The organism is Streptomyces cyaneofuscatus (assembly GCF_042718795.1).
Taxonomy (GTDB): domain Bacteria; phylum Actinomycetota; class Actinomycetes; order Streptomycetales; family Streptomycetaceae; genus Streptomyces; species Streptomyces cyaneofuscatus_A.
Genome location: NZ_JBHXOX010000025.1, coordinates 57,672 through 113,437, shown reverse-complemented (window position 1 = coordinate 113,437; position 55,766 = coordinate 57,672). Strand labels below are relative to the sequence as shown.

The 55,766-nt window shown below is 72.2% G+C and carries 51 protein-coding genes and 1 pseudogene (1 of these 52 only partly in view); 25 read left to right on the top strand and 27 right to left on the bottom strand.

Translation table 11 applies throughout. The features are described 5' to 3' along the window. Positions 1 to 753: the 5' portion of a Rossmann-like and DUF2520 domain-containing protein gene (locus ACFWRT_RS26970; protein ID WP_380952132.1), read on the bottom strand. The gene continues 189 nt to the left of window position 1, outside the view; only the first 753 of its 942 coding nucleotides appear in the window; it begins with the start codon at positions 751 to 753; its stop codon lies off the left edge, out of view. A 170-nt stretch (positions 754 to 923) separates the two neighbouring features. Between ACFWRT_RS26970 and ACFWRT_RS26965 the strand changes: the two genes are divergently transcribed. Continuing rightward, a complete protein-coding gene (locus ACFWRT_RS26965; protein ID WP_380952133.1) occupies positions 924 to 2,207 on the top strand; it encodes a threonine aldolase family protein in 1,284 nt (427 codons plus the stop codon). Positions 2,208 to 2,251: 44 nt separating this feature from the next. Here the strand turns inward: ACFWRT_RS26965 and ACFWRT_RS26960 are convergent, their stop codons facing one another. Then, on the bottom strand, positions 2,252 to 2,452 hold the full coding sequence (locus tag ACFWRT_RS26960; RefSeq protein ID WP_380952134.1) for a hypothetical protein: 201 nt from the start codon (positions 2,450 to 2,452) through the stop codon (positions 2,252 to 2,254). Positions 2,453 to 2,557: 105 nt separating this feature from the next. Here ACFWRT_RS26960 and ACFWRT_RS26955 point away from each other — a divergent pair, with 105 nt between their 5' ends. Next, the gene (locus tag ACFWRT_RS26955) at positions 2,558 to 3,670 is read left to right on the top strand and encodes a DUF5937 family protein (RefSeq protein ID WP_380952216.1); all 1,113 of its coding nucleotides are present in this window, start codon (positions 2,558 to 2,560) and stop codon (positions 3,668 to 3,670) included. 17 nt (positions 3,671 to 3,687) lie between these two features. Here ACFWRT_RS26955 and ACFWRT_RS26950 read toward each other — a convergent pair whose 3' ends face one another. Together ACFWRT_RS26950 and ACFWRT_RS26945 are read right to left on the bottom strand one after the other, a co-directional pair. Further along, complete coding sequence (locus tag ACFWRT_RS26950) at positions 3,688 to 4,362, bottom strand: response regulator transcription factor (RefSeq protein WP_161267245.1); 675 nt, start codon at positions 4,360 to 4,362, stop codon at positions 3,688 to 3,690. A 59-nt stretch (positions 4,363 to 4,421) separates the two neighbouring features. Further along, on the bottom strand, positions 4,422 to 5,624 hold the full coding sequence (locus ACFWRT_RS26945) for a sensor histidine kinase (RefSeq protein ID WP_380952135.1): 1,203 nt from the start codon (positions 5,622 to 5,624) through the stop codon (positions 4,422 to 4,424). Positions 5,625 to 5,720: 96 nt separating this feature from the next. Between ACFWRT_RS26945 and ACFWRT_RS26940 the strand changes: the two genes are divergently transcribed. Both ACFWRT_RS26940 and ACFWRT_RS26935 read left to right on the top strand, forming a co-directional pair. Further along, positions 5,721 to 6,770 carry an SAM-dependent methyltransferase gene (locus tag ACFWRT_RS26940; protein ID WP_380952136.1) on the top strand — a complete coding sequence of 350 codons (1,050 nt, stop codon included), beginning with the start codon at positions 5,721 to 5,723 and terminating at the stop codon, positions 6,768 to 6,770. Between the two features lie 55 nt (positions 6,771 to 6,825). Beyond that, positions 6,826 to 7,968: an NADH-quinone oxidoreductase subunit D gene (locus ACFWRT_RS26935; RefSeq protein ID WP_380952137.1), complete on the top strand. Its 1,143-nt coding sequence runs from the start codon at positions 6,826 to 6,828 to the stop codon at positions 7,966 to 7,968. Between the two features lie 21 nt (positions 7,969 to 7,989). On the opposite strand, the gene ACFWRT_RS26930 is transcribed toward ACFWRT_RS26935, so the two are convergent. The 4 genes from ACFWRT_RS26930 to ACFWRT_RS26915 form a co-directional block, all read right to left on the bottom strand. Further along, positions 7,990 to 9,207, bottom strand: coding sequence for a hypothetical protein (locus ACFWRT_RS26930; RefSeq protein ID WP_380952138.1), 1,218 nt, complete (start codon positions 9,205 to 9,207; stop codon positions 7,990 to 7,992). 198 nt (positions 9,208 to 9,405) lie between these two features. Continuing rightward, positions 9,406 to 10,380, bottom strand: coding sequence for an ABC transporter substrate-binding protein (locus ACFWRT_RS26925; RefSeq protein ID WP_380952139.1), 975 nt, complete (start codon positions 10,378 to 10,380; stop codon positions 9,406 to 9,408). A 67-nt stretch (positions 10,381 to 10,447) separates the two neighbouring features. Next, positions 10,448 to 11,122 (bottom strand): ABC transporter permease, encoded by a 675-nt coding sequence (locus tag ACFWRT_RS26920; protein ID WP_380952140.1) that lies wholly within the window; start codon positions 11,120 to 11,122, stop codon positions 10,448 to 10,450. 3 nt (positions 11,123 to 11,125) lie between these two features. After that, on the bottom strand, positions 11,126 to 11,950 hold the full coding sequence (locus tag ACFWRT_RS26915; protein ID WP_380952142.1) for an ABC transporter permease: 825 nt from the start codon (positions 11,948 to 11,950) through the stop codon (positions 11,126 to 11,128). Positions 11,951 to 12,145: 195 nt separating this feature from the next. Between ACFWRT_RS26915 and ACFWRT_RS26910 the strand changes: the two genes are divergently transcribed. Next, positions 12,146 to 13,342: an ABC transporter ATP-binding protein gene (locus ACFWRT_RS26910; protein ID WP_380952143.1), complete on the top strand. Its 1,197-nt coding sequence runs from the start codon at positions 12,146 to 12,148 to the stop codon at positions 13,340 to 13,342. A 53-nt stretch (positions 13,343 to 13,395) separates the two neighbouring features. On the opposite strand, the gene ACFWRT_RS26905 is transcribed toward ACFWRT_RS26910, so the two are convergent. Next, positions 13,396 to 14,517 carry an alpha/beta hydrolase gene (locus ACFWRT_RS26905; protein ID WP_380952144.1) on the bottom strand — a complete coding sequence of 374 codons (1,122 nt, stop codon included), beginning with the start codon at positions 14,515 to 14,517 and terminating at the stop codon, positions 13,396 to 13,398. A gap of 218 nt (positions 14,518 to 14,735) precedes the next feature. Between ACFWRT_RS26905 and ACFWRT_RS26900 the strand changes: the two genes are divergently transcribed. The 6 genes from ACFWRT_RS26900 (at position 14,736) to ACFWRT_RS26875 (ending at position 19,733) form a co-directional block, all read left to right on the top strand. Further along, positions 14,736 to 16,601, top strand: coding sequence for a phosphatidylglycerol lysyltransferase domain-containing protein (locus ACFWRT_RS26900; RefSeq protein ID WP_380952145.1), 1,866 nt, complete (start codon positions 14,736 to 14,738; stop codon positions 16,599 to 16,601). A 31-nt stretch (positions 16,602 to 16,632) separates the two neighbouring features. Beyond that, complete coding sequence (gene folP / locus ACFWRT_RS26895) at positions 16,633 to 17,493, top strand: dihydropteroate synthase (protein ID WP_463288380.1); 861 nt, start codon at positions 16,633 to 16,635, stop codon at positions 17,491 to 17,493. Further along, positions 17,490 to 17,960: a nuclear transport factor 2 family protein gene (locus ACFWRT_RS26890; RefSeq protein WP_380952146.1), complete on the top strand. Its 471-nt coding sequence runs from the start codon at positions 17,490 to 17,492 to the stop codon at positions 17,958 to 17,960. The genes folP and ACFWRT_RS26890 overlap by 4 nt, the downstream gene beginning before the upstream one ends. A 246-nt stretch (positions 17,961 to 18,206) precedes the next feature. After that, positions 18,207 to 18,566, top strand: coding sequence for a dihydroneopterin aldolase (gene folB, locus ACFWRT_RS26885; protein ID WP_018514312.1), 360 nt, complete (start codon positions 18,207 to 18,209; stop codon positions 18,564 to 18,566). Beyond that, a complete protein-coding gene (gene folK / locus ACFWRT_RS26880) occupies positions 18,563 to 19,174 on the top strand; it encodes a 2-amino-4-hydroxy-6-hydroxymethyldihydropteridine diphosphokinase (protein WP_076967067.1) in 612 nt (203 codons plus the stop codon). The genes folB and folK overlap by 4 nt, the downstream gene beginning before the upstream one ends. Before the next feature lie 67 nt (positions 19,175 to 19,241). Next, a complete protein-coding gene (locus tag ACFWRT_RS26875) occupies positions 19,242 to 19,733 on the top strand; it encodes a DUF3180 domain-containing protein (protein ID WP_380952147.1) in 492 nt (163 codons plus the stop codon). A 52-nt stretch (positions 19,734 to 19,785) separates the two neighbouring features. Here ACFWRT_RS26875 and folE read toward each other — a convergent pair whose 3' ends face one another. The 6 genes from folE to dacB form a co-directional block, all read right to left on the bottom strand. After that, on the bottom strand, positions 19,786 to 20,391 hold the full coding sequence (folE, locus tag ACFWRT_RS26870) for a GTP cyclohydrolase I FolE (RefSeq protein WP_030564871.1): 606 nt from the start codon (positions 20,389 to 20,391) through the stop codon (positions 19,786 to 19,788). A gap of 158 nt (positions 20,392 to 20,549) precedes the next feature. Continuing rightward, on the bottom strand, positions 20,550 to 22,610 hold the full coding sequence (gene ftsH, locus ACFWRT_RS26865; protein WP_380952148.1) for an ATP-dependent zinc metalloprotease FtsH: 2,061 nt from the start codon (positions 22,608 to 22,610) through the stop codon (positions 20,550 to 20,552). Positions 22,611 to 22,795: 185 nt separating this feature from the next. Continuing rightward, positions 22,796 to 23,335 (bottom strand): hypoxanthine phosphoribosyltransferase, encoded by a 540-nt coding sequence (hpt, locus tag ACFWRT_RS26860; RefSeq protein ID WP_380952218.1) that lies wholly within the window; start codon positions 23,333 to 23,335, stop codon positions 22,796 to 22,798. A 98-nt stretch (positions 23,336 to 23,433) separates the two neighbouring features. Further along, positions 23,434 to 24,603, bottom strand: a complete 1,170-nt coding sequence (gene tilS, locus ACFWRT_RS26855) for a tRNA lysidine(34) synthetase TilS (RefSeq protein WP_380952150.1) — start codon at positions 24,601 to 24,603, stop codon at positions 23,434 to 23,436. Between the two features lie 187 nt (positions 24,604 to 24,790). Continuing rightward, positions 24,791 to 25,927, bottom strand: a complete 1,137-nt coding sequence (locus ACFWRT_RS26850; RefSeq protein ID WP_380952151.1) for a zinc-dependent metalloprotease — start codon at positions 25,925 to 25,927, stop codon at positions 24,791 to 24,793. 92 nt (positions 25,928 to 26,019) lie between these two features. Next, complete coding sequence (gene dacB, locus ACFWRT_RS26845; RefSeq protein ID WP_380952152.1) at positions 26,020 to 27,504, bottom strand: D-alanyl-D-alanine carboxypeptidase/D-alanyl-D-alanine endopeptidase; 1,485 nt, start codon at positions 27,502 to 27,504, stop codon at positions 26,020 to 26,022. Positions 27,505 to 27,590: 86 nt separating this feature from the next. On the opposite strand from dacB, the gene ACFWRT_RS26840 reads away from it, so the two are divergent. Then, complete coding sequence (locus ACFWRT_RS26840) at positions 27,591 to 28,085, top strand: inorganic diphosphatase (protein WP_018514302.1); 495 nt, start codon at positions 27,591 to 27,593, stop codon at positions 28,083 to 28,085. Positions 28,086 to 28,261: 176 nt separating this feature from the next. Then, on the top strand, positions 28,262 to 29,965 hold the full coding sequence (locus ACFWRT_RS26835; protein ID WP_380952153.1) for a threonine/serine exporter family protein: 1,704 nt from the start codon (positions 28,262 to 28,264) through the stop codon (positions 29,963 to 29,965). Positions 29,966 to 30,094: 129 nt separating this feature from the next. On the opposite strand, the gene ACFWRT_RS26830 is transcribed toward ACFWRT_RS26835, so the two are convergent. After that, positions 30,095 to 30,802, bottom strand: a complete 708-nt coding sequence (locus ACFWRT_RS26830; protein ID WP_380952155.1) for a DedA family protein — start codon at positions 30,800 to 30,802, stop codon at positions 30,095 to 30,097. 152 nt (positions 30,803 to 30,954) lie between these two features. On the opposite strand from ACFWRT_RS26830, the gene ACFWRT_RS26825 reads away from it, so the two are divergent. From ACFWRT_RS26825 to ACFWRT_RS26810, 4 genes are all read left to right on the top strand, one after another. After that, positions 30,955 to 31,320 carry a YbjQ family protein gene (locus ACFWRT_RS26825; RefSeq protein WP_018514299.1) on the top strand — a complete coding sequence of 122 codons (366 nt, stop codon included), beginning with the start codon at positions 30,955 to 30,957 and terminating at the stop codon, positions 31,318 to 31,320. Between the two features lie 148 nt (positions 31,321 to 31,468). Then, positions 31,469 to 32,755 carry an ion channel protein gene (locus ACFWRT_RS26820; protein WP_380952156.1) on the top strand — a complete coding sequence of 429 codons (1,287 nt, stop codon included), beginning with the start codon at positions 31,469 to 31,471 and terminating at the stop codon, positions 32,753 to 32,755. Positions 32,756 to 32,925: 170 nt separating this feature from the next. Beyond that, entirely contained in the window at positions 32,926 to 33,549 is a 624-nt protein-coding gene (gene wrbA, locus ACFWRT_RS26815) for an NAD(P)H:quinone oxidoreductase (RefSeq protein ID WP_380952157.1), read from the top strand. Positions 33,550 to 33,660: 111 nt separating this feature from the next. Further along, entirely contained in the window at positions 33,661 to 35,088 is a 1,428-nt protein-coding gene (locus ACFWRT_RS26810) for a glutamate decarboxylase (protein ID WP_380952158.1), read from the top strand. Between the two features lie 6 nt (positions 35,089 to 35,094). Here ACFWRT_RS26810 and ACFWRT_RS26805 read toward each other — a convergent pair. From ACFWRT_RS26805 to ACFWRT_RS26790, 4 genes and pseudogenes are all read right to left on the bottom strand, one after another. Continuing rightward, a pseudogene (locus ACFWRT_RS26805) lies at positions 35,095 to 35,935 on the bottom strand (ABC transporter permease). Beyond that, positions 35,932 to 36,900, bottom strand: coding sequence for an ATP-binding cassette domain-containing protein (locus tag ACFWRT_RS26800; RefSeq protein ID WP_380952159.1), 969 nt, complete (start codon positions 36,898 to 36,900; stop codon positions 35,932 to 35,934). Before ACFWRT_RS26800 ends, ACFWRT_RS26805 begins: the two are co-directional and overlap by 4 nt. Positions 36,901 to 36,989: 89 nt before the next feature. Continuing rightward, positions 36,990 to 37,631 (bottom strand): PadR family transcriptional regulator, encoded by a 642-nt coding sequence (locus tag ACFWRT_RS26795; protein ID WP_380952160.1) that lies wholly within the window; start codon positions 37,629 to 37,631, stop codon positions 36,990 to 36,992. A 45-nt stretch (positions 37,632 to 37,676) separates the two neighbouring features. Further along, positions 37,677 to 38,981, bottom strand: coding sequence for an MFS transporter (locus tag ACFWRT_RS26790; RefSeq protein WP_380952161.1), 1,305 nt, complete (start codon positions 38,979 to 38,981; stop codon positions 37,677 to 37,679). A gap of 65 nt (positions 38,982 to 39,046) precedes the next feature. Between ACFWRT_RS26790 and ACFWRT_RS26785 the strand changes: the two genes are divergently transcribed. Beyond that, complete coding sequence (locus ACFWRT_RS26785) at positions 39,047 to 40,051, top strand: GlxA family transcriptional regulator (protein ID WP_380952162.1); 1,005 nt, start codon at positions 39,047 to 39,049, stop codon at positions 40,049 to 40,051. Between the two features lie 21 nt (positions 40,052 to 40,072). Here the strand turns inward: ACFWRT_RS26785 and ACFWRT_RS26780 are convergent, their stop codons facing one another. Then, entirely contained in the window at positions 40,073 to 41,530 is a 1,458-nt protein-coding gene (locus ACFWRT_RS26780) for an aldehyde dehydrogenase family protein (RefSeq protein ID WP_380952164.1), read from the bottom strand. 58 nt (positions 41,531 to 41,588) lie between these two features. Then, on the bottom strand, positions 41,589 to 42,470 hold the full coding sequence (locus tag ACFWRT_RS26775) for a helix-turn-helix domain-containing protein (protein ID WP_380952165.1): 882 nt from the start codon (positions 42,468 to 42,470) through the stop codon (positions 41,589 to 41,591). A 350-nt stretch (positions 42,471 to 42,820) separates the two neighbouring features. Here ACFWRT_RS26775 and ACFWRT_RS26770 point away from each other — a divergent pair, with 350 nt between their 5' ends. Further along, the gene (locus ACFWRT_RS26770; RefSeq protein ID WP_380952166.1) at positions 42,821 to 43,342 is read left to right on the top strand and encodes an ATP-binding protein; all 522 of its coding nucleotides are present in this window, start codon (positions 42,821 to 42,823) and stop codon (positions 43,340 to 43,342) included. 139 nt (positions 43,343 to 43,481) lie between these two features. Here ACFWRT_RS26770 and ACFWRT_RS26765 read toward each other — a convergent pair whose 3' ends face one another. Beyond that, the gene (locus tag ACFWRT_RS26765) at positions 43,482 to 43,718 is read right to left on the bottom strand and encodes a DUF397 domain-containing protein (protein ID WP_018514287.1); all 237 of its coding nucleotides are present in this window, start codon (positions 43,716 to 43,718) and stop codon (positions 43,482 to 43,484) included. 251 nt (positions 43,719 to 43,969) lie between these two features. Between ACFWRT_RS26765 and ACFWRT_RS26760 the strand changes: the two genes are divergently transcribed. Then, positions 43,970 to 44,521 (top strand): hypothetical protein, encoded by a 552-nt coding sequence (locus ACFWRT_RS26760; RefSeq protein WP_380952167.1) that lies wholly within the window; start codon positions 43,970 to 43,972, stop codon positions 44,519 to 44,521. A gap of 25 nt (positions 44,522 to 44,546) precedes the next feature. Here ACFWRT_RS26760 and ACFWRT_RS26755 read toward each other — a convergent pair whose 3' ends face one another. Continuing rightward, positions 44,547 to 46,673, bottom strand: coding sequence for an FUSC family protein (locus ACFWRT_RS26755; RefSeq protein ID WP_380952168.1), 2,127 nt, complete (start codon positions 46,671 to 46,673; stop codon positions 44,547 to 44,549). A 36-nt stretch (positions 46,674 to 46,709) separates the two neighbouring features. After that, a complete protein-coding gene (locus tag ACFWRT_RS26750; protein WP_380952169.1) occupies positions 46,710 to 47,924 on the bottom strand; it encodes a DUF2786 domain-containing protein in 1,215 nt (404 codons plus the stop codon). 219 nt (positions 47,925 to 48,143) lie between these two features. Here ACFWRT_RS26750 and ACFWRT_RS26745 point away from each other — a divergent pair, with 219 nt between their 5' ends. Continuing rightward, positions 48,144 to 49,811, top strand: coding sequence for a bifunctional 3'-5' exonuclease/DNA polymerase (locus tag ACFWRT_RS26745; protein WP_380952170.1), 1,668 nt, complete (start codon positions 48,144 to 48,146; stop codon positions 49,809 to 49,811). 124 nt (positions 49,812 to 49,935) lie between these two features. On the opposite strand, the gene ACFWRT_RS26740 is transcribed toward ACFWRT_RS26745, so the two are convergent. Further along, entirely contained in the window at positions 49,936 to 50,802 is an 867-nt protein-coding gene (locus ACFWRT_RS26740; protein ID WP_380952171.1) for a dioxygenase family protein, read from the bottom strand. Between the two features lie 107 nt (positions 50,803 to 50,909). Further along, positions 50,910 to 52,289, bottom strand: a complete 1,380-nt coding sequence (locus ACFWRT_RS26735; protein WP_380952173.1) for a carbohydrate-binding protein — start codon at positions 52,287 to 52,289, stop codon at positions 50,910 to 50,912. 202 nt (positions 52,290 to 52,491) lie between these two features. Between ACFWRT_RS26735 and ACFWRT_RS26730 the strand changes: the two genes are divergently transcribed. The 4 genes from ACFWRT_RS26730 (at position 52,492) to ACFWRT_RS26715 (ending at position 55,755) form a co-directional block, all read left to right on the top strand. Then, positions 52,492 to 53,205 carry a phosphotransferase gene (locus ACFWRT_RS26730; RefSeq protein ID WP_380952176.1) on the top strand — a complete coding sequence of 238 codons (714 nt, stop codon included), beginning with the start codon at positions 52,492 to 52,494 and terminating at the stop codon, positions 53,203 to 53,205. Between the two features lie 183 nt (positions 53,206 to 53,388). Then, entirely contained in the window at positions 53,389 to 54,333 is a 945-nt protein-coding gene (locus tag ACFWRT_RS26725) for an ABC transporter ATP-binding protein (protein ID WP_380952177.1), read from the top strand. Next, the gene (locus ACFWRT_RS26720; protein ID WP_380952178.1) at positions 54,330 to 55,304 is read left to right on the top strand and encodes an ABC transporter permease; all 975 of its coding nucleotides are present in this window, start codon (positions 54,330 to 54,332) and stop codon (positions 55,302 to 55,304) included. Before ACFWRT_RS26725 ends, ACFWRT_RS26720 begins: the two co-directional genes overlap by 4 nt. 46 nt (positions 55,305 to 55,350) lie before the next feature. Next, positions 55,351 to 55,755, top strand: coding sequence for a GntR family transcriptional regulator (locus ACFWRT_RS26715; RefSeq protein WP_380952219.1), 405 nt, complete (start codon positions 55,351 to 55,353; stop codon positions 55,753 to 55,755). Positions 55,756 to 55,766: the final 11 nt, after the last annotated feature.

The window sequence follows — 55,766 nt, the reverse complement described above, 5'->3', positions numbered from 1 at the left end:
GCCCGCGTCGCCCCGGGCCACCGGGCCGGTCAGGGCGGCGTCGCCGGAGCGCAGGGCGTTGTCCAGGGCGGCGCCGAGCAGCGGGCCGAGCATCCGGTCCGGGGCGGTGACCCCGGCCTTGGCCAGCAGCTCCATCGACTCGGCGACCAGGGTGACCAGGTGGTTCGCGCCGAGGGCGAGGGCCGCGTGGTAGAGCGGGCGGGACTCCTCGGCGACCCACTCCGGCTCGCCGCCCATCTCGATGACCAGCGCCTCGGCGGCCAGCCGCAGCTCCTCGGGGGCGGTGACCCCGAACGAGCAGCCCGCGAGCCGCTGGACGTCGACGGAGGACCCGGTGAACGTCATCGCCGGGTGCAGCGCGAGCGGCAGGGCCCCGGCCCGCAGCGCGGGGTCCAGGACCCGGGCCCCGTACCGCCCGGAGGTGTGGACGAGGAGCTGTCCCGGCCGGACGGCGCCGGTCTCGGCGAGCCCCTCGACCAGGCGCGGGAGGGCGTCATCGGGGACGGTCAGCAGGACCAGCTCGGCGCGGGCGAGCACCTCGGCGGGCGTCACCACGGGCACATCGGGGAGCAGGGCGGCCGCGCGGCGCCGGGACGCGTCGGAGACGCCCGAGACGGCCACCGGGCGGTGGCCGGCGAGCTGGAGCGCGGCGGCGAGTGCGGGGCCGACGCGGCCCGCTCCCACGACGCCGACGGTGAGGCGGGCGGGGCGGTCCCTCGCGTCGAGGGGTTCCTTCGGAACTGTCGTATTCACGCGGCGATGGCCTTCCGTTCCAGTCCGCGGGGGGGTACCGGACGATTTCTCTGCATGCTACGCCAGCGTTTCGGCGAAGCCCGCCCGCCGCCCACAGCCTGTGGATAACTCTGCGGAACGGGTGGGAATCGTGGGGGCGTGCCGTCCGTCGTCCGGGGGATGATCGTCCCATGACAGCCATGGATGAGCAGGAGCAGCGGCGGCGCCGACTGGCCGCCTGGCGCGGGTCCCACCGGGTGCTGGCCCGCCGGTCCACGGACGGCACGGTGGCGGAGGGGCTCGCGGCGCTGGCGGCGGGGATCGGGGCCGGTACGGCTCCTGAGACCGGTTCAGAGGCCGGTGCGGGTTCCGGGTCTGGGGTCGGGGCAGGGTCTGGGGCCGGTTCCGGTTCGGGGTCTGGGGCCGGTTCCGGGTCTGGGGCCGGTTCCGGTTTCGTACACGATCCGGATGACGCGGTGGATGTGTACGGGGGCGGGGTCGTCGCCGACCTGGAGCGGCGGGTGGCCGGGCTGCTGGGGACGGAGGCGGCGGCGTTCTTCCCGACCGGGACCATGGCCCAGCAGGTCGCGCTGCGGTGCTGGGCGGGGCGTACGGGCAACGCGACGGTGGCGCTGCATCCGCTGGCCCACCCGGAGCTGCACGAGGAGGGGTCGCTGGGGGCGGTGAGCGGGCTGCGGACGGTGCACCTGACGTCGGCGGCCCGGATGCCGAGCGCGGAGGAGGTGGCGGACCACCCGGAGCCGTTCGGGACGCTGATGCTGGAGCTGCCGCTGCGGGACGCCGGGTTCGTGCTGCCCACGTGGGACGAGCTGGAGGCCGTCGTGGCGGCGGCCCGGGAGCGGGACGCGGTGGTCCACCTGGACGGGGCGCGGCTCTGGGAGTGCGGGCCGCACTTCGGGCGGGGCCTTCAGGAGATCGCGGCGCTCGCGGACAGTGTGTACGTGTCCTTCTACAAGTCGCTGGACGGGCTGTCGGGGGCGGTGCTGGCGGGGCCTGCGGTGCTGGTGGAGGAGGCGCGGGTGTGGCGCCACCGGTACGGGGGGCAGCTCTTCCAGCAGTACCCGGCGGCGCTCTCCGCGCTGATCGGGCTGGACCGGGAGCTGCCCCGGCTGCCGTCGTACGTGGCCCACGCGAAGGTGGTCGCCGGGGCGATGGCGGAGGGGTTCGCGGCGGCGGGGGTGCCGTGGTTCCGGGTGCGTCCGGAGCCGCCGCACACGCACCAGTTCCAGGTGTGGCTGCCGTACGACGCCGAGGTGCTGGACGAGGCGTCGTTGCGGCAGGCGGAGGAGACGGGGGTGACGCTGTTCCGGCGGTGGGGGTCCGGGGCGGCGGGGGCGGCCGGGCTGCCGCCGGGGGTATCGGTGACCGAGGTGACGGTTTCCGGGGCCGGGCTGGAGTGGTCGGCGGGGGATGTGCGGGAGGCGGTGGGGGTGTTCGTGGGGCTGCTGGAGTAGGGGCGTTGTGGAGGTGCCGGGCTCCCGGGGGCGGGGGTCCGTCCTCAAACGCCGGACGGGCTGGAGTGGCCGGACCGGCCGGAGTGGAGCCGGACGGGCTGGTTCGGCGTCGGTGGGTGGGTCAGCCAGTGGTCGTACAGGTCGCGCAGCGTCCTGCGGTCGTGGCGGCCCGGCGGGGGCGGTGCCGCCTCGCCGAGGCGGGCCGCGCGGTAGGTGTCGAGCATGTGCTGCTGGATGGCGTCCATGTATCCACCGTCCGCCCGTCACCGCAGGTCCGCGCGTTGATTGACGTCCGCCGTCAAATGGGGCGACGCCCTGTCCCCGTACCCCGCACCATGGGACACGTGAGCGTGAACATAGACATCGCCGGCCTGCCTTCCGACCGCATCGTTTTCGCGGTCTCCCCGCTCACCGAGCTGGGGGACGCGCTGCACGCGCTCTCCGAGCCCGGCCACCACCCCGGCGTGCACGGCTGGGCCACCGCGACCTCGGCGGCGCTGGAACCCGACCTCGCCGACCGGCTGCTGGAGGCGGAGTTCCTCTGGCGGCACACCTTCTCCGACATCTTCCTGCCGTACGCCGGGGTGCGCGGCGGCGACGGCAGGCCGGGGGCGAACCTCGCCGAGGACCTGGACCTCCTGGACCGGATCGACGACGAACGGTTCGTCACCTCGGCGCTGGAGTTCACCTGCGCCGGCCTGGTCGAGCCGGGCAACCCCTCACCGCTGACGAACGCCGCGATGCGGGCCCGCGCCCTGGACATGGCGGCGGCGCGCGGCCCGCGGCAGGTGAAGTTCACCCAGCGGCTGCTGGCCGACCCCGTCCGCGTACGCGGCTGGATCCGGCGGCTCTTCGAGGACTGCGACCAGGCGTTCTTCGCGGACACCTGGCGCCGGGTCTCCGTCCAACTGGTCGCCGACGCCCGGCACAAGACGGAGGTGCTGCGGCGCAAGGGCGTCCAGGAGGCGATGGGCGCGGTCTCCGCCGCCCTGACCCTGGACGAGGAGGCGGGCAGGCTCTCCGTCGACAAGCTGGCCGAGGGCCGGACCACCGCCGTCGACCCGGACGTCGGAACCGGCCTCACCCTCCTGCCCAGCAGCTTCGGCTGGCCGCACCTGATGGTGCTGCACGCACCGGGCTGGCGGCCGGTGATCCAGTACCCGGTCCGCCTCCCCGACCTGCCGGCCCCCGCCTCCGTCGAGCTGCTCCAGCTCCGGATGGAGGCCCTGGCCCACCCGATGCGGATGCGCCTGTGCCGCAACCTCGCCCGCTCCGCGTACACCACCGGCGAACTGGCCGACTCCCACCGGATCACCGCACCCGAGGTCTCCCGGCATCTGTCGGTGCTCAAGAAGGCGGGCCTGATCACGACCCGGCGCCGCGGCCGCTACGTACTGCACCAACTGGACCTGACGGTCGTCGCCCGCATCGGCAGCGACTTCCTGGAGGGCGTGCTGCGGTAGCCGGTGGCCGGGGCTTCTCAGCCCGCGCCGCCGCCCGCGCGCACCAGGCCCGTCTCGTAGGCGAGGACGACGACCTGGACCCGGTCGCGCAGGCTCAGCTTGGTGAGGATGCGGCCGACGTGGGTCTTGACCGTGGCCTCGGAGAGGACGAGACGGGCGGCGATCTCGCCGTTGGAGAGGCCCTGGGCGACCAGGAGCATCACCTCGCGTTCGCGTTCGGTGAGCTTCTGGATGTGCTTGTTCTTCGGCTCCTTCTCGCTGCTGGGCAGCATCGGCGAGAAGCGGTCGAGCAGGCGGCGGGTGGTGGACGGGGCGACGACCGCGTCGCCGCTGTGCACCGAGCGGATCGCCGAGAGCAGTTCGGCCGGCGGCACGTCCTTGAGCATGAAGCCGCTGGCCCCCGCCTTCAGCCCGGAGAACGCGTACTCGTCCAGGTCGAACGTCGTCAGGATCAGCACCTTCGGCGGATTCGGCTGCGCGCAGATCCGGCGGGTCGCCTCCACCCCGTCCAGGCGGGGCATACGGACGTCCATCAGGACCACGTCCACGGCGGTCGCGCGCAGGATCTCGATCGCCTCCGCGCCGTCCCCGGCCTCCGCCACCACCTCCATGTCGGGCTGGGCGGCCAGGACCATCCGGAAGCCCGTGCGCAGCAGCACCTGATCGTCGACGAGCATCACGCGGATGGCCATGGGGGTCTGTCCTGTCCTGTGGGTGGTGGGTCGCACCTGTGGGGTGGTGGGTCGGAACGTCACTCGGCGGGCTTCAGCGGCAGCAGCGCGCTGATCCGGAAGCCGCCGCCCGGGCGCGGCCCCGCATCCAGCGTGCCGCCGACCATGCCGACCCGCTCCCGCATCCCGATCATCCCGTGCCCGGCGCCGTCCGCGCCGCCGTCCTCGTACAGCTCGTGCGCCGCGCCCCGGCCGTCGTCCTCGACCAGCAGCCCGAGGCCGTCGTCGAAGTAGACCAGCCGGACGCTGGCCCCGGCGTCGGGGCCGCCGTGCTTGCGGGTGTTGGTGAGTGCCTCCTGCACGATGCGGTACGCGGTCAGCTCCACGCCGCTCGGCAGCGGGCGGGCGGTGCCCTCCACCTTGAAGTCCACCGCCAGACCGGTCCGGCGCACCTGGTCGACCAGGTCCTCGATCTGCTCCACGTCGGGCTGCGGGACGTACTCACCGCTCTCCGGCGCGTCACCGGTCCGCAGCACCCCGAGCAGCCGCCGCATCTCCGCCAGCGCCTGCCGGCCGGTGGAGGAGATCGTCTCCAGCGCCTGCCGGGCCTGGTCGGGCGCCGCGTCCATCACGTACGCGGCGCCGTCGGCCTGAACCACCATCACGGACACGTTGTGCGCGACGACATCGTGCAGCTCCCGGGCGATCCGGGCCCGCTCGGCGGCCACCGCGACCTTGGACTGGGCCTCGCGCTCCCGCTCCAGCCGGGCGGCGCGCTCCTCCAACTGGCTGAAGTAGGCCCGCCGGGTCCGCAGCGAGTCGCCCATCACCCAGGCCAGCACGAACGGCACCGTCATGATCACCGTCACGAAGATCTGCTGGGGCCAGGAGCCGCCCGGCTCGGCCTCCCAGCGCACCTGCGAGAGGGTGGCCGCGCTCAGGCTGCAGATCAGGGCGAGGCGGGAGGCCCAGCGCTCCCCGATCGTCGCCACCGTGAAGGTGATCACCAGCATCGCGAAGTTGCCGATGCCCGGCCGGACGTCGCCGACCAACTGGAGCACGCCGACCGCGATGGCGAGCAGCAGCATTTTCTCGGGGAGCCGTCGGCGCAGCGCCACGACCGTGGAGAGGCCGAGCGCAACCGGAATCGCGAGGAGCTCCTCCCGCCCGGCGTCGTATATCCCCGACACCAGCGACATGCCGGAGAGCCCGAGGAGGACGACCGCCCAGAAGACGTCGACGCCCAGCGGGTGCCTGCGGAGAAAATCGTAGAGGCGCTGCACGTAGCCCAGCGTAAGGACAGCGAATAGGTGCCCGGGTCAACCGGAGGGTCGATCCAGATCCTGGGACCGTACTCCCCAAGGTGGAGACTGGCCCACATGACGGAGGAGTGGCAGGGGTGGCGGGAGGCGGCCGGGACCGCTTTGTACGGGGAGGAGGGCTTCTACCGGAGTCCGGTCCGGAGCCCGGAGGGGCCGGCGGGCCATTTCCGTACGTCGGTCCACGCGTCGCCCCTGTTCGCACGGGCCGTGGCCGGGCTGCTGGCCCGGACCGCGGCGAAGCTGGGCCTCGGCACGGTGGCCCTGGTCGATGTGGGGGCCGGGCGCGGTGAGCTGCTGACCGGGGTGCTCGCCGCGCTCCCCGAGGGGCTGGAGGTGGTCCCGTACGGGGTGGAGGTCGCGGCCCGCCCGCCGGGGCTGGATCCCCGGATCGTCTGGTGCGCCGAGCCGCCCCGGGGGGTCAGCGGGCTGCTGTTCGCCAACGAGTGGCTGGACAACGTGCCGGTGGACGTGGCGGAGGTGGACGGGGACGGGGTCGCGCGGTACGTGCAGGTGCGGATGCCGGAGGGGGCCGAGCGGCTGGGTCCGCCGGACGCACAGGCGCCGACCCCGGCCGGCCAGGCGCGGACCGCGGACGGCGGCGAGCGCCTCGGGCCGCCGGTGACCGGGGCGGATGCGGAGTGGCTGGAGCGGTGGTGGCCGCTGTCGGTGCCGGGTGAGCGGGCCGAGATCGGGCTGCCCCGGGATGAGGCGTGGGCGGGTGCGGTCGGCTCACTGGACGCCGGGCTCGCGGTGGCGGTGGACTACGCGCATGTACGGGGCGCCCGGCCGCCCTTCGGGACGCTGACCGGGTTCCGGGGCGGGCGGGAGGTGCACCCGGTGCCGGACGGGTCCTGCGACCTGACCGCGCATGTGGCGCTGGACGCGTGTGCGGCGGCGGTCGCTCACGGAGTCGCCGAACTCACCGACCAGCGGACGGCGCTCGGGCGGCTGGGGGTCTCCGGGGAGCGGCCGCCGCTGAGCCTGGCCGCCACCGATCCGGCGGCGTACGTACGGGCGCTGGCGGCGGCGGGCGAGGCGGCGGAGCTGACCGCGCGCGGCGGGCTCGGCGACTTCGGGTGGCTGCTGCACCGGGTGGGGGCGGCCTGAGGCGACCGCCCGCAAGGACGCGGCGGGCAAGGAACAGGCAAGCGATACTGGCCCCATGACGGAGACGACCATCGGCATCGGCGGCGCGGCCGAGAGCACCGACATGGTGCTGAACATCGGCCCGCAACACCCCTCCACCCACGGGGTGCTCCGGCTGCGGATCGTCCTGGACGGCGAACGCGTCCAGCACGCCGAACCGGTCATCGGCTACATGCACCGGGGCGCGGAGAAGCTCTTCGAGGCGCGCGACTACCGGCAGATCATCATGCTCGCCAACCGCCACGACTGGCTCTCCGCGTTCTCCAACGAGCTGGGCGTCGTGATGGCCGTCGAGCGCATGCTCGGCATGGAGGTCCCCGAGCGCGCGGTATGGACGCGGACGCTGCTCGCCGAGCTGAACCGGGTCCTCAACCACCTGATGTTCCTCGGCTCCTACCCGCTCGAACTGGGCGGCATCACCCCGGTCTTCCACGCCTTCCGGGAGCGCGAGGAGCTCCAGGCGGTGATGGAGGAGGTCTCCGGCGGCCGCATGCACTACATGTTCAACCGGGTCGGCGGCCTCAAGGAGGACGTCCCGGCGGGCTGGTCGGGCCGGGTGCGGGACGCCGTCGCCTCGGTCCGCTCCCGCATGGACATCTACGAGGACCTGGTCCTCGGCAACGAGATCTTCCGGGCCCGTACGCGCGATGTCGGCGTGCTCTCGGCCGAGGCCGTGCACGCGTACGGGGTGTCGGGGCCGATCGCGCGCGCCTCGGGCGTCGACTTCGACCTGCGGCGCGACGAGCCGTATCTCGCCTACGGGGAGCTCCAGGACACCCTGAAGGTGGTCACCCGGACCGAGGGCGACTGTCTGGCCCGCTTCGAGTGCCTGCTGGAGCAGACTCTCAACTCCCTGGACCTGGCGGACGCGTGCCTGGACCGGATGGCCGGCCTGGAGCCCGGGCCGGTCAACCAGCGGCTGCCCAAGGTGCTCAAGGCGCCCGAGGGGCACACGTACGCCTGGACGGAGAACCCGCTCGGCCTCAACGGCTACTACCTGGTCTCCAAGGGCGAGAAGACCCCGTACCGGCTGAAGCTGCGCTCCGCCTCCTTCAACAACATCCAGGCGCTGACCGAGCTGCTGCCGGGGACGCTGGTCTCCGACATGGTGGCGATCCTGGGGTCGCTCTTCTTCGTCGTCGGGGACATCGACAAATAACGGACCTGCTTCCGCGGGCGCCTAGGACACCGCGCCGCGCAGCTCCGCCACGTCGATCTGCTCGGTCTCGTCGTGCGCGGTGAGGTCGATGACCTTGCCCACGGCCCGGTTCTGCACGGCGCCCGTGCGGTGGACGGCGAGCGCCTCCTCGCCGACGACGTCCGCGAGGTCCTCGTTCTGCACCGACTCGATCGCTGCGTTCGCCTTCTGGGCGTTCTGGGTGCCGAAGAAGTCGAAGCTGCCCTGGGGGACCAGATGACGGCGGGCCGCAGCGTACGGCACGACGGCCGAGGCGGCGGGGACCGTACGCGGTACGTGCACGGGCGCGGCGGAGGCCGGGAGGCCGGCGGCGAGAGCCGGGGGCCGAGGGCGGGCACCGAGGGCCTGCGGCTTGGCGGCCGGGGAGGCCGGCGTGAGGTGGGCCGGGGCGGCGGGAGCCGGGGCCTTCATGGCCGGTACGGCGGTGGCCTCGGGACCGGCCGCCTGGGCGTCCGGAGCCGGGGAGTTCGCAGCCGGGGAGTTCGACGTCGGCGCGTCCGGGGACTTCGCGTCGTCCGGGGAGTTCACGGGGTCCGGGGACTTCGCGGCCGGGGCGGGCGGGGTGGTCGACGGGCGGCGGTGCTGGTGGTGCTCGCCCGCCCCGGTGGCCGCCGCGTCCTTCCCCTGCGGGCCTTCCCCGTCCACGCCCTGGTCACCGGCGATGGCACGGGCGGTCGCTTCCGCACGGCGGGCTTCCTGGAGTGCGGCGTTGCGGGTGAGGCTCAGCAGGGCCTCGTCCGCGCGGCGGTAGGCCTCCGGGGTCGGCGTCGATCGTCCGGTGGGCAGCTCGGCGGGGGTGGCGGCGGCCTCGATGGCGAGCTGCCGGCGGCCCTCCAGCGCACTGGCCCGCTCGGTCTCGGCGTTGGCGTACCGGCGCAGCAGACCCGCGTGCTCGCCGCGCAGTCCGGCGAGCTCCACACGCTTGCGGCGGAGCTTGGTCTCCAGACGGGTGCGCAGCTCGCGCGACTCCTCCAGATCCTGCTCCAGCTCGGCTATCCGCTCCTCGGCCCGCCACTCGTCACGGGTACGCGCCCGCGTCAGCTCGGCGACCTGCAATCCCGCGGCCCGGTCCCAGCTACGCATCAGATACGCGCCGGTCAGGGCGGCGGCGGCCACGGCGGCCACCAGGCCGCGCAGGGCGAGGGGTTCGGCGAGGAACCAGGCGCCGGAAGCACCGACGACCGACACTCCCGCCACCACGGAGGGCGGCAGGATTCTGTGAAGGGGCGGAGAATGGCGGTGGCGTCCACGTGGCATGGCCTGAAATTTACCGTGTGTGCGCGCTACTTGGGGGGCCGCCCGGCAATCTTTCCCCGCCGGTTACCTGACGGCCCCCCGAAGCCCGCTACTTCTTGATCAAGAACTCGCCTTGACCGGGCCTTACTTCCTGACCGGGCCTTACTTCTTGATCAGGCCCTTCGACTCCAGATACTCCTTCGCCACGTCGGTCGGCTTCGCCCGCTCGGCGTCGACCTTGCGGTTCAGCTCGGCGAGATCTTCCGTGGTGAGGGTGTCGGTGAGCTTTCCGAGCGCGGCGGCGATCTCCGGAGCGCCCGCGTCCTTGGCATTGAGCACCGGCAGGACGTTGTCGGCGTTCTGGAGCTTCTTGTCGTCCTCCAGGAAGACCAGCCCGTCCAGCACCGCGTCCGTGGTCGTCGTCAGGACCAGCTCGACCTTGCCGTCACGGACGGCCTGCTTGGACTGCGGGGTGCCGACGCCCTTGGGGTCGATCCCCGTGACGTCGATGCCGTACGTCTTCTTCAGACCCGGTGCGCAGAAGGGCCGTACCTCGCACTCGTCGCCCGCCGCGATCTTGACCTTGAGCTTCGACTTCCCGAGATCGGAAAGGGTCTTGAGATTGTTCTTCTCGGCGAATTCCTTGGAGACCGCGAAGGCGTTCTGGTCGACGGCCTTCCCGGCCGGGAGCACCTTGAGGCCCAGCGGTTCCGCGAGCTTCTCCAGGGCGGCGACCGTGGCGGCGGCGTCTCCGGAGGCGAGGGGGGCGTTCTGGGCCTTCTCCGCCCCGTTCACCTTGGCGTTGAGGAATTCGGTGATCGTGGCGGCGTATTCGGGTACGACGTCGATCTCACCCTTCTCCAGCGAGGGCTCGTACAGCTCACGGTTCTTCACCGTGGTGATCGAGGTGCCGTACCCGGCGTCGCCCAGGATCTGCGCGTACAGCTCGGCGAGCACCTTGGACTCGGTGAAGGAGGCCGAGCCGACGACGAGCGAGCCCTTCTTGCTGTCGCCGCCCGAGGAGCCGGAGCCGCCGCCCTTCTCCTTTTCCAGGCTGTCACCGCCGCAGGCCGCGAGCGACCCTGTCAGCGCCACGATGCCGATGACCGCTCCGGCTATCCGCGAGGTCCTGCTCATGTCTGTTCTCCGTCCGAACTCAAGAAAAAGGTGACCGAAAGGGAAGATGAGGGCGCCGCCGGGTGCCTCACGCGGTCCGGCGGCGGCGCAGCGGCGACAGCACCCGGTCCAGCGCCACCAGGACGCCCTCCACCAGCAGGGCGAGGCCGGCGACCAGGATCGCGCCCGCGAAGACCTGTGCGGTGTCGTAGGTGTTGAACCCGGCGGTGATGATCCGGCCGAGGCCGCCGAGACCGACCATGGCGGCGATCGAGGCGGTGGCCACGACCTGGACGGCGGCGGAGCGCAGCCCGGTCATGATCATCGGGTAGGCGAGCGGCAGCTCGACCCGGACGAAGAGCTGCCCGCCGGACATCCCCATGCCCCGGGCGGCCTCCACCACGGACCGGTCCACCTCCCGCATCCCGACGTAGGCGTTGGTCAGCAGCGGCGGCATGGCGAACAGCACCAGCGCGATGATCGTGGGCCAGTAGCCGGAGTTGCGCAGGGGCGTGAGCATGAAGAGGGCCAGCACCGCGAAGACCGGGATGGCCCGCCCCACGTTGGAGATGTTGACCGCGAGCGCGCCGCCCTTGCCGATGTGCCCCAGGTAGAGGGCGAGCGGCAGGGCGATGGCGCAGGCCACCGCGAGGGCGACCCCGCTCACGTACAGATGCTCGCCGAGCCGGTGCGCGGCTCCGCCGTCGCCCGACCAGTTGGCCCCGGTGGTGAGCCAGGTCCAGGCTTCGCCGATGACTCCCACGGGTCAGCCCGCCTCCACCTTCGCCGAGGCGGGGATGCCCGCCGGACCGCCCGGACCGCCCGAACCGCCCGGACCGCCCGAACCGCCCGGGCCGTCCGCACCACGGGAACCGTCCACGCCGTCCGTACCGCCCGCACCCGTACCCGTATCCCCCGTCGCCGCCCGGATACGCGTCCAGGGCGTCAGCAGCCGCTGGAGACAGAGGAGCAGCAGGTCGGCGGTGACCGCGAGCAGGACGCACAGGACGGAGGCGGCGAGCACCTGGGCCTTGAAGAAGCTCGGCAGCGCGTCCTCGATGAGGTTGCCGAGGCCGCCCTTGCCGACGAGCGAGCCGACCGTGGTCAGCGCGACCGTCGACACGGTGGCTATACGCAGCCCCGCCATCAGCGCGGGCAGCGCGAGCGGGAGCTCCACCTCCCACAGCAGCCGCCCCGGCCCGTACCCCATGCCCCGGGCGGCCTCCTTGGCCTCCTCGGGGACGGCTTCCAGGCCGGCCAGGATGTTCCGTACGAGGATGGTGAGCGAATAGAGCACCAGACCCGTGACAACGAGCGCGGCGGAGAGCCCGAACAGGGGCAGCAGCAGCGAGAACATCGCCAGTGAGGGCACGGTGTAGAGAATCGTGGTCAGCCCGAGCACCGGTCCGGCGAAGCCACGGCCCCGGCGGGCGAGCAGCGCCAGCGGGAAGGCGACCGCGAGCCCGATGAGCACCGAGACGACCGTGATCCCGATGTGCTGCACGGTGGCGTCGGTCAACTCCTGGCTGCGGGAGCGCAGATACTCGCCGCAGATCCAGTCGTTCGTCGCCAGGCAGTTCCCTGCGGCCATCCGGCCCCACCCCCCGATTTCCTGTCACGTCCCCGTGGGGTCGTTTCCCTGTCACGTCCCCGTAGGGCCCGTTTTCCCCGTCGCGCCCGTGTCGAACTGATGTCTCGCGAGCCTATCCTCGACCACTGACAATCACGGATGCTGTCGCATTCCGGCAACACGCCCTTCACAGAACGCCCTCCACAATGGGGAATCATGATCCGTTTCGAGCACGTCACCAAGCGGTACGCGGACGGCACCACCGCCGTCGACGACCTTTCGTTCGAGGTCGCCGAGGGTGAGCTGGTCACGCTCGTCGGACCTTCCGGCTGCGGCAAGACGACCACCATGAAGATGGTGAACCGGTTGATCGAACCGACCGAGGGCACGATATTCCTCGACGGGGAGGACATATCGGCCATCGACCCCGTCGAACTCCGCCGCCGCATCGGCTATGTGATCCAGCAGGTGGGCCTCTTCCCGCACAAGACGGTGCTGGAGAACACCGCGACCGTCCCGCATCTGCTGGGCTGGAAGCGCGGAAAGGGACGCGAACGCGCCGCCGAACTCCTCGACCTCGTCGGACTCGACCCCTCCGTCTACGGCGACCGCTATCCGGAACAGCTCTCCGGCGGACAGCGCCAGCGCGTCGGGGTCGCCCGCGCCCTGGCCGCCGATCCGCCCGTCCTGCTGATGGACGAGCCTTTCGGCGCGGTCGACCCGGTCGTCCGCGAACGGCTCCAGAACGAATTCCTGAAACTCCAGGCCCAGGTCCGTAAGACCGTCCTCTTCGTCACCCACGACATCGAGGAGGCCGTCCGCCTCGGCGACCGGATCGCGGTGTACGGGAGTGGCCGCATCGAGCAGTTCGACTCCCCCGCCACCGTCCTCGGCGCCCCCGCCACCCCGTACGTGGCCGACTTCGTCGGCGCCGACCGGGGGCTCAAGCGGCTCTCGGTGACCCCGATCGAGGAGAGCGACCTCGACCAGCCCCCGGTCGTCCACCTCGACGACTCCCTCGCCGAGGCCACCGCGCGCCTCCGGTCCGAGGGCGCGCGCTGGGCGGTCGTCCTGGACGGCCGGGACAACCTGCACGGCTGGATCCCCGCCGAGGCGACCACTGCCGAGGCGACCTCCGCCGAGGCGGCCTCCGCCGCGAAGGGCACCGTCCGCGAGCACGCCCGCCGGATGGAGGCCTGGCTTCCGCTCGGCGCCCCGCTCAAGCAGGCGTTCGCCACCATGCTCCAGCACGACGCCGGCTGGATCGCGGTCATCGACAAGGAGAGCGAGGGCCGCTTCCTCGGCGTCCTGACCCCGGCCCGGCTGCACGAGGCGCTGCGCCGCTCGATCGACGCCGACGCGCACGCCGTACCGCGCGCGGAGGTGGCGGTGGAGACGGTCGCCACGGCGTAGCCGGGCCGGGGGGCCTCGGCGCGCACTGCGGGTCCCGTAGCCGGGCCGGCTCCTCACTGCGCGCTGAGACGCCCGCTCAGCCACTCCAGCGCCGGCGGGATCTCCCGCCGCCAGGTCGTGAAGTTGTGCCCGCCGCTGTCCAGCACGATCGAGGACACCTCGGCGGGCGCCTTCACCCGGTCGATGAACCTCATCGTGCTCCTCAGGTTCCCCTCGCCCTGCCGTGACGTCGTCACCAGGAACGAACCGCCGGGCGGCGGCCGGTTCTCCAGCGTCCACATCAGGTCCGCGCGGTCGCGCAGCTCCTGCTTCCCGTGGAACAGGTCCCCGGTCGTCGGGTCCTCGGCGGCCTTGTAGTACGCGGAGAGACCGGCGCTCGCCGCGTACCGGTCCGGGTGGTGCAGCCCGATCTTCAACGCGCAGTAGCCGCCGGTCGAGTTGCCGATGATGCCCCAGTTACGGGCCTGCTTCCCGACCCGGTACGACTGTCCGATCGCCTCCGGGAGGTCCTTCGCGAAGAACGTCTCCGTCTGCGGCCCCTTCGGTACGTCCACGCACTCGGTGTCCCGGGGCGGCACCACCGTCGGCCGCAGCATCACCAGGATCATCGGCTGCGCTTTGCCCGCCTTCACGCGCTCGTGCGCCGTACGGGGGTAACGCAGGCCCTTGAGAAGGTTCTCCGCCGTCCCCGGGTAGCCGGTCAGCACCACCACCGCCGGGAACGTCCTCTTCGCGTACGCGTTGCGGAAGTACTCCGGCGGCAGATAGACGTACGCCGGTGACTCGATGCCCGACAGCCGCCCCGAGACCAGCACCTTGTCGATCCGCCCGCCCGCCGTCGGCACCCCGCCGCCCGGCACATCCGGGCGCTGGGTGCCGATCCGCGTCATGTTCCGCGAACCGGGCCCGCCGTCGGCGTGGTCGCTGACAACGCCCAGCTCCTGCTGCCGGCCGAAGAGGTCGGCCCAGGAGCCGTAGAAGAGGAAGGCGTTGTTCGCCGCCAGGCCGACCGAGGCGAACAGCAGCAGCTGGGTGGCCAGCAGCAGCCCGACCCGGCCCGTCACGGCCGCGGCGCTCCGCCGGGCCAGGCGTGGCCAGAGCCAGACCGTGGCGGCGAACAGCGCCACGGCCAGGGCCGCCACGACCGCCAGAACTACCTTGCTGGTGAGACCCATGAGTGAGCTTTCTCTGCGCTTCTCTGCGTTTCGCTGTGGTTCCGCTGTGGTTCCGCTGCGTTTTCGCTGCTTTTCGGCCGCGCTTCCGAGTGGAAATTTCCGGAATGTGGATGAACCCCCTCCACCCGGCCCCCGTCCTAGAGGGAGCACAGCGTCCGGAACGGCCCATACGCCGACGGACCACAGGACCTGCACTCTCATCTGGAGCCACGCAAGCGATGTCTGTCACGGTAGATGGGGATAAATCGGTATCGGTTCCGCAGCGGGTACGGCGGCTGCTCCGCGGCCCGCGCCCCGAAGCCGTACCGGTCGTCGTCGGCACCGCCTGCACCGCCGTCGGGCTGATCGACGTCGCCGCCGGGGTCTTCCCCCGCTTCCGGCACAGCCGGATGCACACCCTCGCCGAGGTGCTCCCGGGGGCGCTCGGCCCGTTCGCCGCAGCGCTCTCGCTGAGCGCCGGCGTGCTGCTGCTCCTGCTCGCACACGGGCTGAAGCGGCACAAACGGCGGGCCTGGCGGGCGGCGGTGGTGCTGCTTCCGGCGGGGGCCGTGGCGCAGTTCGCGTACCGGCACTCGATCGTCGGCGTCCTGGTCTCCCTGACGATCTGCGCTCTCCTCGTCCGCCACCGGGACCAGTTCCGCGCGCTGCCCGACCCGCGCAGCCGCTGGCGGGCGCTGGCCAACTTCATCCTGCTCGGGGCCTCTTCGCTGGCGCTCGGGCTGGTCATCGTCTCCGTCCACCCCGGCCGCGTCGTGGGCGCCCCGTCCATCGCGGACCGCCTCCAGCACGTGCTGTACGGCCTGTTCGGCGTCGAGGGGCCGGTCGACTACGCCGGGCGGACCACCTGGACCGTGGCCTACTCGCTCGGCGCGCTCGGCCTGCTGACCGCCGTCACCACGATCTACCTCGCCTTCCGCCCCGAACACCCGGCCGCCCGCCTCACCGAGGACGACGAGAGCCGGCTGCGGGCGCTGCTGGCGACGCACGGCGGCCGCGACTCGCTCGGCCACTTCGCGCTCCGCCGCGACAAGGCCGTCGTCTTCTCCCCCAGCGGCAAGGCCGCCGTCTGCTACCGGGTCGTCTCCGGGGTGATGCTGGCCGGCGGCGACCCCATCGGTGACGTGGAGGCCTGGCCCGGCGCCATCGAACGCTTCATGGACGAGGCGAAGGCCCACTCCTGGACCCCGGCCGTGATGGGGTGCAGCGAGCGCGGCGGCGAGGTCTGGACCCGCGAGACCGGACTCACCGCCCTGGAGCTGGGCGACGAGGCGGTGGTGGACGTCGCGGATTTCTCCCTCGCCGGGCGGGCCATGCGGAACGTACGCCAGATGGTGGGGCGTATCGAACGAGGCGGCTACGAGACCCGGGTCCGGCGAGCACGTGACATCGACCCCACCGAACTGGAGCGCATCCGCCGCGCCGCCGCCGACTGGCGCGGCACGGACACCGAGCGCGGCTTCTCCATGGCGCTCGGCCGGATCGGCGACCCCGCCGACGGCGACTGCGTGATCGCCACCGCCCACCTGCCCGGCGCAGGCATCGGCTCCGGCTCCGGTTCCGGCACCGGCACCGGCACCGATGACGGGCCGCACGGCGACCTGAAGGCCGTCCTCCACTTCGTACCGTGGGGGCGCGACGGGATGTCCCTGGAGCTGATGCGCCGCGACCGCTCGGCCGACCCCGGCATGAACGAACTGCTGATCGTCGCCTCGCTCCAGGCCGCCGGGAAGCTGGGCGTCAAACAGGTCTCGCTGAACTTCGCGATGTTCCGCTCGGCCCTGGCCCGCGGCGAGCGGCTGGGCGCCGGACCGGTGCTGCGCTGCTGGCGGGGGCTGCTGATCTTCCTGTCCCGCTGGTTCCAGATCGAGTCGCTGTACAAGTTCAACGCCAAGTTCAAGCCCCGTTGGGAGCCCCGCTTCGTGGTCTTCCGCACCAGTCGCGACCTGCCCCGCATCGGGATCGCGGCGATGCGGGCGGAGGGGTTCGTGAACGTCTCGCCGCCCCGCCCGTTCCGCTCCCGCGGCCGGCGCCCCTGCGGCCACACGCTGCGTACGGCACCGGAGCGCGAGGTGAGCGCGGCGTAGGGGGCGGCCCTGCGGGGCCTAGGCTGGTCGTATGAGTACGTTGCGCGAGCGCGGCACGGTACAGGGACTGCCTCACTGGGACCGCTGTGCGGTCATGGGGGTCGTCAACGTGACGCCCGACTCCTTCTCCGACGGGGGCCGCTGGTTCGACACCACGGCCGCCGTCAAGCACGGCCTCGACCTGGTGTCCGAGGGCGCCGACCTGGTCGACGTCGGCGGTGAGTCCACCCGGCCGGGTGCCAGCCGGGTGGACGCGTCGGAGGAGCTGCGGCGGGTCATCCCGGTCGTCAAGGGGCTGGCCTCCGAGGGCGTCACCGTCTCCGTGGACACCATGCGCGCCCGCGTCGCCGAGCAGGCCGTCGCCGCCGGGGCCGTCCTGGTCAACGACGTGAGCGGCGGCCTCGCGGACCCGGACATGATCCCGGCCGTCGCCGCCGCCGAGGTCCCGTTCGTGGTCATGCACTGGCGCGGCTTCAGCGAGTCGATGAACAGCCGCGCGGTGTACGCGGACGTGGTCGCCGAGGTCCTCGCGGAGCTGCGGCAGCGGATGGACGCGGTGATCGCGGGCGGGGTGGCCCCGGAACGCGTCGTGATCGACCCCGGCCTCGGCTTCGCGAAGAACGCCCCCCACGACCTGGCCCTCGTCGCGCACCTGGACGAGCTGCACGCGCTGGGCCGCCCGCTGCTGGTGGCCGCCTCCCGCAAACGCTTCCTCGGCCACGTGCTGGCCGGCCCCGGCGCCACCCTGCCGCCCGCCCGCGAACGTGACGCGGCGACCGCGGCGATCTCCGCCCTCGCCGCCCGGGCCGGGGCCTGGGCGGTCCGGGTCCACGAGGTGGGGGCCACCGCCGACGCGGTACGGGTGGCCCGCGCCGTCGAGGGAGCCGCGTGAACGAGGACCACGCGTCGGCCGCCGCCGACATCGCGGAGGTCGAGACGGCCAACACCGCCTTCTACGAAGCCCTGGAACGCGGCGACCACGAGGCGCTCTCCGGCCTCTGGCTTCCGGGCGAGGACCTCACCGTCTCCTGCGTCCACCCGGGGTGGCCGGTGCTCACGGGCCGCGGCGACGTGCTGCGCAGCTACGCGCTGATCATGGCGAACACCGAGTACATCCAGTTCTTCCTCACCGACGTCAACGTCGCGATGACCGGCGACACCGCCCTGGTCACCTGCACCGAGAACATCCTCAGCGGCGGCCCGGCCGAGGAGGGCAACGACCTGGGCCCGCTGGTGGGCCAGCTCGTCGTCGCCACGAACGTGTTCCGGCGCACGTCCGAGGGCTGGAAGCTCTGGTCCCACCACGGCTCGCCGGTCCTGGCGGAGACCGACGAGGAGGACGACGAGAGCCCCTCGTGAGGACGGCCCCGACGACGAGCTGCCCGTCGTCCCCACGACGCGCAGCCACCCTCCCGAGTGGGTAGGGGCCGGGCAGGGTTGGAGTCCACGACCGCGGGTATGGGCGGCTACCAGCCCCGTGAGGCGCTGTCCATGGCCCCCACGGGCGAGCACGGTCGGTGCTCGCAGGTAGATTCGAAAGAAGGCACCTTGCCGCCCGCACGCGGCCGGGTGCCTCTTGGACCAACGACAGCAGGAGTGATTCGCGTGGATCGTGTCGCGCTGCGCGGCCTCAAGGCCCGTGGGCACCACGGCGTCTTCCCCAAGGAGCGGGAAGAGGGCCAGACCTTCATCGTCGACCTGGTGCTCGGCCTCGACACCCGCCCCGCGGCAGCCACCGACGACCTGGCCCGCACCGTGCACTACGGCGTGGTGGCCGAGGAGGTCGTCGAGGTGGTGACGGGCGAGCCGGTCGACCTGATCGAGACGCTCGCCGAGCGCATCGCCCAGCAGTGCCTGAAGCACGAAGGTGTCCAGGAGGTCGAGGTCGTGGTGCACAAGCCGGACGCGCCGATCACCGTCCCCTTCGACGACGTGACCATCACCATCATTCGGAGCCGAGCATGACTGCGTTTTCCACCGAGGGGCAGAGCGACCCGACCGTACAGCCGGTGCCCGCCGCCGTCGTCAAGCAGGTGGACGCCGCCGACGTCACCCTCTCCAACCCCAAGATGGCCGTGATCGCCCTCGGCTCCAACCTGGGCAACCGGCTGGAGACCCTCCAGGGCGCCGTCGACGCGCTGGAGGACACCCCGGGGCTGCGGGTCAAGGCCGTCTCCCCGGTCTACGAGACGGAGCCCTGGGGCGTCGCGGCCGACAGCCAGCCCTCGTACTTCAACGCGGTCATCCTCGTGAAGACGACTCTGCCGCCCGCCTCGCTGCTGGAGCGCGGCCAGGCCGTCGAGGAGGCCTTCGACCGGGTCCGCGAGGAGCGGTGGGGCCCGCGCACCATCGACGTCGACATCGTGGCGTACGCGGACGTCCTCTCCGACGACCCGGTGCTCACCCTCCCCCACCCCCGCGCCCACGAGCGCGCCTTCGTCCTCGCCCCCTGGCACGACGTGGACCCCGAGGCCCAGCTCCCCGGCGCCGGCCCGGTCGCCGAGCTGCTCGCCGGGGTCGGCCGCGAAGGCGTCCTGCCCCGCGCCGACCTGGAACTGCGCCTGCCGGAGTAATCGTTAGGCTCGACGGGCACGAGCTGAAGCAACAGCTGGGAACAGGCGACGAAGGGCGGCTCACGCGGTGAAGCAACTACGGCTCGGGGTGCTGGCGGGCCTCTTCGCCGCCGCCAGCGTCCTCTCCTGGGGCGGCGCCCGCCTGTGGGACTCCCTCGGCACCCTCCCGAGCGTCCCGCTGGCCGCCTCGATCGTGCTCGCCGTGATCGCGGTGATCCTCCTGGCCACCGCCCTCTCCATCCGCACCCGCCTCCGCGCCCAGCGGGAGCGCCGCCCCGGCGCCAAGGGCGTCGAACCCCTGATGGCGGCGCGGGCGGTCGTCTTCGGCCAGGCGAGCGCCCTGGTCACCGCCCTGGTCACCGGGATGTACGGCGGCACGGGCGTCTTCCTGCTCAGCTTCCTCGACGTCCCACCCCGCCGCGACCAGGCCATCTACGCGGGCGCGGCGGTGGTGGCGGGCATCGGCGTCATCGCGGCCGCCTTCTTCCTGGAACGCGTCTGCCGCCTCCCCGAGGACGGCGAGAACAACCACGACGGCACCGGCACGGCAACCGCCTAGAGCGGCACCGGGCCCGTGCCGCCGGGTTCGAGGAGTCGGCCGTCAGGCCGTGTCAGCGCGCCATGATGAGACTCATCGCCTCGGCGCGCGTCGCGGGGTCGCGGAGCTGGCCGCGCACCGCGGAGGTGAGGGTCTTCGCGCCGGGCTTGCGGATCCCCCGCATGGACATGCACATGTGCTCGCACTCGACGACGACGATGACTCCGCGCGGCTCGAGGATCGCCATGAGGGACTCGGCGATCTGGGTCGTCAGCCGCTCCTGGACCTGCGGGCGGCGGGCGTAGACGTCCACCAGCCGGGCCAGCTTGGAGAGACCGGTGATCTTGCCGGTGGACGCCGGGATGTAGCCGACGTGCGCGACACCCCTGAAGGGCACCAGATGATGTTCACATGTCGAGAACACCTCAATGTCCTTGACCAGCACCATCTCGTCGTGGCCCAGGTCGAACGTGGTCGTCAGGACGTCCTCGGGCTGCTGGTACAGCCCCGCGAATATCTCCTTGTACGCCCGCGCCACCCGCCCCGGTGTCTCCCTGAGGCCCTCGCGGTCCGGGTCCTCTCCGACGGCGATGAGCAGTTCGCGTACGGCCGCCTCGGCCCGCTTCTCGTCGAAATCGCCGATCGATCCCTGGCCGTCCAGCGTCACCGGGTCGGTCATCTGTGCCTCGTTCCTCATGGCTGCCCCGTGCGCGGATCGCACGTGGACATCGCAGGCATACGGAAAAGCCGCGCCCCCACAGGCTAAAACCTGGGGGGCGCGGCTTCCATTCCGGACCTGGTGAGACCCCCGTGACGGAGGTCTCACCAGGGCATGCGCTAGCTCTCGGGACGGTCCTCGGGGATCGCCTCCGTGGAGGGGGCGATGTCCTTCGTGAGGTCCGTCGCCGGGGCGATCTCCGGCGGGGTGGCCGAGCCGTTGGCGGTGGAGGCGCCGTTGGTGAGGGCCAGCTCCTTCGGGGAGAGCACCGGAGGCCGCGTCGACGGGGTGCGCCGGGCGGAGCCGGTCCACGCCGGGCGGGCGGGACGCTTGACGATCGGGGCGAAGATCTCCGCGATCTCGTCCTTGCCGAGCGTCTCCTTCTCCAGGAGTTCGAGCACGAGGGCGTCGAGGATGTCGCGGTTCTCGACGAGGATCTCCCACGCGTCGTTGTGGGCGGTCTCGATGAGCTTCTTGACCTCTTCGTCGACCAGTGCCGCGACCTCTTCCGAGTAGTCGCGCTGGTGGCCCATCTCGCGGCCCAGGAAGGGCTCCGAGTTGTCGCCGCCGAACTTGATCGCGCCGAGCCGCTCCGTCATGCCGTACTGCGTGACCATCGCGCGGGCCGTCGCCGTGGCCTTCTCGATGTCGTTCGCCGCGCCGGTGGTCGGGTCGTGGAAGACCAGCTCCTCGGCCGCGCGCCCGCCCAGCATGTAGGCGAGCTGGTCGAGCATCTCGTTGCGCGTCGTGGAGTACTTGTCCTCCTCCGGGAGCACCATCGTGTAACCGAGGGCGCGGCCGCGGGAGAGGATCGTGATCTTGTGGACCGGGTCCGACTGGGGGGAGGCCGCCGCGACCAGGGCGTGTCCGCCCTCGTGGTACGCGGTGATCTTCTTCTCCTTCTCGGACATGATCCGGGTCCGCTTCTGCGGGCCCGCCACGACGCGGTCGATGGCCTCGTCGAGACTCTCGTTGTCGATGAGCTTCTTGTCGCTGCGCGCCGTCAGGAGCGCGGCCTCGTTCAGCACGTTCGACAGGTCGGCACCGGTGAAGCCGGGCGTCCGGCGGGCGACGGCGCCGAGATCGACGTCCTTCGCGACCGGCTTGCCCTTCTGGTGGACCTTGAGGATCTCCAGCCGGCCCAGCATGTCGGGGCGGTCGACCGCGATCTGCCGGTCGAAGCGTCCCGGGCGCAGGAGGGCCGGGTCGAGGATGTCGGGGCGGTTCGTGGCGGCGATCAGGATGACCCCGCCCTTCACGTCGAACCCGTCCATCTCGACGAGCAACTGGTTGAGCGTCTGCTCGCGCTCGTCGTGCCCGCCGCCCATGCCCGCACCGCGGTGCCGGCCGACGGCGTCGATCTCGTCGACGAAGACGATCGCCGGGGCGTTCGCCTTGGCCTGCTCGAAGAGGTCACGGACCCGGGAGGCACCGACACCGACGAACATCTCGACGAAGTCGGAGCCGGAGATCGAGTAGAACGGCACGCCCGCCTCGCCGGCGACGGCGCGTGCGAGCAGCGTCTTGCCCGTACCGGGCGGCCCGTAGAGCAGGACGCCCTTGGGGATCTTGGCGCCGACGGCCTGGAACTTCGCCGGCTCCTGGAGGAACTCCTTGATCTCGTGGAGCTCTTCGACCGCCTCGTCGGACCCCGCCACGTCGGCGAAGGTCGTCTTCGGGGTGTCCTTGGTGATCAGCTTGGCCTTGGACTTGCCGAACTGCATGACCTTGGAGCCGCCGCCCTGCATCTGGTTCATCAGAAACAGGAAGACGACGACGATCAGGACGAAGGGCAGCAGCGAGAGAAGGATCGAGACGAACGGGGACTGCTTCGACGGCGAGACGGTGTAACCCTTCTCGATGTCACCCGCTTCGAACTTCTGCTGGAGCGTGTCGGCGAGCTCGACGCCCTGGTTGCCGATGTAGCTCGCCTGGAACTTGGTGCCGGACTCGCCGGCAAGCTTCTGGCCGTCCTTAAGTTCGATCTTGAGAATTTGCTCGTCACCGGTGGTCAGCTTGGCCTGCTCCACCTGGTCCTTGCTGATCGCCTGGATCACCTTGGCGGTGTCCACCGTCTTGTAGCCGCCCGACGAGCCGACGACCTGCATCAACACGACCACGGCGAGGACGGCCAGCACGATCCACATGACCGGCCCACGGAAGTATCGCTTCACGTCCATCCATACGGAGCGAAGACGCCCCGTCCCTCCTGCCCGTAGGTAAATGCTGCTGTGTGTGAAAGCTCTGTTGAAAAGAGTGCTCTTCGGACGGTACCCCAGCGAGGAGGCCCGCGACCGCTGCGTGCGGCGGAGAAACCCGCTTTCGCAGCTTCAACGGCCCGCGGGCGGCCAGGGTTCCCCGGGGGTCAGCCGCCGTAGACGTGCGGGGCGAGCGTGCCGACGAAGGGGAGGTTGCGGTACTTCTCCGCGTAGTCCAGCCCGTAGCCGACGACGAACTCGTTGGGGATGTCGAAGCCGATCCACTTCACGTCGATGGCGACCTTCGCGGCGTCCGGCTTGCGCAGCAGGGTGCAGACCTCCAGCGAGGCCGGCTCCCGGGAGCCCAGGTTGGACAGCAGCCAGGACAGCGTCAGACCGGAGTCGATGATGTCCTCGACGATCAGGACGTGCTTGCCCTTGATGTCGGTGTCCAGGTCCTTGAGGATCCGTACGACACCGGAGGACTGGGTGCCCGCCCCGTACGAGGAGACGGCCATCCAGTCCATCGTGACGGGGGTGGACAGCGCGCGCGCCAGGTCCGCCATGACCATCACCGCGCCCTTGAGGACGCCGACGAGGAGCAGATCCTTGCCCGCGTACTCCGCGTCGATCTTCGCGGCCAGCTCGACGAGCTTCGCGTCGATCTCTTCCTTGGTGAGGAGCACCGACTGGAGGTCGCTGCCCATGTCCTTCTCGTTCACCCGCGTCTCTTTCTCGCCTGCCGGGCCCGGGGGTGTGCCCCGGGCCCGGCCCGGCTGTTCGCCTGCGGCTGGCCGCTCGCGCGTCAGCTCTGCCGAATGACCAGTCTGCCACCCTGCCGTCGGGCCTCGACGCGGCCGGGCAGGTTGATGGCCCCCTGGCCGCGCCAGCCGGTGATCAGGCGGTCGACCTCTTCGAGGTGGCGGGCGAAGAGGGAGCCCGCGGGGGCCCCCGCCTCGATGACGGCCCGGCGCAGCACCCGGCGGCGTACGGCGGGCGGCAGCACGTAGAGCTTGGCGCACTCCAGCGCGCCGGCCTCGTCGCGTACGGCGAGCTCGGCCTCGGCGGCCCAGGTGTCCAGGGCGTCGGCGTCGTCGCGGGAGAGCTGGGCCGTCCGGGCGAGGGCTTCGACGACGCCCTTGCCGAGGGCCTTCTCCAGCGCGGGCAGGCCCTCGTGGCGCAGGCGCGAGCGGGTGTAGGCGGGGTCGATGTTGTGCGGGTCGTCCCAGACGGGGATCGACTGGACCAGGCAGGCCTTGCGGGCGGTCTGCCGGTCGAGCTGGAGGAAGGGGCGGCGGTAGCGGCCGGCCGGCCCGGAGGCGGCGGCCATGCCGGAGAGCGAGCGGATGCCGGAGCCGCGGGCGAGGCCGAGGAGGACGGTCTCGGCCTGGTCGTCGCGGGTGTGGCCGAGGAGGACGGCGGCGGCGCCGTGGCGTTCGGCGGCGGCGTCCAGCGCGGCGTAGCGGGCGTCGCGGGCGGCGGCCTCGGGGCCGCCCTCGCGTCCGACGTGCACGGCGACGGCCTCGACGGGGTCGAGGTCCATGGCGGCGAGCCGGGTGACGACCTCGGCGGCGCGGAGGCCGGATCCCGGCTGGAGGTTGTGGTCGACGGTGATACCGCCGGCCCGGACGTCGAGCTTGCGGGCCTCGAAGGCGAGGGCCGAGGCGAGCGCCATCGAGTCGGCGCCGCCGGAGCAGGCGACGAGGACGAGGGGGGCGGCGGGCCGGTCGGGGAGGGTCGGCCGGTCGGGGAGCGCGGGGCGTTCGGAGAGCGCGGGCCGTTCGGGGAGCAGCGTGCTTCCCGCCGAGCCGGCCTCGGCGTAGCGGGAGACGGCGGCGGGCGTCGGGCGCCCGGCCTCTTCGGCGGGGCGGTCGAGGCCGCCGGGGCCGCCGTCACGGTGGAACTCGGTGAGGACGTCGTGGAGTACGCGGCGGACCGCCAGGCGTATCGCCGCGACCGCAGGATGGGGACCCATGTCCGGTGCCCTTCGTGAAGGTTCGGGAGGAGCGTCGAGCGCCGGAACGCGTGAGTCCCGTCACTCAGAGTGCGTCGATGGTGACAGAGGCAAGCTGTTCATCGAGCATTGCACGCCTTCCCATGCCCTCATGGTCCCTCGGATGGGTGATAGAAGGGCAGTTTCCCGGTCCTGGACCGGGAAAGGGTCACGATTCCGCCGTGCGGTGCACCCGTGCGACCCACTCCGCGGGTTTGGCGATCTCCGCCTTGGTCGGGAGGGTGTTGGGCGAGGTCCAGACGCGGTTGAAGCCGTCCATGCCGACCTCTTCGACGACCGATCGTACGAACTTCTCGCCGTCCTTGTACTGCCGCAGCTTGGCGTCCAGGCCGAGCAGCTTGCGCAGCGCCTGGTCGAGCCGGCCGGCGCCCTGGGCGCGGCGCTTCTGGAACTTCTCCCGGATCTCGGCGACGGAGCCGACGACCTCGGGGCCGACGCCGTCCATCACGAAGTCCGCGTGTCCCTCCAGGAGGGACATCACGGCGGTGAGGCGGCTAAGGACCTCGCGCTGGGCCGGGGTCTGGACGACGTCGACGAGGCTGCGGCCGCTGTCGTCGCCGCGTTCGCCTTCGGGGCGGCCGGCGCCGGAGAGGGACTGGGCGGCCTCGCGGAGCCGCTCCAGGAAGGTCATCGGGTCGACGTCGGTCTCGTCCAGGAACGACTGGATCTCGCCCTGGAGGTGGTCGCGGAGCCAGGGGACGCCGGTGAACTGGGTGCGGTGGGTCTCCTCGTGAAGGGCGACCCAGAGCCGGAAGTCGTGCGGGTCGACGTCGAGTTCCCGCTCGACGTGGACGATGTTGGGCGCGACCAGGAGCAGCCGTCCGCCGCCGTCGGCGGAGCCGGGGAGCTCCCGGGTGGCGGGGGCGAACGTCTCGTACTGGCCGAGGATCCGGGAGGCCAGGAACGAGAGCAGCATGCCCAGTTCGACGCCGGTGACCTTGCCGCCGACCGCGCCGAGCACCGCGCCGCCGGGTCCGCCGGAGCGGCGGGCCTCCATCTTGGTGAGCAGCGGGCGGAGCAGTTCGCGGAAGCCCGCGACGTTTGCCTTGATCCAGCCGGCCCGGTCGACGACCAGGACGGGGGTGTCCTGCGGTTCGGTCCCTTCCGGGATCATCCGGGTGAAGAGCCGGACGTGCTCCTCGGAGGCCTTGGCGTGCCGCCGGAGCTCCGCGACGACGGCGCGGGCCTCCTCGCGGCTGATCTCCGGCCCGGGCCGTACCAGTCGGGTCGCGGTCGCGACCGCGAGGTTCCAGTCGACCATCTCTGCACCACCGATGCTCGTCATGCGTCAACCGTACGTGAGCGGCTCGCCCGGTGGTGGGGTCTTGTGCGGCCCTTCGGGTGGGGGGCCTTAAAAGGGCCTCCGGAGGAGGGGGCTCAGTCGACCGGTCCCGTGAGGGCGGCGGCCAGGGCGTCGAGGGCGGCTTCGGCGTCGGCGGGCGCGGTGGAGCCGGCGGCGAGGAAGGCGAAGGCGAGCAGCCGGCCCTGGGGGTCGACGACGGTCCCGGAGAGGGCGTTGACGCCGCTGAGGGTGCCGGTCTTGGCGCGGATCAGGCCGGTGGCACCGGTGGTGTCGGTGCCGTCCTGGTAGCGGGTGCTGAGGGTGCCGGTGAAGCCGGCGACGGGGAGGCCGGTGAGGACGGTGCGCAGGCCGGGCCGCTCGGGGTCGGCGGCGCGGGCGAGGAGCGTGGTGAGGAGGGCGGGGGTGACCTTGCCCTCACGGTCGAGTCCGCTGCCGTCCGCGAGGCGGGCTCCGGCGGTGGTCACCTGGAGCTTCTTCAGCTCGGTGGTGACGGCGCGGCGGGCGCCCGCGAAGTCGGCGCTCTCGCCCTTGGCGATGGCGGTCTGCCGAGCGAGGGCCTCGGCGATGTCGTTGTCGCTGTTGGTCAGGGTGCGCTCGACGAGGGCGGCGAGCGGGGCGGAGCGGTGGGTGGCGACGGTACGGGCCTTGCCGGGCGCGCGGGCCTCGCGGGGCGCGCCGGCGACCTGGACTCCCGCCTTCTTCAGCCGGTCGGCGAAGGCGCGGGCGGCGTCGCCGGCCGGGTCCTCGCTGCGGGTGGCGGGGCCGCGATCGGTGCCGTCGAGCCGGCCCTCGTCGACCATCAGGGCGGTGACGGGCGCGAGGTTGGGGTTCTTGCCGATGGGGTGGCGCTCCGGGCCGGTGTAGCAGGAGGTGTCGTAGGTCAGCCGTACGCCGGTGGCGTCGGCCTCCTCGATCGCGCGCGCCGCGGAGGCGGCCAGGGACTTCAGGGCGGCCGGGGTCAGGGTGGGGTCGCCGCCGCCGACGAGGGTGAGGGTGCGGTGGTCCTCGGAGAGCCGGACGGTGGTGGCGATGCGGTGGTCGGGGCCGAGGGCGGAGAGCGCGGCGGCGGCGGTGGCGATCTTGACGGTGGAGGCCGGGGTCATCGGGGTGGCCGCGCCACGCCCGTACAGCTGCTTGCCGGTGGCCGTGTCGATGACGGAGGCGGCGACCTGGGTGCCGAGCGCGGGTGCGCCGATGAGCGGGGCGAGGGCGGTGCGCAGACTCGCGGGGTCCTGGGGGGCGGAACGGGTGACGGTGTCGAGTGCGCCGAGGACGGCGGGGGCGCTGGGGGCCGGTTCGGGGGCGCCGGGGAGCCTGCGGCCGTGATGTGCGCCACCTGTGTGGTCCGTGGCGGCTGCGAGCTGCCGCTCGGCCTTACGCTGACCGTTGTCCCAGGGACCGGCGGCGAGGACGGCGCCGGTGGCCACGACCAGGCCGAGCACGGCGGAGCCTGCGACGACCTGCCAGGTGTTGGACCCGTTGCGCTTGCTCTTCAGGTTCTTGATCCGGCCCCAGGGGCCCGACGGGCGGTTCGACGGTTCTTCCACCGGCTCGGCCACCGTTGACCAGCCCCTTTCGCGAGCACTCTTCTGCGTGGGGGACACTTAACCACCAGTCGTATGTGTTGATCATGGAGGAGCCACCCGTGGAGTTCGACGTCACCATCGAGATCCCGAAGGGTTCGCGGAACAAGTACGAGGTGGACCACGAGACCGGTCGGATCCGCCTGGACCGTCGACTCTTCACCTCGACCAGCTACCCGGCCGACTACGGCTTCGTCGAGAACACCCTCGGCGAGGACGGCGACCCGCTGGACGCGCTGGTCATCCTGGACGAGCCGACCTTCCCCGGCTGCCTCATCAAGTGCCGGGCCATCGGCATGTTCCGGATGACGGACGAGGCCGGCGGCGACGACAAGCTGCTGTGCGTCCCGGCCTCGGACCCGCGGGTGGAGCACCTGCGCGACATCCACCACGTGTCGGAGTTCGACCGCCTGGAGATCCAGCACTTCTTCGAGGTCTACAAGGACCTGGAGCCGGGCAAGTCCGTCGAGGGCGCCGACTGGGTCGGCCGTACCGAGGCGGAGGCCGAGATCGAGGCCTCGTACAAGCGTCTTGAGGCGCAGGGCGGCAAGCACTGACGTACCTCTTCCGGTTCCGTTTGTGAGCCGGACGGCCGTACGCGAACGGGCGGTACACCTTCACGGGTGTGCCGCCCGTTCCGCTGTGCGCACCGTCTCGTCATGCGGTGGTCATGTCGGTGGCCATACTGGGCAGACGTGCGCCCGGAAGATCAGCCGAGGAGGAGCGAGGTCGAGTGGTGGCGGAATCCTGGGGTCCGGAGGACCAGAAACCCCAGTCCGACGAGGCGCGGAGCGCTTTCGCCCCGCCTGCCGGGACAATGCAGCCGGTGTCGCCGCCCGAGGAGGACCATCCGACGTCGGAGTTCGCGATCCCGACCGGGGTGCACCCCGAGGCGAGCGGTTCGGGCGGTTCCGGCGGCGGCTCCACGGGCGGCCCGAACTCGGACACGCTGAGTTCCGCTTTCACCCCGCCGAGCTCGTACAACGCCCAGCAGGCGCCGCCCGCGTTCACCCCGGCGCAGGGCATTCCGATGGTCCGGCTGACCAAGGAGGCGCCCTGGCAGGACCGGATGCGCACGATGCTCCGGATGCCGGTGACCGAGCGTCCGGCCCCGGAGTCCGTCCAGCGCACCGACGACGACACGGGTCCCGCCGTACCGCGCGTGCTCGACCTGACGCTGCGTATCGGGGAGCTGCTGCTGGCGGGCGGTGAGGGCGCCGAGGACGTCGAGGCGGCGATGTTCGCGGTGACCCGGTCCTACGGCCTGGACCGCAGCGAGCCGACGGTCACCTTCACGCTGCTGTCCATCTCACACCAGCCCTCGCTGGTCGACGACCCGGTGACGGCGAGCCGTACCGTACGCCGCCGGGGCACCGACTACACCCGGCTGGCGGCCGTCTTCCGACTGGTCGACGACATCACCAGCGAGGACGCCGACGTCTCCCTGGAGGAGGCCTACCGGCGGCTCGCGGAGATCCGGCGTAACCGGCACCCGTACCCGGGCTGGGTGCTGACGGCGGCCGCCGGGCTGCTCGCCGGTTCGGCCTCCGTGCTGGTCGGCGGTGGGGTGCTGGTCTTCATCGTGGCGGCGGCGGGCGCGATGCTCGGCGACCGGCTGGCGTGGCTGTGCGCCGGGCGCGGGCTGCCGGAGTTCTACCAGTTCACGGTGGCCGCGATGCCGCCCGCCGCGATGGGGGTGGCGCTGACGCTGACCCATTCGACGGACATCCGGCCGTCCGCGGTGATCACCGGTGGGCTGTTCGCCCTGCTGCCGGGGCGGGCGCTGGTGGCGGGGGTGCAGGACGGGCTGACCGGCTACTACATCACCGCCTCCGCCCGCCTGCTGGAGGTCATGTACTTCTTCATCGGGATCGTCGCGGGTGTGCTGATCGTGCTGTACCTGGGGCTGCAACTGGGGGCGCAGCTCAATCCCGAGGCCCGGTTCGTGGCGTACAACGAGCCGGTGGTGCAGATCCTGGCCTCGATGGCGCTCAGCCTGGCCTTCGCGGTGCTGCTCCAGCAGGAGCGCTCCACCGTGCTGGCGGTCACCCTGAACGGCGGTGTCGCCTGGATCATCTTCGGGGCGATGGCCCGGACCGGGGAGATCTCGCCGGTCGCGGCGACGGCGGTGGCGGCCGGTCTGGTGGGGCTGTTCGGCCAGTTGTTCTCGCGCTACCGGTTCACCTCGTCGCTGCCGTACATCACGGCGGCGATCGGGCCGCTGCTGCCCGGTTCGGCGACGTACTTCGGTCTGCTGGGCGTGGCGCAGAACGAGCTGGACACCGGGCTCGCCTCGCTGTCGACGGCGGTCGCGACGGCGCTGGCCATCGCGATCGGGGTGAACCTGGGGAGCGAGATCTCGCGGCTGTTCATGGGGGTGCCGGGCGCGGTCGGCGGGGCGAGCCGCCGGGCGGCGAAGCGGACCCGGGGGTTCTAGGTCCGGCATGCGCGTACGAGAGCGCCCCTCCCCGCGGGTCGGGGGAGGGGCGCTCTCGTACGCGGACGCACGGGGGTGGGGCTGCTTTCGTACGCGTACGGGAGGAAGGCCCAGCCGTACGGGAAGGGGTCAGCGCTTGGCGTGGCGGCCGCGGCCGGTGGCCGGGGGGGCCGGCGGGCCGTCGGGGGTGCCGAGCGCCTCGGCGGCGGCGGCCTTCTTGCCCTGGCTGCGGGCCCTCAGGACCTCGACCACGATCGGCAGCACGGAGATCAGCACGATCAGGACGAGGATCTTCTCGATGTGCTCGTGGACGAAGTCGATCTTGCCGAGCATCGCACCGAGCACGGTGACGCCCACGCCCCACAGGAGCGCTCCGACGACGTTGTAGATGACGAACAGGCGGTAGTTCATCCGGCTGACGCCCGCGATGATCGGCGTGAACGTCCGCACGATGGGCACGAACCGGGCCAGGACCAGCGACTTCGGGCCGTGCTTCTCGAAGAATTCGTGGGCCTTCTCGACGTTCTCCTGCTTGAAGAGGCGGGAGTCCGGGCGCTTGAAGAGGGCCGGGCCGACCTTGCGGCCGAAGAGATAGCCCACCTGGTCGCCGACGATCGCGGCGACGGCGATCAGCGTGCAGACGAGCCAGAGCGGGTACTTCAACTGTCCTGTGGTCACCAGCAGCCCTGTGGTGAACAGCAGGGAGTCGCCGGGCAGGAAGAAGCCGATCAGGAGTCCGGACTCGGCGAAGACGATGAGAAGAAGGCCGGGGAGGCCGAACGTATTGAGCAGATAGTCCGGGTCCAGCCAGCTCGGGCCGAGCGCAAGCGTATTCAAGGGTCCGGGCTCCAGGATGTGTGCGATGGGGGCTCTGTAGGCCGCCCCAAGCTATCAACGCCCGGTGAACGCCCTTGGTTCCAGTGGCGGGCACCGGAAAAATGCGCATCCCGCGGAGCGGGGTGAGGCTGGACACAGGAGGTGCCACAGACATGGGCATTGAGGATTTCGGCGGCGGTCAGACCGCCCAGGCGGATGTGCTGGTCGTCACCACCAATGACGTACCCGGCTACCAGGTGACGCAGGTCATCGGCGAGGTCTTCGGGCTGACCGTCCGGTCGCGCCACCTCGGCAGCCAGATCGGCGCGGGGCTGAAGTCGATGATCGGCGGCGAGCTGAAGGGGCTGACCAAGACCCTCGTCGAGACGCGCAACCAGGCGATGGAGCGGCTGGTGGAGCAGGCCCGGGCGCGGGGCGCCAACGCGGTCCTGATGATGCGGTTCGACGTGTCGGAGGCGGCGGATGTGGGGACGGAGGTCTGCGCGTACGGGACGGCGGCGGTGATCAGCAAGGTGTGACGCCAGTGCACGAGTGGTTCAGCAAGGTGTGACACCGGGGTCGGAGCGGCTCAGCAAGGTGTGACACCGGGGCCTGAGCAGTGGGGCGCGGTTCCGTCGTTGCCCGAATTGGGGCGATTTAGTCGTTTCGTCGCTCTAGGGTGTGCCGGTGGCTCCCGAATCCCCCGCGCCCGCGCAGCCCCACCCCCCGGCCGCCCCCGCCCGGCGGCTCCTGCCGCTCGTGCTGCCCGCGATCGCCGTCGGCATCGTCTGCGCGCTGATCCTGCTCGGGGTCAGCCTGCTGGCGGAACGGCTCCAGGACGTGCTCTGGGAGACCCTGCCCGACGCGCTCGGCGTGGGGCGGTTCTCCTCGCTCTGGATGATCGTCATGCTCACCGCGACCGGCCTCGCGGTGGGCCTGGTCCTGCGGGCCGTGCCCGGTCACGGCGGGCCCGACCCGGCCACCACCGGGCTGGTGGACGCCCCGATGCGGCCGGGCGTCGTCCCCGGGCTGCTCCTGGTGACCGCACTGGCGCTCGCGGGCGGGGTGAGCCTCGGGCCGGAGAACCCGATCACCGCGGCCAACATCGCCCTCGCCTACTGGCTCGGCCGCCGCGCCGCGCCCGGTGCTCCGGCCGAGCTCTGGGTGGCGCTCGCCGCCGCCGGGACGATCGGCGCCCTCTTCGGCACCCCGATCGCCGCCGCGCTGATCCTCTCCGAGGCGCTGGCCTCCCAACCGGGCCCGGGCGCCTTCTGGGACCGGCTGTTCGCCCCGCTCGCGGCCGGTACGGCGGGGGCGCTGACCATGTCGCTGATCGCGGAGCCCAGCTTCGACCTCTCGCTCCCCGCGTACACCGGACCGCACTGGGGCGACCTGCTCTCCGCCCTCCTGATCGCCTCGGCCGGCGCGGTCCTCGGCATGGTGGCGGTGTACGCGTTCCCGGTGGCGCACCGGGCCTTCGGCGCACTGCGGTATCCGGTGCTCGCGCTGACCGCCGGCGGGCTGGTGTTGGGGCTGCTCGGGGCGTTGGGCGGCCATCTGACCCTCTTCAAGGGGCTGGAGGAGGTGAAGGAGATCGCCGGGGACCCGGACGGGTGGTCGGCCGGGGAGTTCGCGGTGATGGCGGTGGTGAAGATGGCCGCCCTGGTGGTGGCGGCGACCTGCGGCTTCCGGGGCGGGCGGATCTTCCCGGCGGTCTTCGCGGGGGTGGCGCTCGGCCTCTGCGCCCACGCCCTGGTCGACGCCGTGCCGCCGGCGCTCGCGGTCTCCTGCGCGGTGCTGGGCGTGCTGCTCGCCGTCACCCGGCAGGGGTGGGTGAGCCTGTTCACGGCGGCGGTGCTGGTCAGCGACGCGTCCGTCCTGCCGATGCTCTGTGCCGCCACCCTGCCCTCCTGGCTGCTGGTGACCGGGCGGGCGCAGATGCAACTGGACGGGGAGGGCAAGGCGCTGCGGTGAGCAGGCCGCGTACCGGCTGTCGACGTACGGAGGAGGGCCCGTCCGGCGCGCCGCACCCGCCGCACCCGGCGCGCCGGGTGCGGCGGATATCCGTATCGTCGGCTTCGTACCGTTACGTACCGGATCTAGGTACCCGTTCGCCCTGATGTTGTCCCGACGGAGGTTCCCGCATGTCCACGCCCGTCAACGTCGCCGTCATCTACTACTCGTCCACCGGCACGATCACCACCCTCGCCCGGGCCATCGCCGAGGACGCGGAGCGGGCAGGCGCGCAGGTGCGGCTGCGCCGGGCGGCCGAACTCGCCCCGCGGTCCGCCATCGACTCCAACCCGGCGTGGGCCGCCAACATCGAGGCGACGGCCGACATCCCCGAGGTCTCACCGGACGACATGGTGTGGGCGGACGCGGTCATCTTCGGTTCGCCGACCCGGTACGGGAACATCACCGCGCAGCTCAAGCAGTTCATCGACACCCTGGGCGGGCTCTGGCAGTCCGGGCAGCTCGCCGACAAGGTCTACAGCGGCTTCACCGCCAGCGCCACCGCCCACGGCGGCCAGGAGTCCACGCTGCTCGCGCTCTACAACACGATCCACCACTTCGGCGGCATCCTCGTCACCCCCGGGTACACCGACCCGTCGAAGTTCGTCGACGGCAACCCGTACGGCACCTCGCACGTGTCCGGGCAGGGCGACCTCCCGGTCGGCGAGGTGACGCTGACCGCCGCCCGGGTGCAGGCCGAGCGCGTCGTGAAGTTCACCCGGGCGCTGAAGGCCGGGCTCGCCGCCGAGAGCTGAGCGACCCGAGAGACCCGGAAGCCGCGAGCTGAGAGACCCGAGAGCCGCAGAGGCCGAGAGCCGAGCGACCGAGAGCCGCAGAAGCCGAGAGCTGAGGAAGAGGACTCCCCCATGCCGCTCCACCGAGGCGCCCACCCGCACCAGGACGAACCCTCCGAGGAGCGGCGCAGGCTCGCCCTCAACCCCTTCTACGGCGAGGCCGACCCGACGGCGGCGATGAACACCGCGCCGCCCCGGCACCGGCTGCCCGACGGTCCGCTGCCGCCGCTGACGGCGTACCGGCTGGTCCATGACGAGCTGATGCTCGACGGCAACTCCCGGCTCAACCTGGCCACCTTCGTCACCACCTGGATGGAGCCGCAGGCCGGGGTGCTGATGGGTGAGTGCCGGGACAAGAACATGATCGACAAGGATGAGTACCCGCGCACCGCCGAGCTGGAGCGGCGCTGTGTGGCGATGCTCGCCGACCTGTGGAACGCGCCCGATCCGGCGACCGCCGTGGGGTGTTCGACCACCGGGTCGAGCGAGGCGTGCATGCTGGCCGGGCTCGCCCTCAAGCGCCGCTGGATGAAGCGGAACGCGGACCGCTATCCCTCGACCGCCCGGCCCAATCTGGTGATGGGCGTCAACGTGCAGGTCTGCTGGGACAAGTTCTGCAACTTCTGGGAGGTGGAGGCCCGGCAGGTCCCGATGGACGGCGAGCGCTTCCACCTCGACCCGCAGGCCGCCGCCGAGCTGTGCGACGAGAACACGATCGGGGTCGTCGGCATCCTCGGCTCCACCTTCGACGGGTCCTACGAGCCCATCGCCGACCTCTGCGCCGCCCTGGACGCCCTCCAGGAGCGCACCGGCCTCGATATCCCCGTCCATGTCGACGGCGCGTCCGGCGCGATGGTGGCGCCCTTCCTCGACCCGGATCTGGTCTGGGACTTCCGGCTGCCGAGGGTGTCCTCGATCAACACCTCGGGCCACAAGTACGGGCTGGTCTACCCCGGGGTCGGCTGGGCGCTGTGGCGTACGGCGGACGACCTGCCGGAGGAGCTGGTCTTCCGGGTCAACTACCTGGGCGGCGACATGCCGACCTTCGCGCTGAACTTCTCCCGGCCCGGGGCGCAGGTGGTCGCGCAGTACTACACGTTCCTGCGCCTCGGGCACGACGGCTACCGGGCGGTCCAGCAGGCCTCCCGGGACGTGGCCCGCGGGCTGGCCCGGGAGGTGGCGGAGCTGGGCGACTTCCGGCTCCTCACCCGGGGCGACGAGCTGCCGGTCTTCGCCTTCACGACGACCCCGGACGTCCACGCGTACGACGTGTTCGACGTCTCCCGCCGGCTGCGCGAGCACGGCTGGCTGGTCCCGGCCTACACCTTCCCCGCCAACCGGCAGGACCTGTCGGTGCTGCGGGTGGTGTGCCGCAACGGCTTCTCCTCGGACCTCGCCGCGCTGCTGATCGAGGACCTGAAGCTGCTGCTCCCCGAACTGCGGGCGCAGAAGCATCCGTTGAGCCATGACCGGGGGGTCGCGACGGCGTTCCACCACTAGGGACTTCTACCGGCTCAGCCGCGCGAACTTCCGCACCGCCAGCGGGAAGAACACCGCGATGATCGCCACCGGCCAGAGGACCGCGAGGAGTTGGGCGTGTTCGGCCGCCCAGGAGCCGGTGGCGCCGCCCGGGGTTGCCGAACAGGTCGCGTACGGCGGTGGCGGTGGCGGACATCGGGTTCCACTCGACCACCGTGCCCAGCCAGCCCGGCATCGACGCCGGGGAGGCGAACACGTTGGACAGGAAGCCGACCGGCCAGACCAGGATCTGGACCGCCTGCACCAGCTCGGGCCGCCCCGCCACCATGGCCAGGTGGATGCCGACCCAGAGCATCGCGAACCGGAGCAGGAGCAGCAGCCCCACCGCGCCGAGGGCGGCCGTCGTTCCGTTGTGCCAACGCCAGCCGACCGCGTAGCCGACCCCGGCCATGACCGCGAGCGCCGCCGTCGACTGGAGCATGTCCGCGGCGCTGCGGCCGACCAGGACCGCGCCCGGGACCATCGGCAGCGAGCGGAACCGGTCGATGACGCCCTTGTTCAGGTCCTGGGTCACCGCGAGCATCGTGCTCTCCAGGCCGAAGGCCATGGTCAGCGCGAGCATCCCGGGGACCAGGTACTCGGTGGGGTCGCCCGCCACGTCCCGGCCGCCGCCGACCAGGTACGTGAACATCAGGAGCAGCATCACCGGGAAGGCCAGGCCCACGACGACCCCGACGGGCTGCCGGGCCCAGTGGGCGAGTTCGCGGCGGGTCATGGTCCAGGAGTCGGTCAGGGCCCAGGTGAGGCGGGAGGGGCCGGCGCCGTGTTCGGTGCCGGTGCCGTGTTCCGTGAGTGTGGTCGTGCTCATGCCGCCGCCTCCGTCGTCTCGCGTACCGCCGGTCCGCCGGAGGGCCGCCCCGTCAGGGACAGGAACACCTCGTCCAGCGTCGGGCGGCGCACCGCGATGTCCTCCGCCTCGATGCCCGCCTCCTGAAGTGCCCGGACCGCACCCGTCAGGGCCGCCATCCGGTCCGGGGCGGGGGCGCTGACGAGCCGGCGGTCCGGGTCGAGCGCCGGGTCCTCGGCGCCCAGCAGCGCGGCCGCCTCCGCCAGGCGGGTCGCGTCGCGCAGGACGACGTCGATCCGGTCGCCGCCGACGAGCGCCTTGAGCTGGTCGGACGTACCTTCGGCGGCGACCCTGCCCTCGTCGATGAGGGAGATCCGGTCGGCCAACTGGTCCGCCTCCTCCAGATACTGCGTGGTCAGCAGGACGGTGGTGCCGCCGCCGACCAGGGACCGGACGGCGCCCCAGACCTCGGCCCGGCCGCGCGGGTCCAGGCCGGTCGTGGGCTCGTCCAGGAAGAGCACGGCCGGTTCGGTGATCAGCGAGGCGGCCAGGTCGAGCCGCCGGCGCATCCCGCCGCTGTACTGCTTGACCGCCTTGCGCCCGGTGTCCGCGAGCCCGAACCGCTCCAGGAGTTCGTCGGCCCGGCTGCCCGCCCGGCGTGCGCCCAGGTGGTAGAGGCGCCCGAACATCTCCAGGTTCTGCCGGCCGCCGAGCTGCTCGTCCACCGCCGCGTGCTGGCCGAGCAACCCGATCCGCCGCCGTACGTCGGAGGCCCGGTCGCGGACGTCGAGCCCGGCCACGGTGACCCGGCCCGCATCGGGGCGCAGCAGCGTCGACATGATCCGTACGGTGGTGGTCTTGCCCGCCCCGTTGGGGCCGAGCACCGCGTGGACGGTGCCGGCTCCGACCGTGAGGTCCAGCCCGTCGAGGGCGCGTTTCTCCCCGTACCGCTTGTGCACGCCGTCCAGGACGATCGCTTCGGTCACGTTCCCCGCCATCCTTCGGTTGCCGCCGTGTAGTCAAATTTGACTAGCAGTTCGAAGGTAAACCCGGTTCCGCCATTCGTCAAACTTGATTAGTCGTCGTCCCCGGGGTCGGGCACGCCCGTCGCGTACGGGTTCTCCTCGCCCTCGGCGAGTACGCCGACGAACGGGTCACCCTCGCCCGCGAAGGTGTACGCCCCGCCCTCGATCCGCGCGATCAGCCCCCGGGTCCACTCCGCGCCCGCATCGGCCGAGTGCACCCACAGGTTCATGATCTCGCCGATGTGGCCGAGGGATTCAGGGCCCTCCCCGGGCGTGTAGTACTCGGTGACCGAGTTCCGCCACCCCTTCATCTCCTCGACCCGCTCCTTGAGCAGCGCCAACGCCTCCTCGCGGGGCAGGTCGACGATGAACCCGATGGCCGCCGAGAGGACGTCGAGGTTCTGGTCGTAGGAGCGGATGGCGTCGCGCAGCAGGGTGCGGTACTCGGCGAGCCCCTCCTCCGTGACCTCGTACTCGGTACGCGGCGGACCGCCGGCCGTGGAGGGGGCCGTCTCATGGGCGAGGAGCAGTCCCTGCTTCGCCATCTGCTTCAGGGCGTGGTAGATCGACCCGGGCTTGGCGTTGGACCACTCGTGGGCGCCCCAGTACTCCAGGTCGTTGCGGACCTGATAGCCGTGCGCGCGGCCGTGCATGCGCACAGCACCGAGGACCAGCAGCCGGATCGCGGACATGGCACCCATCCATCCCGTCCCGGGGGCCGACCGCTCCCGGGCTCCCTATTCAACTTTGACTAGGGTAGCCCGTACGGCCGAGGCCAGCACCGCCGCCACCAGGCACCCGGCGCCCAGGGCGGCCCACACCACGTCGTACGTGCCGAACACGTCCCGTGCCGTCGCACCGAGGAAGGCAGAGGTCCCCGCGCCCAGTTGGTGGGCGGCGTTGGCCCAGCCGAAGACGACGGGGCCGTCGGTCCCGTATGCGCGGCGGCAGAGTTCGATGACCGGCGGCACGGTCGCCACGTCGACGAGACCGTAGACGAACACGAAGAGGAGCATCGGGGCGGTCACGGCGGAGGAGAACAGCGCGGGCAGAGACAGCAGGGTGAGCGCCCGGAGCGCGAAGCAGACGGTCAGCAGGCGGCGCGGGTCGAAGCGGTCGGTCAGCCAGCCGGAGAGCAGCGCGCCGAGGGCGGAGAAGACACCGATCAGGGAGAGCAGCGAGGCCGCCGCCGTCACCCGCATCCCGTGATCGTGCGCGGCGGGCGCCCAGTTGGACCACATGATGCCGTTGGTGGACGCCCCGCAGAGCACGAACATACCCGCCAGCAGCCAGAACGGGCGGGTGCGCAGGGCACCGGCGAGCACCTTCAGCGTACGGGTCGCGGCCCCGGAGGGAGGGGCCGGTGCGGGCACGAACTCCCGTGCCCCGTACGGCTTTACGCCGATATCGGCCGGGTGGTCGCGCAGGGCCAGGAACACCAGGGCGGCCACGGCGAGGGCCACCAGGGCCAGGGTCACCACCGGGGGCCGCCAGCCGTGCCGCTCCACGGACCCCGCGAGTAGCGGCAGGAAGACCAACTGGCCCAGGTGGCTGGAGGAACTGAGCGCCCCGGTCACCAGGCCCCGGCGCCGGTCGAACCAGCGGGCGGTGACCCCGGCCGCGAACGTCATGGTGAGGCAGCCGCTGCCGAGGCCGATCAACACACCCCAGTACGCCACCAGTTGCCAGGGGCGGGTCATGAAGGCGGTGAGCACCGCGCCCGCCGAGACGAGCAGCAACGCGCTGCCGACCACCCGGCGGATGCCCACCCGGTCCATCAGGGCGGCGGCGAAGGGAGCGGTGAGACCGAACAGGACCATGTTGACGGAGGCGGCGAGCGCGACCTGGCCCCGGTTCCAGCCGAACTCCTCGCCCAGGGGTGTCACGAGCAGCCCGGGCACGGTCGTGAACGCCCCGGCGGTGACGATGGCCGCGCCCGCGACGGCGGCGATCAGCCAGGCGCGATGGAGGCGGCGGCGGGCGGTTGCGGTGGTCTGTCCGGTGGTGTGTTCCGTGCTCTGTTCTGTGGGCGTGGGGGCCATGGGACCAGCCTGGCGACCGACGGCCCGCCGCTGCGAGTGTCCAGATGGACCAGGTGCGCAAGAATATGGCCATGCCTGATGTCTTCACCGATCCCGGGCGCCACCGCGTCGCCGTCCTCGCCCGTGCCGTCCTGCTCCCCATCGAGCTCGGCATCGTCCACCAGCTCTTCGGCCAGGCCAGAGCGGGCGGCACGGTGGACGGGGAGCCGCTGTACGAGGTCGCCACCTGCTCCCTGCGGCCGGGTGACATGCGTACGGACGGGGACTTCACCGTCGCGGTCCGGCACGGCCCCGAGGCGCTGGCCGAGGCCGACACGGTGATCGTGCTGTCGTCGTACGAGGACTACACGCAGGACACCCCGGCGCTCACCGCTCCCCTCGCCGAGGCCCTCGCCCTCATCCGGCCCGGCACCCGGACCGCCTCCATCTGCACCGGCGCCTTCGTGCTGGCGTCCGCCGGACTGCTCGACGGGCACACCGCGACCACGCACTGGCGGTACACGGAGCTCTTCGCCCAGCTGTTCCCGCGGGTCGAGCTGGATCCGGACGTGCTCTACACGGACGGGGGCGGCGTCCTGACCTCGGCGGGGTGCGCGGCCGGCATCGACCTCTGCCTGCACATGATCCGGCGCGACCACGGGACGGCCGTCGCGGGCGATGTGGCGCGGCGGACCGTCGTACCGCCCCATCGCGAGGGCGGGCAGGTCCAGTACATCCGGCGGCCCGTGCCGCCACCGGCCGCGCCCGGCACCTCGGCCGCCCGCGCGTGGGCCCTGCGGCGGCTCCAGGAGCCGATCACGCTGGGGCAGTTGGCGGCCCGGGAGGCCATGAGCGTACGGAACTTCAACCGGCGCTTCCGCGACGAGGTCGGCACCACGCCGATGACCTGGCTGAACCAGCAACGCGTCGAGCTGGCCCGCGAGTTGCTGGAGGAGTCCGACCTGGCCGTCGAGCAGGTGGCCGAGCGGACCGGGCTCGGGTCGGCGGCCAACCTGCGGCGCCACTTCCAGAAGGCGCTGGGCGTCTCGCCGAGCGCCTACCGTACGACGTTCCGCGGGCCGGTCCGGTGAGGCGGCGGGGGTGGCGTGATGTCAGAACGGGAAGACCGAGCGGCCGTGCTGGATCGACATCCACTTCTGCGTCGTGAACGCCTCCACGACCGCCTCGCCGTTCAGCCGCCCCACGCCGGACGTCTTCTCGCCGCCGAATGCCACCAGCGGGTCGTCCTGGACGGTGGAGTCGTTGACGTGGAACATCCCGCTGACGATCCGCTGTGCGAACCGCACCCCGCGCTCCGCGTCGCCCGTGTGCACGGCGCCGCTGAGCCCGTAGGGGCTGTCGTTGACCATCGTCACGGCCTCGTCCTCGCCGTCGAACGTCAGCAGCAGGGCCACCGGGCCGAGGATCTCCTGCGTCAGCAGCGGGGAACCGTCGGGGAGGTCGGTCAGGACGGCCGGCTCCACGACGTTGCCGCGGGTCCGGCCCCGTACGAGCGCCGTCGCCCCGTCCGCGACCGCGCGGTCCACCAGCGCGGTCAGGGCGTCGGCCTGGAAGGCGTTGAAGACCGGGCCGATCCGGGTCTCCGGGTCCCTCGGGTCGCCGGACTTCAGGGCGGCCACCTCGGCGGTGAAGCGCTCGGTGAACTCGGCGGCCACCGAACGGTCCACCAGGATGCGGTTGGCCGCCATGCTGACCTGGCCCTGGTAGAGGAAGCGGCTGAAGACCGCCGCCCGGACCGCGTAGTCGATGTCGGCGTCCTCCAGCACCACCAGGGCGCTGTTGCCGCTGAGTTCGAGGATGGTCCGCTTGAAGAACCCGGCCGCCGTCGCGGCTATGTGGCGGCCGACCCGGTCGGAGCCGCTGAACGAGATCACCTTGGGCACGGGGTGCTCGATGAACGCGTCGCCGATCTCGGCGCTGTCGGTGATCAGGACGTTGAGCAGCCCGGCCGGCAGCCCGGCGTCCTCGAATATCCTCGCGATCAGTCCGCCGCCGACGACGGGGGCGCTCTGATGGGGCTTCACGACGACCGCGTTGCCGAGCGCCAGGGCGGGCGCGATCGACTTCATCCCCACCAGGAAAGGGAAGTTGAAGGCGCTGATCACGCCTATGACACCGACGGGGAGCCGGTACAGGCGGTTCTCCCGGCCGTCGGAGACCGCGGGCAGCAGGCGGCCGGTGGGCCGCAGCGACTGCCGGACCGCCTCGCGCAGGACCTCGCTCGCACCGCGCACCTCGTACGCGGCGCGCAGCCGGGTGCCGCCCAGCTCGTCGATGATCGCCTCGGCGATCTCCTCGGCGCGCTCCCCGGTGATGCGCAGGGCCCGCTCCAGGACGGCCCGCCGCTCGTACGGGTTGGTGACGGCCCACTCCTGCTGCGCGCGCTCGGCCGCCCGGTAGGCCTCGTCGACCTCCAGCGCGGTCGCCACGGTGACGGCGGCGAGTTTCTCACCGTTGTAGGGATTGAAATCGATGATGTCCCATGAGCCGCTGCCCGTGCGCCACTCGCCATCGATGTACTGGTGGGCCAGTTCATGGAAGAAGGACATGCAATCCCTTACTGCAGGCGTTCGCAGACTCCTGATGTGACGTCATCGTAACGACAAATCAAGTCAGTTGGAGGAGTCCTCGCAGGAGATCGCGGCTCTCCTCGGGGCCGGGACTGTCCTTCCGCAGGCACCCCATGGCCTTTTCGTACTGCGCGACTTCCTCGGCCTTGTCCAGATAGAGCGCACTTGTCAGCTGCTCCAAATAGACAATGTCCGACAGATCGGATTCCGGGAATCGGAGCATGGTGAACGAACCGCTCTCGCCCGCATGCCCTCCGTAACTGAAGGGCATCACCTGGAGCGTGATGTTCGGCTGCTCCGACATGTCGATCAGATGGCGCAATTGGGCGCGCATCACGTCGCGTTCGCCGTACGGGCGGCGCAGGGCGGCCTCGTCCAGTACGGCGTGGAAGGCCGGGGCCCGTTCGGAGACGAGCACCTTCTGGCGCTCCAGGCGCAGGGCGACCCGGCGTTCGATGTCGGCGGCCGGGGCGCCCCGCATTCCGCGGGCGACGACGGCGTGGGCGTAGGCCTCGGTCTGCAACAGGCCGTGCACGAACTGGACTTCATAGATACGGATGAGGGAGGCCGCTCCCTCCAGACCCACATAGGTCTGGAACCAGCCGGGCAGCGCATTGCCGTAACTGTGCCACCAGCCCGCCACATTGGCCTCGCGCGCCAGGCCGAGGAGCGCCTCGCGCTCCGCGACATCCGCGACACCGTAGAGCGTGAGCAGATCCTCGACGTCCCTGGCCTTGAAGCTCACCCGTCCCAACTCCATGCGGCTGATCTTCGATTCGGAGGCCCGGATGGAGTAGCCGGCCGCCTCACGGGTGATGCCGCGCGACTCCCGCAGCCTTCTGAGCTGAGAGCCCAGCAGGATGCGCCGCACCACCGATCCACTCGACTCGCCTGCCGACACTGGTCCGACCCTCCCCATCGCCTACCGGGCACTCGGGGCGCCCCCAGAACCCCTCGACCCCGAAGCCACGGATTCTGCCACCAAAACGCTTCAGCCCGTACTCATTCGATTACGGAAATGGGAAGACGTCCGGAAAGCTCCGAAACTGCCCGACGGAAGAAATGTGCCGGAATCACCACGGTACCGGGCAGGTCCGGCGCGTGCACGTGCATCTGCCCTTGCATCTGCTGTGCGCATTGGGAAGCATGACCCCTGCGCACCTGCGTGCTCGTGTTGTGCCGCTGTACCCCCCGCAGTACCGCTGACAGGCAGTGCCGCTACAGCCGCGAATCCCGGGAGTGCCTCGTATGGGGACGAATGGATCGACGATGCTCGAGCCGTTACGGCAGGGGCTTCCCCCGACCGACCCCTCAGGGGTCGCCGGCTCGGCCTCCTGCGCTCTGCCCGCCCGTTACGAAGCGGTCGGCGGAGCACGGCAGTTCACCAGGTCCACCCTGGAGCGGTGGGAGCTGAGCGACCGTTTCGACGATGTCGCCCTGGTGGTGTCCGAGCTCGTCACCAACGCCCTGCGCCACGCGCTGCCGAGCGACCCGCCTCGGGAGTTCCAGGACCCGCCGGTGCGGCTGCATCTGATGCGATGGAGCTCGCGGCTGGTCTGCGCGGTGCGCGATCCCAGCCGGGAGAGCCCGGTGGCGGGCGAGGCGGCGGATTCCGCCGAGTCGGGGCGCGGTCTGTTCCTGGTGGAGTGCGTCAGCGACAGCTGGGGCTGGCACCCGTCGCCCGCGCCGGCGGGCGAGTTCTCGTCGACACCGTCGACACCGTCGACGACTGTGTACGGCAAGGTGGTCTGGGCGCTGTTCCGGCTCTCGGAGTGCGCGAAGACCGAATAGGTACGCATCCACACCGCGTCGCTCAGGGCCGCCCGGCCGCCGGATTCACCCTCGGCCGCCAGGCGGCCTTCGGTCGTTCGGTGGGCTTCGGTCGTTCGGTGGGCTTCGGTCGCCCCGTGGACTCAGATCGCCCGTGGACTCAGATCGCCAAGTGGTCGAACTCGCCGTCCTTGACGCCGAGCAGCAGTGCCTCGATCTCGGCCGGCGTATAGACGAGCGCGGGCCCGTCGGGGTGGCGCGAGTTCCGCATCGCCACATCACCTCCGGGCAGTTTCGCGAACTCCACACAGGATCCCTGGGAGTTGCTGTGTCTGCTCTTCTGCCAGACGACTCCGCGAAGCTCTGTGGCCGCCATGCCGTTGTACACGTGGTGCACAGGACGCTCCCCGAGTTGCAAAGTGCAAGGGTCAACTAGATCGGATCATAGCTCTGTTCATATGCCGATGCATGAGCCGATGCACGTGCACGCGCGGTGTTGCCGCGATTACAGGTTTTCCTTCCCGGAGAAGGCCCCGGAGGAGAGACGAACGGCACGCCTATTTGGCTCCCGCTTAACGGAGTTGGCCGGAAGAACCTTGGTAACGTGGCGCGGTCTTTCGACCGGAAAACAGCAAGGGGGAACTCCACGTGACCAGCCTCGTACGCACCGGAGGTGTCGTGGTCGGCGCTCTGGCCGCCGCACTGGCGCTGACCGCCTGCGGCAGTGACGACGACGCGGGCAAGGGTTCCGGCTCCGGCGCCGGGTCCAGCGCGACGCCCGGCGACGGCCAGGGGTCGGGGGGCGCCGGTACGGACGCCGCGGCGCTGGAGGGCACCTGGGTGGGGCTCACCGACGGCAAGAACGTCACCGTCTCCATCACCGCGGGCAAGGTCGCCCTCGTCGCCGACCAGTCCGTCTGCCAGGGCGATGTGAAGGACATGGGCGAGGTGATGCTCGCGCTGAAGTGCACCGGCGGGGCGAACGACCGCACCATGGGCGCGATCGAGTCCAACGACGGCAAGAAGCTGGTCCTCTCCTGGGACGGCGGGGTGAAGGACACCCTCACGAAGGCCGCCTCGGGCAAGCTGCCGACGGATCTGCCGTCGCTGCCTTCGGACCTGCCGTCCGACCTGCCGTCGGACCTGCCGTCGGACCTGCCGTCGCTGCCGGAGGTGCCTGAGGTGCCGTCGGCGTCCTGAGGGCCGGGCCTCCCGGCTCCTCGCCTCAGTTCTCCGCGAGGGTGCTGCTCACCCGGGTCGAGCCGCCGCGCTCGTCCAGGGCGCGGGTGAACTCCTCCAGCGCGTCCAGGAGCAGCGCGGCGCCCCGGCGCACCACCGGGTCGCCGACCGGGGTCGTCCCGTCCTCCGTCGGCGTCGGCACATCCCAGTGGGCCACCGCGTCCACCACCAGCTGCCAGTCCGGCAGCCGCCGCTCCCGTACCGCCTTGGCGCCCTTCTCCGTGGCCCGGCGCAACGCCTCGGCGAGCTGGGCTGCGCCCGGCACCGGGTCCGCCGAGCGGGCCGGAAGGTGGGCCTCCAGCACCATCGCGGACCGGCCGAGCTGGGCCAGGGCGTGCTGGGCGTCGGTGGCGGCGGCGCGGGAGATGCCCCGGTGGCGTACGGGTTCGTGCTGGGCAGTCGCCAGCGCCTCCTGCCACGCCACCCTGGCCTCGCGGGTCGCGATGAGGGCGTCCCGTACCTCCTCCAGGTCGCGGTGGGCCGGATCCGCGTACCGGTCGACCACCGTCGCCGCGTACCGCCCGTCCGCCACCAGCCACTCCGCCAGCCGGTTGCGCAGCCGCGGCGTCTCCCAGGCCGGGTAGAGCGCGTACGCCACCATCGCGAGGAGCCCGCCGACCAGCGTGAGCACGATGCGTTCGGTGACGGTCTGGGACCAGTCGTCGCCGGCCATGCCGAGCAGGAAGACCACGTAGGCGGAGACGCAGACCTGGCTGACCGCGTACCCGGTCCGCATCAGCAGGTACATCAGCCCGGCGCAGACCACCGCCAGGAGCGCGGAGAGCCGGGCGTCGGGGCTCGCGGTCTGCACGATGGCGGTGGCGAGCCCGACGCCGATCAGGGTGCCGCCGAAGCGGGCCACGGAGCGGCCGTACGTCTGCGAGAACTCCGGGCGCATCACCATGACGGCGGTCATCGGCGCCCAGTAGCCGTGCCCGAGCGGGAGGGCGGCGCCCACGAAGTAGCCCGCCACGGCGACCACCGCGACCCGGATCGCGTGGCGGAGGATCGGGGAGCCCGGGTGCAGCTCGCGGCGCATCGACTTCAGGACGACCGGGATCAGCCGCAGCAGGGTGGGGCGGTGGCGGGTGTCCGGGGCGAGGTTCTCGGGCAGGCCGCTCTCGGTGCCCGTTCCCTCCGCGATCTCCAGGACGTCGTCCAGCAGGGCGGCGAGGCGGTCGGCGGCGCGGAGGGCGGGGCCGACGAGGATCACGTCGTTGTCGGGGGTCTTCAGGACGCCCAGGTCGGTGGCGGAGAGGTGGACGGGCTCCCCGTACCGGACGGCCCGCGCGGCGGCGTCGAGCACGGAACCGGCGGCGCCGAGCAGCTCGTTCACCCAGGCCCGCTCCAGGCCGTCGCCGGGCACGCCCATCGCCGGGTCGGCCAGCGAGGCGAGGACCGGGCGCAGCCGTTCCGCGATGCCCCGGGCGCCGTGCAGCTCGGCGGGGCGGTGGCGGGCCTGGCGCGGGGTGACGGCGGCGGCGCTGCGGGCGGTCATCAGGGGCAGCGGGTCGAAGGGGGCGACCGGGTCGTGGCGCAGGCGGCGGGCGTAGTCGGCCTCGGCGGCCAGTGCGTCGGCGAGCGCGTCGCGCTGGGCGCCCCATCTCCGTACCGGGAACAGGACGATCAGCGCCGCCTGGACCACCCCGCCGACCAGGATCATCCCGGCGTGGGCGGCGGCGTCCACGACGGAGGTCGGCAGAGTGATCGTCACCAGCATGATCGCGACGTTGGACGAGGCGATGATCCCGCCCGTCGGGCCCGCCGCCCAGGCCAGACCGGCGAGGAACGTCCAGCCGCCGAGCAGGCAGAGGAAGAGCACGGGGTGCGAGGCGGTGACGTAGCCGAGGAACGTCGACACGGCGAGGCTGGCACCGGAGACGAGGGCGAGCACCGGGCGCGGGCGCCAACTGCGCTGGAAGGTGGCGATGGCCGCCTGGAAGGCGCCGAACGCCGAGCTCGCCGCGATCTCGGGTCCGAAGAGCACCAGGCTCGTACCGACCACGAGGGCGAGCCCGGCCGCCCCGCGGAAGGCGATGAGCGGTTCGAGTCTCTGCCGCTCGATCTCCAGCCCCGAGCGGGCGGTCTCCTTCAGCGCCCGGAGCCAGCTCATGGGCCGAGCCTAGCCCGGGTGATGGGCAAATCGGACTTACGCCATGATCTCGCCGTCGCGCGGCCCGCTGCGGGAGCCGCCTACGCGGGCCCGGTCGGCGGCCTCGGTGCCGTGGTTCCAGCCGTCGAGGTCGGTGGCGCCGCGGACGCGGGTGGTGGTGGTCCGGGGGAACATCCGCTCGGCGGTCTCGGTGACGGCGACGTCCCGGGCGGCCAGGACCGGGAGCAGGCCGGAGCCGTCTTCAGCCGTGCCCGTTTCCGTATCCGTGCCTGTGTCCGGGTCTGTGCCGGCCGCCGTCGCCGTGGTCCGTTCGGTGGTGTCGGCGAGCCGGGAGCCGAGCCGCTGCGCGTAGGCCATCAGGAACGACTGCCGGAAGGTCTTGGTCCGCTTACGGCCGGAGGCCCGCTGTCCGGCCTCCGCCCGGGTCATCGCGGCCGTGCCCTGGACGAGCAGCGAGGTGAAGAGCAGCTCCACGGCCTCCAGGTCCGGCTCGAAGCCGACGACGGTGCTGAAGCCGAGGTCGCCGTTCCACACGGCCTGGCAGCGGTTGGCGGAGGCGACGGCGTCGAGCAGGATCGCCTTCGCGCTCTCGTACGGGGGCTCGACGCCGATCCGGCAGGCGCCGGGCGTCTCGGCGCTGTGGCTGCGGGCGGCGATGAGGGCCTCGTCGATGCTGTGCCGGGCCATCAGCTCCTGCGCCTTGGCCGTCAGCGCCTCGGCCTCCTCCGGGAAGCCCGTCGCCTCCGCCTTCGCGAGCAGCGCCCGGATCCGGGTGAGCATGCGGGGCTCGTCGGGGGCGGGCGGCCGGTGGAGGTGGTCGGCGGCGGTGCCGGGCGCCGGGCCGACGGGCTCGACGGCGGGGAGCCGGAGCAGCAGCCGGTAGAGCTCCAGGAGGTCGGAGGCGTAGCTGAACCGGTCGGGCTTGTTGCGCGGTACGGGGACGGGTCCGGGCAGCTCGGCGAGCTGGGCGCGCCAGCGGGGCGGCAGCTCCCCGTACCGGGCGGTCTCGGCGGCGATCAGCGTGGCCGCCAGCACCGCCCGCCGCTCGTCGAGCTCCAGCCGGACGAACCGGACCAGGTCGGCGGGGTGCCAGCCCCTCCCCCAGGCCCGGGTCACGAACTCCTCGCCGCGCCGGTGCAGGTCGTCGTCGGCGTCGGGGGCGGCGGCGAGCAGGGAGGCCCCGGTGTCCAGGGCCGCGTCGCCCTCCGCGTACAGCGCCGCCGCGCATGCCTGGTCGATCACCGGTTCCATCCGACCAGGGTAGGCGGATGGCGGGGTGGTGGTTGCGGCGTGGGCCGGGGGCGGGGGAGAGCTCGGGGGTGCGGCCGGGCTCGGCTCGGGGGCGTGGGCGGGCGCGGGGGCGCGGGCGGGCTGTGGGGCACGGGCGGTGTCAGGGGCGCGGGCGGGCTGTGGGGCGCGGGCGGGCACGGGGGCGCGGGCGGTGTCAGTGGCGGGTGCCAGACTCGCGCCATGACCGAACGGTGGGCGGTGGCGGCGGCCGACGGGGGCGGAGCGCTGCTCGTGCCGCTGGAGCGGGACGGCACACCCGCCGGACCGGTCCTGGCCGAGCCCGATCTCGTCGAGGCCGTCCGCTCGCGGCCCGAGGTGGAGCGCTGGGTGTGGCGGTCCACCGCCGAGATCTACCCCCGGCTGCTCGCCGCCGGGGTCCGCGTCGAGCGGTGTTACGACATCGAGTGCGCCGAGCTCCTGCTGCTGGGACACGCGGGGCGGCTCGGTGAGCCCCGGTCCGCGGCCGCCGCGCTGGCCCGGCTGGAGAACGCGCCGGTGCCGCCGGACCCGCCCGCCCGGTCCGCCGAACCCGGCTCCCAGTCCTCCCTCTTCGAGCCGCCCTCCGGCCCCGGGGTCCCCTTCGAGGGGCTGCTGCGGGTCTACGCGGACCAGGTGCGCCGCCACGACACGGCCGAGCACCCGGACCGGATGCGGCTGCTGACCGCCTCGGAGTCGGCGGGGATGCTCGTCGCGGCCGAGATGCACCGGTCGGGGCTGCCCTGGCGGGCCGATGTGCACCGGGACGTGCTGCACGGGCTGCTGGGCGAGCGGTACGCGGGCGGCGGCGAGCCCCGCCGGCTCGCCGAGCTGGCGGACGAGGTGTCGGCCGCCTTCGGCCGAAGGGTCCGCCCCGATCTGCCCGCCGATGTGGTGAAGGCGTTCGCGCAGGCCGGGATCTCCGTGAAGTCGACCCGGCGGTGGGAGCTGGCGGAGCTGGACCACCCGGCGGTCGAGCCGCTGATCGCGTACAAGAAGCTGTACCGGATCTGGACGGCGCACGGCTGGAGCTGGCTCCAGGACTGGGTGCGCGAGGGCCGCTTCCGCCCGGAGTACCAGCCGGGCGGCACGGTCAGCGGCCGCTGGACGACCAACGGCGGCGGCGCCCTCCAGATCCCCAAGGTCATCCGGCAGGCCGTCGTCGCCGACGAGGGCTGGCGCCTGGTCGTCGCGGACGCCGACCAGATGGAGCCGCGGGTGCTGGCCGCGATCTCCCGCGACCGGGGCCTGATGGAGGTGGCCGGTCATGACGGCGACCTCTACAAGGCCCTGTCCGACCGGGCGTTCCACGGCGACCGCGAGCACGCCAAGCTGGCGCTGCTCGGCGCGGTCTACGGCCAGACCTCCGGGGACGGGCTGAAGAACCTGGCCGCCCTGCGCCGCCGCTTCCCGCTCGCCGTCGCCTACGTCGACGACGCGGCGCGGGCGGGCGAGGAGGGGCGGACGGTACGGACCTGGCTGGGCCGCACCAGCCCGCCGGTCGCGCTGGCGGGCCAGGACGAGGAGGCGGGCCTCCCCCAGGAGGGCGGCGAGTCCGTCTCCGACGGCGGCCTGGCCCGGGCCAGGGGCCGCTTCACCCGGAACTTCGTGGTCCAGGGCAGCGCCGCCGACTGGGCCCTGCTCCTCCTGGCCGGTCTGCGCCGCGCCCTCCACGAACAGGGGCTCCGCGCCGAGCTGGTCTTCTTCCAGCACGACGAGGTGATCGTGCACTGCCCGGCCGAGGAGACCGACGCCGTGACCGAGGCGATCCGGGCGGCCGGCGAGCTGGCCGGACGGATCGCCTTCGGGGAGACCCCGGTGCGGTTCCCGTTCACCACGGCGGTCGTCGAGCGGTACTCCGACGCGAAGTGAGGTACTCCGACGCGAAGTGAGCGGGCCCGCCCGCCTCCGGGGTGGCACGCGGAAGCGCCCCGTTCACGCGCCGGACGGCGTGAACGGGGCGCGGGGCGGTGGTGCGCCTGCGCTGCTGTCGCGTCTACCCGCGTTCCCACAGCGCGGGGACGTTCGGCGGCTCCCAGCCCCTCGTGGACTGATGTGCCTGCCGGCAGCGGTAGGCGACCCCGCCGTAAGTGACGCGGTCTCCCGCGCGGTAGGAGGTTCCGGGTGCCCAGGTGCCACCCGGCGGATCGGTGGGCGGGTTGGTCGGCGGGTCGCTCGGGCCGGGCGTCTGGGCGACGTCCAGCACGAAGTCGAAGGTGCCCTGGCGCCCGTTGCCGGCGCTGCGGACGTTCATCAGCAGCTCGGGGTCGAACAGGGCGTCGGTGTTGTTGCGCGGCTCGTTCGGGAAGTAGAGCTGGGTGGTGAGGATGCGGCCCCCGGGCGCCTGCGCCTTCACATGGATGTGGCGGGTGCGCCCCGGGTAGAGGCCCGGCACGATCGTGGTGAGGCTGAACGCCCCGTCGGCGCCGGTGAACTGGTGCCCCCGGAAGGCGTACTGGGCCATGTCGTACGACCCGTTGGTGTCGGCCTGCCAGAAGTCGAGCAGGGCTCCGGAGATGGGCCGGCAGGCCCGGCCGAAGACGTAGCCGCTCACGGTGAGCGGTACGCCCGGGGTGCCGGACGTCACCAGACTGGTGCGCCGCGGGGAGTTGGGCTTGAAGTACGGGCCCTCCATCTGCGGCGGTGTCGTATCGTCGCCGTCGTCGCACTGCGGGGTGGGGGCCAGGAGGGCGCCCCCGCCCGGCGACGCGGCGTCCCGGGCGAGGGCGACGCCTCCTCCGGCGAGCAGCGGAGCCGCGCTCGCGACGATCGCGGCCTTCAAAAGGCCTTTGCGGCTGATGCGCCGCGGGTCGGCGGACGCCTCGTCAGAAGCGTGCGTCTCATGGGGGGTTGTGTTGTCCATTTGTGGGGTCATGACAGATTCCTCGGAGTCCTCGATGCGGGGAGGCGGAGAGGTTCAGGAGGTTCGGTGACGCCGGAACGGTGCGATGGAGGCCGCCGGGGCGGCGGTCAGACGCGCTGCCAGAGGGCCGGGACGGCCGCCGGGGTCCAGCCGGCCTGGGCCGTGTGTCCCTGGAGGCAGCGGTAGGTCGCTCCGCCGTACGTCACGGTGGCGCCGGCGGCGTAGGTCGTGCCCGCGGCCCAGGTGCCGCCCGGCTGGTCGGTGGGCGGCGGGGTGGTGGGCGGGGTGGTCGGGTCGCCGCCGCCGCTGGTGACGAGCGTCAGCCCGTACGCCTGGAGGGCCGGGAGGAGCGGCTGGAAGTACGTCGTACCGCCGGAGGAGCAGTTGCCGGAGCCGCCGGAGGTGACGCCCTGCGCCTGGCTGCCGGAGATGTACGCGCCGCCGGAGTCGCCCGGTTCGGCGCAGACGCTGGTGCGGGTCACGCCGGAGATGGTGCCCTCCGGGTAGGTGACGCTGGTGTTGAGCTGCTGGATCGTGCCGCAGTGCCAGCCGGTGGTGGAGCCGGAGCGGCAGACCGAGGCGCCGACGACGGACGGGGTGGAGCCGGCGACGGTGACATCGCCGCGGCCGTAGCCGTTGACCAGGGGCTTCGGCACCCAGTTGGCGTTGGTGGCGACCCAGGCGTAGTCGCGGCCGGGGAAGGTCGAGCCCTGGAAGCTGCCCTGGGCCTGCTGGTTGACGCCGGTGGTGGTGGTGCCCGCCCGGCCGCAGTGGCCGGCGGTGACGAAGCCGTTCTGGGTGCCGCCGCGCGTCACCGAGAAGCCGACGGAACAGCGGCCGCCGCCGCCCATGTAGTACGCGTCGCCGCCACGGATGTCCGCGAGGGCGCGGGGCCGCTCGGTGGAGCGGGCCACGGTGACCAGTTGGTCGCTGACCCCGGCGGCCTGCACGAACGCCTCGGCGGCCGAGGTGCTCGCCCCGTTCACGACGACCCGGTTGGCCTCGACGTCCACGTACCAGACGGGCACGTTCTTCGGGGCCTTGCTCAGCGCCGCCTTGTCGAGGGCGTCCTTGGCCGCTTCGAGGCGGTCCAGGCTGTGGCCGACGACCTCGGCCGTGGCACCCGCCTTCGTGATGAGGGCGGCCTCGGACGCGTCGGTCGTGGAGACGGTGAGGCCCGCCTCGTCCCCGCTGACCCGGGCCCCGGCGAAGCTGGTGCCGAGGGACTTCTCCAGGCCGGCGGCGATGGCGGCGGCGCGGTACTCGCCGGCTATGCGGGACGTGGCCGCGTCGGCGTCGAGCCCGAGGTCGCGTTCCATGGCGGCCAGCAGGCCGGGCGAGAGGCTGTCGGCGGAGGCGGCCGGGGCGGTGGTTCCCGGCGGGCCGGCGGACGCCACTCCGGTCAGTCCCGCGAGGGCGAGCGCACCCACGGCCACCGTGGCGGTCGCGGTGGCGAGCACGCGTCTGCGGAGCGTGGTGTTCTCCACGTAACTCTCCTTGTTTCAGGGGGTGTCCCGGCCCGGTGGGGGTTGGTCCGGACCAAGGAATTGCCGACACCGTAGCCGCGCGCGGACCGGGCGCAGGAGATCCCGTTCACCCCCTCCTCCCGCGTTATGGGGCCTCGCCCCCACCACGCGCAAAGCCCCCGGCGTCTCCCCTTCACCGGTACGCCCGGGTAGGTTCGGCCCCATGCACACAGGGCAACTTCTGGGCTCGGGACGCACCGCCGACGTGTACGAACTCGACGGCTCCTGGGTCCTTCGCCGCTACCGCGACCGCTCCGACACCACGGAGGAGCTGGCCGTGATGTCGTACGTCCGCGCCTTCGGGTACCCGGTGCCGCGCATCGGCCCGCCCGCCGGCGGGGCCCGCCCCACGGATCTGGTGCTCCAGCGGCTGACCGGCCCGACCATGGCCGAGGCCCTGCGGGCGGGGGCCCTGGGCGCTGCCGAGGGGGGCGTGCTGCTGGCCCGGCTGCTGCGCGAACTGCACGCGATCCCGCCCCGCGTCTCGGCCGATCCGCAGGACTGCATCCTCCACCTCGACCTGCACCCGGAGAACGTGATGCTGACGGACCGGGGTCCTGTGGTGATCGACTGGTCCACCGCCACGGAGGGGCCGCCCGGCCTCGACCGGGCGATGTCGGCGCTGACCCTGGCCCGGGTGGCGCTCGATCCGGAGTTCCCGGCGCCGGAGGCGGAAGCCCGTACGCTGCTGACCTCCCTGCTGACCTCCGTGCTGACTTCCCTGTTGGCGGAGCTGGCCGACGACGGCGGCACCGACGCCGACGACCTGGCCCGCGCCCGCGACCGCCAGCGGGAGAGCCCGTTCCTGACGGCGCCCGAACGCGGCTGCCTGGACGCGGCGGTGGAGATGGTGCTGGACTGCGCGCCCTCCCCGTAGCGGATCCGGGCGGCGCGCCCTCCCCGTAGCGGATCCGGGCGGCGCGCCCTCCCCGTAGCGGATCCGGGCGGCGTGCCCTTCACCGCCCCTCCCCCGGCGCACCCGCATCGGCGTGCGCTTGACAGGCATTCCCTCAGAACACCATGATTCCATTAATTGACTAATGGAATCGAGGCGAGGCGCATGGCAGACACGAGTGCACCGATCGGGGCTCCGGGTAGCTGGGCCCTGGAAGCCCGCGGCCTGGGCAAGCGCTATCTCCGCGGCTGGGCGCTGCGCGACTGCTCCTTCCGCATCCCGGCCGGACGCATCTGCGGGCTGGTCGGACCGAACGGCGCCGGGAAGAGCACCCTCTTGGGCCTGGTGTCTCGTCAGGTGCAGCGCACCACCGGCGAGTTGAGCGTCTTCGGCGTCCCGGTCGACGACCCCGCCGTGCTGCCGAGGTTCGCCTTCCTCGGCCAGGACAAGCCGCTGTTCAAGCGGTTCACCGTGGCCGACACCCTGCGGATGGGCGCCGAGCTCAACCCCGGCTGGGACGCGGCGGCGGCCGAGCGGATCGTGCGCTCCGGCAACGTGCCGGCGCACGCCCGGATCGGCACGCTCTCCGGCGGCCAGCGCACCCGCGTCGCCTTCGCGCTCGCCTTCGGCAAGCGCCCCGACCTGCTGCTCCTCGACGAGCCGATGTCGGACCTCGATCCGCTGGCCCGCGACGAGATGAGCACGCTGCTGATGGCGGAGGCCGTCGAGCGCGGGACCACGGTGGTGATGTCCTCCCACATGCTGACCGAGCTGGAGGACATGTGCGACTACCTCCTGGTCGTCGCGGAGGGCCGGATCCGGATGGCCGGGGACGCCGACGCACTCGTACCCGCCCACACCCTGGTGACGGGCGTGACCCGGGACGGCGCCCTGCCGGCCGGGCTCGACCGGCACACCGTGGTCGAATCGCGCATCCAGGGACGGCAGTTCCGGGCACTGATCCGGCCGAAGGGCCCGCTGCCCACCGACTGGGAGAGTATCGAGCCCTCGCTCGAAGAGGTTCTGCTCGCCCATCTCCGCTCACCGGACGCACCCTCGCTCTACACCCAGGGCGCCCGCGTCGACGCCGAAGGGACCCAGGCCGCATGAGCACCCCCACCCTCACCGAGACCCCCACCGCACTCCGGCCCCGGCGCCGCCTGCTGCGCGGGCTGCCCTGGCTCGTCGTGCGCCAGCACCGCGCCATGCTGGCCTGTGTCCTCGGCATCGCCGTCCTCGGCACACTCTGGATCGTGTACCAGCGGTACGAGCTGGTCCAGCTCCTCGACGCGCGCGGCTGGCCGGAGAAGGAGGTCCGGTACTGGGTCGACGAGAGCCGCGGCCACGGCTACATCTCCACCCTCCTCTCGGGGCTCCCGCTGATCCTCGCCGTCTTCATCGGCGCTCCGCTGATCGCGGGCGACCGGGAGAACGGCACCGCGCAACTGGTCACCACCCAGTCCGTGACCCGCCGCCAGTGGCTGGTCTCCAAGCTGGTCTTCGCCTACACGCTGGCCCTGTTCAGCGGCCTGGTGCTCTCGGCCGCGTACACCTGGTGGTGGCAGCCGCACCGCTCCCTCTTCTACACCAAGTGGGTCGAGGGCCCGATCTTCGACAACACGGGGCCGGTCCTGCCCGCGCTGCTGCTCTTCATGACCGCCGCGGGCATCACCATCGGCGTCCTGCTGCGCCGTCTGGTGCCCGCCATGGCGGTGGCCCTCGCCTTCACCGCCGTCTCCGCGTACGTCTGGGACGAGATCCGCATCCGGCTCGGCTCCACCCAGATGTTCACGTACCCGATGGACAGCGAGCTTCCGGCCCGCTTCGACGAGGCGTACGAGGTCGACCGCTGGGTCGGCAACGCGCAGGGCGAGCTCTTCGGCTGGGGCACCTGCGCCGAGGCCACCGAGAAGGCGCAGAACGCGTGCATCGCGAAGCACGGCATCATCAACGACGTCATCGAGTACCTCGACTACGACCAGATGGCGGCGATGCAGTGGACCGCGGCGGGTCTCCTGCTCGCCGGGACGGCGCTGCTCACGGGGTTCGTCCTGTGGCGGGTCTCCCGCCGCCCGCTGTAGGGGCCGTGCACATCCCCTACGTAAAGTGTCGGCAATCGAGCGGAAGGTGAAGTCCGTGGTCGTGTTCCGCATCGACCGGCGCAGCGGGGTGGCGACGTACCTCCAGATCGTGCGCCAAGTCGAACAGGCGCTGCGCATGGGAGCCCTGGAGGAGGGTGACCGGCTGCCCACCGCCGCCCAGGTCGCCGCCACGACCAAGGTCAACCCGAACACCACGCTGAAGGCCTACCGCGAGCTGGAGCGGGCGGGCCTGGCCGAGGTGCGGCAAGGGGCGGGCACGTTCATCACCCGTTCTCTCGCCCAGCCCCAGTCCGGCCCCGACTCGCCGCTCCGCGCGTCCCTGGCCGCGTGGATGGACCAGGCCCGTACGGAGGGGCTCACGGGCCAGGACGTGACGGCCCTGTTCCGCTCGGCCTTCGAGGCCGTGTACCCGGGCGAGGCGCCGGGCTGAGGTGCCCCTCA

What these genes read in the sequence shown, in the direction of transcription:
- ACFWRT_RS26965 (WP_380952133.1), top strand. Translation starts at nt 924, where the DNA reads ATGACAGCCATGGATGAGCAGGAGCAGCGGCGGCGCCGACTGGCCGCC.
- ACFWRT_RS26960 (WP_380952134.1), bottom strand. Translation starts at nt 2,452, where the DNA reads ATGGACGCCATCCAGCAGCACATGCTCGACACCTACCGCGCGGCCCGC.
- ACFWRT_RS26950 (WP_161267245.1), bottom strand. Translation starts at nt 4,362, where the DNA reads ATGGCCATCCGCGTGATGCTCGTCGACGATCAGGTGCTGCTGCGCACG.
- ACFWRT_RS26940 (WP_380952136.1), top strand. Translation starts at nt 5,721, where the DNA reads ATGACGGAGGAGTGGCAGGGGTGGCGGGAGGCGGCCGGGACCGCTTTG.
- ACFWRT_RS26935 (WP_380952137.1), top strand. Translation starts at nt 6,826, where the DNA reads ATGACGGAGACGACCATCGGCATCGGCGGCGCGGCCGAGAGCACCGAC.
- ACFWRT_RS26925 (WP_380952139.1), bottom strand. Translation starts at nt 10,380, where the DNA reads ATGAGCAGGACCTCGCGGATAGCCGGAGCGGTCATCGGCATCGTGGCG.
- ACFWRT_RS26915 (WP_380952142.1), bottom strand. Translation starts at nt 11,950, where the DNA reads ATGGCCGCAGGGAACTGCCTGGCGACGAACGACTGGATCTGCGGCGAG.
- ACFWRT_RS26910 (WP_380952143.1), top strand. Translation starts at nt 12,146, where the DNA reads ATGATCCGTTTCGAGCACGTCACCAAGCGGTACGCGGACGGCACCACC.
- ACFWRT_RS26905 (WP_380952144.1), bottom strand. Translation starts at nt 14,517, where the DNA reads ATGGGTCTCACCAGCAAGGTAGTTCTGGCGGTCGTGGCGGCCCTGGCC.
- ACFWRT_RS26900 (WP_380952145.1), top strand. Translation starts at nt 14,736, where the DNA reads ATGTCTGTCACGGTAGATGGGGATAAATCGGTATCGGTTCCGCAGCGG.
- folP (WP_463288380.1), top strand. Translation starts at nt 16,633, where the DNA reads ATGAGTACGTTGCGCGAGCGCGGCACGGTACAGGGACTGCCTCACTGG.
- folK (WP_076967067.1), top strand. Translation starts at nt 18,563, where the DNA reads ATGACTGCGTTTTCCACCGAGGGGCAGAGCGACCCGACCGTACAGCCG.
- folE (WP_030564871.1), bottom strand. Translation starts at nt 20,391, where the DNA reads ATGACCGACCCGGTGACGCTGGACGGCCAGGGATCGATCGGCGATTTC.
- ftsH (WP_380952148.1), bottom strand. Translation starts at nt 22,610, where the DNA reads ATGGACGTGAAGCGATACTTCCGTGGGCCGGTCATGTGGATCGTGCTG.
- hpt (WP_380952218.1), bottom strand. Translation starts at nt 23,335, where the DNA reads ATGGGCAGCGACCTCCAGTCGGTGCTCCTCACCAAGGAAGAGATCGAC.
- tilS (WP_380952150.1), bottom strand. Translation starts at nt 24,603, where the DNA reads ATGGGTCCCCATCCTGCGGTCGCGGCGATACGCCTGGCGGTCCGCCGC.
- ACFWRT_RS26850 (WP_380952151.1), bottom strand. Translation starts at nt 25,927, where the DNA reads ATGACGAGCATCGGTGGTGCAGAGATGGTCGACTGGAACCTCGCGGTC.
- ACFWRT_RS26825 (WP_018514299.1), top strand. Translation starts at nt 30,955, where the DNA reads ATGGGCATTGAGGATTTCGGCGGCGGTCAGACCGCCCAGGCGGATGTG.
- wrbA (WP_380952157.1), top strand. Translation starts at nt 32,926, where the DNA reads ATGTCCACGCCCGTCAACGTCGCCGTCATCTACTACTCGTCCACCGGC.
- ACFWRT_RS26810 (WP_380952158.1), top strand. Translation starts at nt 33,661, where the DNA reads ATGCCGCTCCACCGAGGCGCCCACCCGCACCAGGACGAACCCTCCGAG.
- ACFWRT_RS26795 (WP_380952160.1), bottom strand. Translation starts at nt 37,631, where the DNA reads ATGTCCGCGATCCGGCTGCTGGTCCTCGGTGCTGTGCGCATGCACGGC.
- ACFWRT_RS26790 (WP_380952161.1), bottom strand. Translation starts at nt 38,981, where the DNA reads ATGGCCCCCACGCCCACAGAACAGAGCACGGAACACACCACCGGACAG.
- ACFWRT_RS26785 (WP_380952162.1), top strand. Translation starts at nt 39,047, where the DNA reads ATGGCCATGCCTGATGTCTTCACCGATCCCGGGCGCCACCGCGTCGCC.
- ACFWRT_RS26780 (WP_380952164.1), bottom strand. Translation starts at nt 41,530, where the DNA reads ATGTCCTTCTTCCATGAACTGGCCCACCAGTACATCGATGGCGAGTGG.
- ACFWRT_RS26775 (WP_380952165.1), bottom strand. Translation starts at nt 42,470, where the DNA reads ATGGGGAGGGTCGGACCAGTGTCGGCAGGCGAGTCGAGTGGATCGGTG.
- ACFWRT_RS26770 (WP_380952166.1), top strand. Translation starts at nt 42,821, where the DNA reads ATGCTCGAGCCGTTACGGCAGGGGCTTCCCCCGACCGACCCCTCAGGG.
- ACFWRT_RS26755 (WP_380952168.1), bottom strand. Translation starts at nt 46,673, where the DNA reads ATGAGCTGGCTCCGGGCGCTGAAGGAGACCGCCCGCTCGGGGCTGGAG.
- ACFWRT_RS26750 (WP_380952169.1), bottom strand. Translation starts at nt 47,924, where the DNA reads ATGGAACCGGTGATCGACCAGGCATGCGCGGCGGCGCTGTACGCGGAG.
- ACFWRT_RS26745 (WP_380952170.1), top strand. Translation starts at nt 48,144, where the DNA reads ATGACCGAACGGTGGGCGGTGGCGGCGGCCGACGGGGGCGGAGCGCTG.
- ACFWRT_RS26740 (WP_380952171.1), bottom strand. Translation starts at nt 50,802, where the DNA reads ATGGACAACACAACCCCCCATGAGACGCACGCTTCTGACGAGGCGTCC.
- ACFWRT_RS26730 (WP_380952176.1), top strand. Translation starts at nt 52,492, where the DNA reads ATGCACACAGGGCAACTTCTGGGCTCGGGACGCACCGCCGACGTGTAC.
- ACFWRT_RS26725 (WP_380952177.1), top strand. Translation starts at nt 53,389, where the DNA reads ATGGCAGACACGAGTGCACCGATCGGGGCTCCGGGTAGCTGGGCCCTG.
- ACFWRT_RS26720 (WP_380952178.1), top strand. Translation starts at nt 54,330, where the DNA reads ATGAGCACCCCCACCCTCACCGAGACCCCCACCGCACTCCGGCCCCGG.